The sequence below is a fragment of the Pseudomonas extremorientalis genome (assembly GCF_001870465.1).
Taxonomy (GTDB): Bacteria; Pseudomonadota; Gammaproteobacteria; order Pseudomonadales; family Pseudomonadaceae; genus Aquipseudomonas; species Aquipseudomonas extremorientalis.
This window is the reverse complement of the sequence record NZ_MDGK01000060.1, coordinates 115,344-163,992: the sequence shown is the minus strand read 5'-3', so window position 1 is coordinate 163,992 and position 48,649 is coordinate 115,344. Positions and strand designations below refer to the sequence as shown.

Here is a 48,649-nt window from a genome sequence, read left to right as displayed (position 1 = left end):
GTTAGAATACCGGCCTGTCACGCCGGGGGTCGCGGGTTCGAGTCCCGTCCGCTGCGCCATATCTGTCTCAAGGCCTACTGAACGCCTTGGAGCACAAAGCAAGCCTCTGGCTACTTTGATCCGATAGCAAAGACCCTGGTCGAAAGACCGGGGTTTTTTGTGCCTGTGATTTGATAAGTGCGACCTGTAGGAGCCTGCAAACGGGCTCCTACAGGTTCGAGTCAGAATCCCAATTTGTCGCGTAGCCCGTAGTACCAGGCACCCATTGCCGCAAATGGTGTGCGCAACAGTTGCCCACCCGGGAACGGGTAGTGCGGCAGGTCGGCAAACGCGTCAAAACGCTCTGCCTGGCCTCGCAGTGCCTCTGCCAGTACCTTGCCCGCCAGGTGCGTATACGTCACGCCATGGCCGCTGCAGCCCTGTGAGTAGTAGATGTTGTCGCCCAGGCGACCCACCTGCGGCAAACGCGACAGGGTCAGCAGGAAATTGCCGGTCCAGGCGTAGTCTATCTTCACGTCCTTGAGTTTCGGGAAGGCCTTGAGCATCTTCGGGCGGATGATCGCTTCGATATTCGCCGGGTCGCGCGCGCCATACACCACGCCGCCGCCGAAGATCAGGCGCTTGTCGCGGGTGAGGCGATAGTAGTCGAGCAGGTAGTTGCAGTCTTCGACGCAGTAATCCTGCGGCAGCAACGTTCTCGCCAGCTCATCGCCCAAGGGGGCGGTGGTGATCACTTGTGTGCCGCACGGCATGGACTTGGCGGCCAACTCCGGCACCAGGTTGCCCAGGTAGGCATTCCCCGCGACGATGATGAACTTGGCCCTGACCTTGCCCTCGGCGGTATGCACCACCGGGTTGGCGCCGCGCTCGATACGCACGGCAGCGGATTGCTCGTAGATCGTGCCGCCCAGGGACTCCACGGCGGCCGCTTCGCCGAGTGCCAGGTTGAGTGGGTGGATGTGCCCCCCGCTCATGTCCAGCAAGCCGCCGACGTAGTTGTCACAGGCTACTACTTCGCGAATACGGCGTTCGTCCAGCAGCTCCAGTTGGGTGTGGCCGTAGCGCTCCCATAGACGCTTCTGTGACTCCAGATGGCCCATGTGCTTACTGTTGAGCGCGGCGAAAACACCACCATCCTTCAGGTCGCACTGAATCTGATACTTGGCCACCCGCTCACGAATGATCTTGCCGCCTTCAAACGCCATCTGCCCCAGCAGTTGCGCCTGCCTGGGGCCGACACTGCGCTCGATTACATCAATATCACGGCTGTAGCTGTTGACGATCTGCCCGCCATTGCGGCCCGAGGCGCCAAACCCCACCTTGGCGGCTTCCAGCACCGTCACGCGAAAACCGCTCTCCAACAGGAACAGGGCGCTGGAGAGGCCGGTGTAGCCGGCGCCGATCACGCACACATCGGTTTCGACGTCGCCTTGCAGGACTGGGCGAGGTGGAGCTGCATTCGCGGAAGCGGCGTAATACGACTGGGGGTAGGGGGTGTTCGCCATCCTGGAACCTCTGTTTTATATTTTTTACGAGTGCGCCGATCCTACCTGAGTTGAAAATTGCCTGCCAGCCACCCGAAATCCGCAGGTGTACCCCACGCAAATAAAAAATTCGCATATTCATAGGGTTAGCTGCAAAAAAGATGTTGACACCCCTCCGGAATTCCGTAGAATGCCGCCTCACAGCAGGCACGTAGCTCAGTTGGTTAGAGCACCACCTTGACATGGTGGGGGTCGTTGGTTCGAGTCCAATCGCGCCTACCAAACAAAATCCGCTCTGCTGGGCGGTCTAGAAGGGCTCACCGAAAGGTGGGCCCTTTTTTGTTGCCTGCGATTTGAAAAACTTTTGCAAACCCTCTCTTCAGCCCGTATCTCCAAGAAAAATCTGCAGCAACACCAGTTCAACTACCGCCACCAGCAGTAAAAACATCACGAACCCGAGTGAGAACACGCGTTTTCGCCGTGGTGGGGTGTAGTCGCCTGCGAACTCAAGCAGCTTCCAGATGAATTCGAAAAACTCGCTCATGATGAGGGCTTACTTGGCCTTGGCGTTCTTGATATCGCTGATCATCTGTTTGGCAATCGCCTGCACCTGCTTCTGCGTCATGGCCGAGGCAATGCCTTCCCAGGCGGATGACGAGGTGTCGTAGGTGCGCGAGCCAATCGGCGTGCCGGATTTCAGGTCGAAGTAATCCGCGCGGGAGAACACCCAGGCGTTGCCTACCAGCGCACCGGCTACATACCGTGAGCCCGGCTCGATGTAACGAAACTTGCTCACATTGATCTTGATGTCGACACCCTCTTCACCACTTGGTGCTACCGCCGTGCTTTCGGTGACGTTGAAGCCGGCCTGTCGGGCTTCGACCTGAAGCGCGTTGTTCCAGTCGCGCTTGAGCAGGTTCCAGTCCGGGTTTTGCTCGACTTGGCCTTCGCCCTTGATGCTCACCACGAGGTTGTGTTTCGCGGAGTCCGGGATCGCCAGCGCTGCGCTGCTGCCACTTTTTACCTTGGCGGCGCAACCACCCAGCATGGACAGCGCAACTGCGCAGGAGAGGGCGATCAGGGCCTTTTGGGTTTTCATTGAATTTCCGTATCCACAGCAGTTAGGAGGGAGAGGCGTGCGCAGGCCATTCGCGCAGGCCTGTTAAATAAGCGGCGCCAAGATGCGCGAATCCCTGCGGGTCTGTCCACATCTCGTTACATGCAGGCTGTGCAATCACCCACAAAATTTATTGGTTCGCAGCAACAATTTTTCTTGTTGGACACCTCCCGCCCCCAGGCAGCAAAGTTGCCGCCACTGACGCTCGACCTTCTGGGTCAACAATAAAAAAACCGAGCCGACTGCACGCCACTTCCTGCTGTGAACCCTTTGTTCACATCCTGCTGTAATGGCGCCGCAGCGCGCACTTAAGGACCTCACCGCCATGCAAACTGTTGTGAACTTATGGCCGTTGATCGGCGTACTGGTGATCGTGGTTGGCTTTGTATTGCGTATCAACCCTCTGTTGGTGGTCACCGCCGCCGCTATCGCCACCGGGCTTGCCGCCCATTTCCCCCTGGAAAAAATCCTCGCCACCATGGGCGATGGCTTCCTTCAGACCCGTGCCCTGCAATTGATTCTGTTGCTGCCCCTGGCGGTCATTGGACTGCTGGAGCGGCATGGGCTGCGCCTGCATGCGCAGAATTGGATTGCACGGTTCGAGCGCGCCACGGTCGGGCGCTTGTTGATCATCTATCTGTTTGTGCGTGAATCCACGGCCGCCATGGGCTTGACCAGCCTGGGCGGGCATCCGCAGATGGTGCGTCCGCTGCTGGCGCCGATGGCTGAAGGTGCAGCGGAAAAACGCTACGGCAAACTTCCCGAAAAACTGCGTCATAAAGTGCTGGCGATGTGCGCGGCAACTGACAATGTCGGCCTGTTTTTTGGTGAGGATATCTTTGTCGCCTTCGGTGCAATCGCCTTGATGCACACCTTCCTGCTGGGCTCGGGGATTGATGTGGAGCCGCTGCATATTGCGGTATGGGGGATTCCTACGGCGATCTGCGCCTTCATCATTCACGCGATCCGCCTGCATCGGTTTGACCGAAGGCTCACCCGAGAGATGACGCCGGCCGCTGCACCCGTGGAGGCCGCACAATGATTATTTCCATTCAATACCTGTATTGGCTGGCCGGGGTTCTGCTGCTGATCACGGCGGGCATGATCCTGATGGATCGCACCCATCCCAAACGCTGGACCAGTGCATTGTTCTGGCTGTTGTTCGCCATTCCATTCCTGATCGGTGAGCGTCTGCCGTCGGTGGCTATCGGGGTAGGCATAGTGGTCATGGCCTTGATAGCCGGCATGGGCGGCGTCGGCCGTGGCAAGCATGCCGAGCTGCACGACAAGGCATCCCGTGCCAGTGCTGGTCGCCTGGGGCACAAGCTGTTCATCCCGGCGTTGGCGATCCCGCTGACCACGGTGATCGGATCGGTGTTGCTCAAGCACACCGAGATCGGCGGAGTGCCGTTGCTGGACCCGAAAAACACGACCTTCGTTTCTCTCGGTATCGGCTGCCTGATCGCCCTTGGCTTGGCGTGCTGGTTGACCCGTGATACGCCGGTGCAGGCCTTGCGTGAATCCCGTCGCCTGACTGAAGCGCTGGGCTGGGCCATGGTGCTGCCGCAGATGCTGGCAATGCTGGGTTTACTGTTCAACGAAGCCGGGGTTGGTACGGCTGTCGCGCATGTCACCACTACCTATATCAACCTTGATTTCAAGTTGGTGGCGGTGATCGTCTATGTGCTGGGCATGGCGTTGTTTACGGTGATCATGGGGAATGGCTTTGCAGCTTTCCCTGTAATGACCGGCGGTGTCGGCGTGCCGGTGTTGGTGGGTATCTATGGCGGTAACCCCGCGGTGATGGCGGCGATCGGTATGTTCTCCGGCTACTGCGGTACCCTGATGACCCCGATGGCAGCCAACTTCAATATCGTCCCGGCGGCGTTGCTCGAGCTGCCGGACAAGAATGCGGTAATCAAGGCCCAGCTTCCGACCGCGTTGATGATGCTGGTGGTCAATATTGTGCTGCTTTATCTGTTGATGTGAGGCCGTGATGCAAATTGTACTGCTGACGGGTTTCGAGCCCTTTGATCAAGACCGGGTGAACCCCTCCTGGGAAGCCGTGCGCCAACTGGACGGCGTGCGACTGGAAAGCGATGTGCAGATTGTTGCGCGATTGCTGCCTTGCGCATTTGCCACGGCGGGCGCTTGCCTGACCGGGCTGATCGACGAGTTGCACCCGGCGATGGTGATTGCGACTGGCCTGGGGCCTGGGCGTAGCGATATCTCAGTCGAACGGGTGGCGATCAATATCAATGATGCACGCATCCCCGATAACCTCGGGGAGCAGCCTATCGATACGGCTGTCGTAGCCGGCGGCCCGGCGGCCTACTTCACGACCTTGCCGATCAAGGCGATGGTCAAGGCTGTGCGCGACGCGGGAGTCGCGGCCTCGGTATCGCAGACGGCTGGGACATTTGTGTGTAACCAGGTGTTTTATCTGTTGCAGCATGCGCTCGCAGGTTCTGGGGTACGCAGTGGGTTTATCCACGTACCTTTTCTGCCAGAGCAGGTGGCAGATTCACAGCGGCCCTCAATGGCGTTGGATACGTTGGTTGTGGGGCTGCAGTCAGCTGTGCTGGCGGCGTGGCAAACACCGGTGGATGTAGAGGAAGCGGGCGGGCAGGTCAGCTGATCGGCCCGACGCTCCTCAAATCGCAAACAGTCGAGTAAGCCCGAAGGTGATAGCGCAAGCCAGGCCTGTCATGGCGAATGCGGTTGCCACGTACCATTTGATAAGGTTCAGTTCAGTAGTTGCCAGGTCTGCCTTGGAAGCGAAGTGCTTGTCCATGGCGTCTGCCTTGCTCGAAACGGTGATCAGCTTCTCATTCATTTCAGCCAGCCCCTTTTCCAGTAAACCTAATCGCATTTCCATTTCAGGATCTCCATAATTTTACCGCTGCCGGCTCTCCCTTGAGCCCCTTGGGAAGCGAGACTAGTCTGGCTCGCGACCAGTGTTAAGAGACAAACCTTTGCAAAATAACACCGGGCGTTTGCGCTCAATCTTCCCGTCTAGGAAAGAACAACTCAAAACACGTCACACCTGCCTCACTGCTTACCCTGTACCGCCCGTTATGCAGTTGCATGATGGTTGCCACAATCGATAATCCCAACCCGTTGGACTGTGCAGAACGTTCCCGTGACTCATCCACCCGGTAAAACCGTTCGAACAGCCGCGGCAGATGCTCGGCGGCGATGGTCTCGCCCTGATTGCTGACCCTCAGGTGAATGCCATCGGCGCTTGGCACGGCGCGGATCTCCAGCTCGGTACGTGGCGCACCATATTTGATGGCGTTGGCGCACAGGTTCGCCAGCGCCCTGCGCAGCAGCATCGGCTCCGCCCAGATCACGCCTTCACCTTCTGCGTGAATGCTGATATCCGCATCACCCGCCAAGCCCTCAAAGTACTCGGCGATGCGCTCCACCTCGTCCCAGGCACTGAGTTCCTGGCGTTGCCGCAAAGCACTGGCCGGGTCGGTGCGCGCGAGGAACAGCATGTTATCGAGCATCCGCGCCAGGCGTTCAAGCTCTTCCACATTGGACGCCAACAACTGCTGATAACTTTCAATGCTGCGGTGCTGTTGAAGGGCGACCTGTGTTTCCCCCAGCAAATTGTTGATGGGGGTGCGCAGCTCGTGGGCCATGTCGGTGGACACCTGACCCAGTTGGACAAAGCCCTTGGCCAGCCGCTCAAGCATGGTATTGAATGAATCAATCATCGGCAGCAGTTCTTTAGGCGCACCGTGGCTGTCGAGGCGTTCAGCGAGGTTGCCGACGCCAATGCCTTGAGCGTGCCGGGCCAGGCGTCGCAACGGTAACAGCCCGCGATGAACCAGCAGGTAGCCGACCAGGGCCAGGATGAGTGCGGCAATGCTCGCCAGGATATAAACGCTCAGGCGATAGCTGGCGAGTACGCTGGTGCGCTCGGTCATCAGGCGCCCCGTGGTGACTTGCAGGCTGCCCAGGTCGCCGGAGTCGATGGACGCGGCGACGGTGGCGAAGGGTACGCCGTTGATGCTGGGAAAATGGTGTACGTCGGCGAGCGTCAGTTCGTGGTTCTTGGGGACCGGGGGTATGGAAGGCAGGTCGATATTGCCGGGATTGACCGTCAGCAATGGCTTCTGTCCTGGCGCGGCGATGCTCAGTACCGATTCGCGGTTGCCGAGCATGTTCTGGAACAACTCCGGCTTGGTCTTGATCAGGTCCAGGGTGTTGCTGTCATTGAGCAGGTTGCGCAACTGATCTATGCGGTAGATCAAGGCCGCGTCGTCACGCATGATCAATTCCCGCTCCAGTTCGCGATACAGCGCCACACCGAGGGTCGCCAGCAGGGCGAAGGCGAGGAGGGCGAAGATCAACGCCAGGCGCAGGGTCAGGGAGTAATGACGGCGTGTGTTCATGGCTGGGTATCGAAACGGTAGCCGATGCCACGCACGCTGTGGATCAGCTTGAGCTGGAACGGGTCGTCGATTTTCAGGCGCAGGCGCCGTACGGCCACGTCGACCACGTTGGTGTCGCTGTCGAAATTCATGTCCCACACCCGCGAGGCGATCAGCGAGCGGGACAGCACCTGGTCCTGATGAGTGGCGAACAGGTGCAGCAAGGCGAACTCTTTGTTGGTCAGGGTGATGCGGGTGCCGGCGCGGGTGACACGGCGTTTGAGCACGTCGATTTGCAGGTCGGCGATCTGCAGTTGTTCCTCTTCCCGGCTTGGGCCGCGACGGGTCAGGGTTCGTAAGCGTGCCACCAGTTCAGCGAAGGAAAAAGGCTTGATCAGGTAATCATCGGCACCCAGCTCCAGGCCCTTGATGCGGTCGGCAATGTCGTCGCGAGCCGTCAGGAAAAGTACCGGCGTATCGGCTTCCTTTCGCAGGCGGCGCAGCACCTCCCAGCCGTCCATTTTCGGCATCATCACATCCAGCACGATCACGTCGAACGCTGTTTCCAGGGCCTGGTGCAAACCGTCCACGCCGTCACGGGCGAGGCTGACGGAGTAACCCAGTTCCTGCAGGCCGTTGAGCAGGTAATTGCCGGCCTTGGGTTCGTCTTCGACTACAAGAATGTTCATGGGAAGTGCCCTGTCTCAATGCGTGGCGCAAGTGTAGCCCGATCAATTGTCGCTGGCGCAACCGATGCCCTGGACCTGGTAGTCCAACACATGTTCGCGACCCTGGCTGTCCAGGTAGTCGAGGCGCGCCGGGACGATGCCGCATTGGCCGTAGGTGTCGGTGCTCGACAGCACTTTGGCCACATCCAGGTGCACGAAGAAGCCGGTTTTGTCATGGATCACAGGTTCTGCGGCAAGCACGGAACCGGTAGCGAGCAGAGCGGTAAAGCCGAGGACAAACAGTTTCATGGTGGTATCTCTCTTTAAGGGTTGGCTGCCAGATCGTGACAGTGAGTTCACGGTAACCAGGCACCCCGAACAGCCAACCAACAGGATGATGACAAGTTTGTAATGCGCGGCTCAGGGCTGGCGGCCAGAGGCCTCGAGGATCAGGTCGGTGATTTCCTTGGCGTGGGACACCAGCGACAGGTGGCTCGAAGGCAGCTCGATGGTGGTGGCGTTCATGCGCTTGGCGAGGAAGCGCTCCAGGTCCGGATTGATGGTCTGGTCATTCGCCGACACTGCATACCAGGAAGGCTTGGTGTGCCAGGCGGCGTTGACGGTGCGACCGCTGAACAGGGTCTTGGCGATGGGCTGCTGCACGGCGTACAGCTCCATGGCCTTGGCATGCGGCACATCGCCGGCAAAGTATTTGAGGAAGGCCTCCTGGCTCAGGGTAAGGTAGCCGTCGTGGTCTTCAACGCCGGCCCGTACCGGCATGCTCGGATACTTTGCCGAGAGTGCGACAAAGTCTTCATTGGCGTCAGGCGCGCGGGCGGCCACGTACACCAGGGCGCTGACCTTCGGGTTGGCCCCGGCGTCGCTGACCACGGTGCCGGCGTAGGAGTGGCCGACCAGCACGGTGGGGCCGTCTTGCTGGTCCAGTACACGGTTGGTGGCGGCCACGTCGTTGGCCACCGAGGTTAGCGGGTTCTGCACGGCAGTGACATGCAGACCGGCGGCCTGGAGGCGGGTGATCACCTCGGACCAGCTCGAGCCGTCAGCCCAGGAACCATGCACCAGCACCACGTTATCGGCTTTGACCGACGCCACGTTGCCGGCCATGGCGGTGCCCGTGCCCAGCATCAGCAGGCTGGCGGCGATCAGGCAGAGTTTGCTTGCAGGTTTCATGGGGGGACCCTTTTCATCAGTAGGAAGTGGCGTCATCCGGTGTGGGTGACTGACGATTCCACTGTATGAAGTGAGGGTGCTGGTAAGACTTACCGCTCCATTACAAACCTGTAATGCAATCTACGGATCACCTCGGTAGCGTTTACAAGCACCGAGGTGATCCGTAGATTGCATCGGCCTATCATTTTTCCGCCCATGAGGAATTCGCTCAGTGTCTATCCGAGCTTCAGCCGTGTTCAACCGCCGTTACCGTGCCTTTTTGTTTGATATGGATGGGACCTTGCTCAACTCCATTGCCGCTGCCGAGCGGGTGTGGAGCATCTGGGCTGAACGTCATGGGCTGGATGTGGCGGCTTTTTTGACGACTATTCACGGCGCCCGCGCGATCGACACCATTACGCGCCAGGCATTGCCGGGCGTCGATCCCGAGGTTGAAGCGCAGTGGATCACCGAGGCTGAAATCAATGATGTCGAAGGTGTTGTGGCGATTTCCGGCGCCGTGGCGTTTCTGAACCGTCTGCCGGGTGATCAATGGGCGTTGGTCACTTCTGCCCCCAGGGAGTTGGCGTTGCGCCGACTGCAAGCAGCGGGCATTGCGCCGCCGGCGGTATTGGTGACGGCTGAAGACGTGGCCGTCGGCAAGCCGAATCCGGCTTGTTACGTTTTGGGGGCGCAACGCCTGGGTGTGCCGGTGCAGGAATGCCTGGTGTTTGAAGATGCGGCGGTGGGTATTCGTGCGGGAGAGGCCGCAGGCGCGGATGTGATGGTCGTGACGTCGACGCATCGCACGCCTGTGGCCACTGACCACCCTTCGATAGACGGGTACCAGCAGTTGGACGTACAGCGTGACGCAGATGGCTTGTTGTACTTGAAGAGTCGGGCGGGCTGATACGAAAAGGCCAAACTCGTGCTGTGACGCTGTTGATAGCGGTGCCTGCTAGCGATGAGCGCGATGTCACTGACGCGTTTGCCGGCACAACCTGCGTTGCACGGACTTCTGGATAGGTTTGAGACAAAACAGGAACAAGTACCCGCAAAGCAGCAGCGCCAAGTCCAGCCCCGAATGAGGAGCGGCGGAGCCTGAGCCTTCGATTGCATACTTCAAACCATAGGCCAGCCCTGCGAAGACCCATCCTATCGATAAGGCGATCATCCAAGACGTGTAGGCAAATGGCGGTGGGGGCCTGGGCCGCATCGACATGCTCCTGAATGCACACGGATGGCTGAGTGTCAGTCAGAAGATTCGGCTGAGAATGAAACAACAAGTTCCGGGCGTGAAGACAGTTTCATCTTTCCATGAAGATGAACGCATTGGTGGCGTCAGTCACGCAGCAATGACAAGAGCGGTGTGAAGAGGTTTTCGCCAGCCATTACAGTGCACGAAAGGGCTGGCTACTGAGGGCGCTTCAAGGCGTCTGGTTTTTGTCCGGGGCAGTCAAACCGGCCTGGATGCGCTGGTAGATCTCCTCGCGATGCACGGCAACATCCTTGGGTGCGTTGATGCCGATTCTTACTTGCTGGCCGCTGACGCCCAGGATGGTGATCGTGATGTCATCACCGATGTTTATGCTTTCACCAACTTTGCGGGTGAGTATCAGCATGGACTTCTCCTTGATTACTTTTAAGGACACATGTTTCAGACAGGGCAGGTGTCGGATGTGTGTAGCTTACTGCTAAGCGCTTCCCTGTGACTGCCTCTTTTTAGGACGCATAGAGGCGACATTAATTCCCATGGCGGCATCATACAGGTCTGCGATACATGATTCGCATTGTTTAAGCCAACGTTTATGACGGCCAGAATAGACAGTGAATGATAAAGTCGCCTCTTTATCTTTAAAGGAGCAGGGCAGTGCGTAAAGTAGCGATGGCAATGGCGGTGTTGGCATTGGCCGGTTGCGGTGAGGGCAAACGCGTGGAGGCCCCCAGGAGCAAGCCTGTCGTGACCGAAAACCAGCCTCGAACCGGCGCGATTGCTGCCCAGGAATGGGATGTGTGGGTCGGTCCGCCGGACCACAAGCTACAGGCCATCACCGACCTTACGGCCTGGTTGCTGGAACATGGTTTCAACTTTTACATCGTGAAGGTTGACGGCAAGGACGAAGTCTTGCTGGGGCCGTTCGCGACCAAGGCTGAAGCGGAGGCCAAGCAGGCACTGCTCAACGAGAAAATGGCGCGCGCCAAGAAAACCGATACCGAATCGCAGGTTATCGAGCACAAGGCGGCACAGTAACGCGCCGGGTGGGCGGGAGTTTCGCCCATTTTCAACTACAGGCTTTCAGATTCACCGGGCCGACAAACTCATTGCCGCGCCCCATCACACACGCCACTGTCTGGTTACGCTGGCGCTCCCAGGCCTGCACCGGGTAGGTCTTGTTCCAGGCTTCGTACAACTGGCGATCCTGTTTCGACAGTCGCAAGCCGTACTGTTTGCTCATATAAAAATAGGTGCGGGCGATCATTCCCCGGATGGAAGGGCGCGGCATGACCTTCTTGGCCTTGAAATCCACTTGAGTCAGGCAAGACCCATACTGCCCGCTTTGTACCGGCAGCCAGCCAAAACTGAAGTTATTTCGGTCACCGTTGACCTCACCGATGCTGGGTACCAGGTTGTGCAGGTCCGCTTCGGCACGCTTGAACACGTCATCATGGCGCGTGCAGTTCTTACGCCCACCGTCCTGCCAGCATTGGCGCTGATGCCCGATCTGCCAGGCGGGAACAATGTGCTCCCATTCGATGCGTGCGGCACGATTGGCGTTTTTGCGGGGGATGTAGCCACAGGCTTTCAAGTCCACGCGATTGCCCGTGTACTTGCAACCGCAATAGAACTCGGTGGATTGTGGAGCGTAGAGCTTCCAGGCGATTTTCTTGGCTTCACTGAACGTGCGTGGCGCCTGGGCGTGGGCGGTGACAGCAAAAAACAGGCAGCACACCGCGATAAAACGGACACTCATTGAATCAATCTTCCTTCGGTACAACCCAGAAAATCTGTACGCCACCGTCGTCACGATAGGCGAGGGTGACGTTGTCGTTCTCTGCTATTTCCTCCAGCAAGCGCGCCCATTCATCCTCGGGCTCGTCCGGCAAACGGAAGATCAACGCTGCCTTGGCTTTCTGGGCGTTGGTTGAATTGATGATCTTTTGCACGCGAATAGCCAGGCGTTCGTAGGCATCAGGTGCGGTTGGCACTGCGGAAGAGGACTTTGCCACGGAGTATTCCTTAATAGGCTGTACGCACATACAGTATTTAACTGTAGGCGATTTCGCAACTACTTAAAATTCAAGAAGTTCGTCTTACAGCAATTCAGGCAATTGGGTGTAGGGCGGGGCGGGATGGTGCAGGAGCGAGCATGCTCGCTCCTGCAGGGGGACAGTCAGGAATCAGTATTCCCAGAACATGCGCTGCAGCTCTTTGCTGTCTTGGGTCTTGGTCAAGGCGACCATGGCCAGGATGCGGGCTTTCTGCGGGTTCAGGTCGAGTGCAGCCACCCAGTCGTATTTGTCGTCAGGCTGTTCGGCGTTGCGCAAAACCATGCCACCGGCATTCACGTGGGAAGAGCGAATGATCTGTACACCCTGTTTGCGCAGTTCCACCAGGGCAGGTACGACTTTGGAGGACACGGAGCCGTTGCCAGTGCCGGCGTGGATGATGGCTTTGGCGCCTGCTTGAGCCAGGGCCTTGTAGGCAGTGTCGCTCACGTTGCCGTAGCCATAGGCGATCTCGACGTCCGGCAGGCTCTTGATGTTCTTGATATCGAATTCCGAATCCATGGTGTGACGCTTGGCCGGCAAGCGGAACCAGTAGGATTTTCCTTCAACCACCATGCCCAGTGGGCCCCATGGGCTCTTGAACGCTTCGGTCTTGATATTGATCATCTTGCTGACGTCGCGACCCGACTGGATCTCGTCGTTCATGGTGACCAGCACGCCTTTGCCGCGTGCATCCTTGCTGCCCGCCACGGCCACAGCGTTGTACAGGTTGAGCATGCCGTCCGCCGACATGGCGGTGCCTGGTCGCATGGAGCCGACCACCACGATTGGCTTGTCGGTTTTCTCCACCAGGTTCAGGAAGTAGGCGGTTTCTTCGAGGGTGTCGGTACCGTGGGTGATCACGATGCCGTCCACATCCTTGCTGTCGGCCAGTTCGGCGACGCGGCGACCCAGTTGCAGCAGGTTGTCATTGTTGATGCTTTCGGACGCAATTTGCATCACTTGCTCGCCACGCACATTGGCGATCTGGCTAAGCTCAGGAACACCAGCGATCAATTGCTCGATACCGACTTTCGCTGCCTGGTAGGTGGCGCTGTTGGCTGCGCTGGCACCGGCGCCGGCAATGGTACCGCCGGTGGCGAGGATCACCACGTTGGACAGTTTGGTCTTGGTTTCAACTTCCTTTGCCTGGGCGGCAACGGGGAACAACAGCAGGAGGGCTAACGCGCCCGGAACAAAAGTCTTCAGTGCAGATTTCATTATTTTTCTCTCTGGTTTTTGATGAGTGCTGTAGCAGGTTCATCTAGAACACCCGTGCGGTTCTGAATGCCACGAGGTGATGAGGTAGAGCAGGATCTATACCAGGCTCAGCGTAAACGCTAAAACAATTTAAATTATTGATTTATAACAGTTAATATTGATTTTTCGAGCTTGTTGATCATGTGGGTGTCCGGCTTTCCGAACATCGCACTGCATTGCGTTCGGTTGTCCGAAAAAGTTGATCGCCTGGCTCTGGGGGATGCATGAATGGTGCGTTCCAGCCTGTCGTTTCAGACAACGATAGGAAGTGTGTGATGTTTAGCTGCATCTATGCCCAAGCGTGAGGGACGGCCTGGATGAAAGGCTGTTTTCAACCGTTGACAAATCTCGACAAGTTTCTCATAGTTTGAACAACGCAAACGTTTGCGAGATGTTTCACGAAGTACTCATTGAGTATCGTGACAGCTCGTATCAGTCCCCCGGGTGGGAAGGCTGCCGAAGGGGTCTTCGGTGCAAGCGTTGCTCACAATAATCATAAGATCGGAGTGAACCCATGAAGCTGCCATTCGCTGGACGTCTTCTTGCTGTCGCTGTGCTTGCCGCCGCATCCGCTGCCCTGCCTCTCTCCTCTGCATTTGCCGATGACGCCGCCAAACCCAAGGTCGGCCTGGTCATGAAATCCCTCGCCAATGAATTCTTCGTCACCATGCAGGACGGTGCCAAGACGTATCAGAAAGAGCACGCCGCCGATTTCGACATGATCACCAACGGGATCAAGAACGAAACCGACACCAGCGCGCAGATTGATATCGTCAACCAGATGATCCTCGCCAAGGTCAACGCCATCGTGATCGCGCCTGCCGATTCGAAGGCACTGGTCACCGTGCTGAAGAAGGCCTCGGATGCCGGTATCAAGGTCGTCAACATCGATAACCGCCTCGACCCGGATGTGCTTAAAAGCAAGAACCTCGATATCCCGTTCGTAGGCCCGGACAACCGTAAAGGCTCGAAACTGGTGGGTGACTACCTGGCCAAGCAACTGGCCTCGGGTGACAAGGTCGGCATCATCGAAGGTGTGCCGACCACCACCAACGCCCAGCAACGTACCGCAGGCTACAAGGACGCGATGGACGCTGCCGGCATGAAGATTGTGTCCACTCAATCCGGCAACTGGGAAATCGACCAGGGCCAGAAAGTGGCGTCCGCCATGCTGAGCGAATACCCGGACCTCAAGGCCCTGCTGGCCGGTAACGACAACATGGCCCTGGGCGCAGTCTCCGCCGTGCGTGCGGCAGGCAAAGCCGGCAAGGTGCTGGTCGTAGGCTACGACAACATCGAAGCCATCAAGCCGATGCTGCAGGACGGTCGTGTGCTGGCGACCGCTGACCAGGCCGCTGCGCAGCAAGCCGTGTTCGGTATCCAGAATGCGCTCAAGCTGGTCAAGGGTGAGAAAGTCGATGCCAAGGACGGCGTGATCGAGACCCCGGTCGAACTCGTCCTCAAGAAGTAATTCCGGCAATACCCCAACAGCGCCCGCTCGTCCTGGGCGGGCGCCTGGAGATTTTCCTATGTCATCTTCCGCCCCGAACGCTGTCCTCTCGGTCAGCGGTATCGGCAAGACCTATGCCCAACCGGTTCTGTCCGACATCACCCTGACGCTCAATCGTGGGGAAGTGCTGGCGCTGACCGGTGAAAACGGCGCAGGCAAAAGTACCTTGTCGAAGATCATCGGCGGGCTGGTCACGCCGACCACCGGGCAGATGCAGTTCAACGGCCAGGATTATCGCCCTGGCAGCCGCACCCAGGCTGAAGAGCTGGGCGTGCGCATGGTCATGCAGGAACTCAACCTGCTGCCGACGCTGACCGTTGCCGAAAACCTGTTCCTGGATAACCTGCCCAGCCACTGCGGCTGGATCAGCCGCAAGCAACTGCGCAAGGCGGCGGTCGAGGCCATGGCCCAGGTCGGGCTGGACGCTATCGACCCTGACACCCTGGTTGGCAGCCTGGGCATTGGTCATCAGCAAATGGTCGAAATCGCACGCAACCTGATCGGCGATTGTCACGTGCTGATCCTTGACGAACCCACGGCCATGCTCACGGCCCGTGAAGTCGAGATGCTGTTCGAACAGATCACCCGTCTGCAGGCCAGGGGCGTGGCGATCATCTATATTTCGCACCGGCTGGAAGAGCTGGCCCGTGTTGCCCAACGTATTGCGGTACTGCGCGACGGCAAGCTGGTCTGTGTCGAGCCGATGGCCAACTACAACAGCGAGCAACTGGTCACCTTGATGGTCGGTCGTGAGCTGGGCGAGCACATCGACCTGGGCCCGCGAACCATCGGGGGGCCGGCGCTGACCGTAAAAGGCCTGACCCGCTCGGACAAGGTCCGCGACGTGTCCTTTGAAGTGCGTGCGGGCGAGATCTATGGCATCTCCGGCTTGATCGGTGCCGGCCGTACTGAATTGTTGCGCCTGATCTTCGGCGCCGACCTGGCCGACAGCGGCACCGTGGCGCTCGGTTCGCCGGCCCAGGTGGTGAGCATCCGCTCGCCCGTGGACGCGGTAGGCCACGGCATTGCCCTGATCACCGAAGACCGCAAGGGTGAAGGGCTGCTGCTGACCCAGTCCATCAGCGCCAACATCGCTCTGGGCAATATGCCGGAAATCTCTGGCGGTGGGGTGGTCAACAGCCGCGACGAAACCGCCTTGGCCAAGCGTCAGATTGACGCCATGCGCATCCGCAGTTCCAGTCCGGCGCAGTTGGTCTCCGAACTGTCTGGCGGTAACCAGCAGAAGGTAGTTATTGGCCGCTGGCTGGAGCGCGACTGCTCGGTGATGCTGTTCGACGAGCCAACCCGCGGCATCGACGTGGGTGCCAAGTTCGATATTTATGCCTTGCTGGGCGAGTTGACCCGCCAGGGCAAAGCGCTGGTGGTGGTGTCCAGCGACCTGCGTGAGCTCATGCTGATCTGCGATCGCATCGGTGTATTGTCCGCCGGGCGCTTGATCGAGACGTTCGAGCGCGACAGCTGGACCCAGGATGAATTGCTCGCCGCCGCCTTCGCCGGCTATCAGAAACGTGATGCGCTGCTCAACGACGCAGTGCTTAGGGATACCCCATGAAAACCACAACTTCCCCTGGCAAGACCGGCGGCAACTTCTATGGCCTGGGTACCTACCTGGGTCTTGCGGGTGCCTTGCTGGCGATGATTGCGCTGTTCTCGGTGCTCAGCGATCACTTCCTGTCCTATGACACCTTCAGTACCCTGGCCAACCAGATTCCGGACCTCATGGTGCTGGCGGTGGGCATGACTTTCATCCTGATCATCGGCGGGATCGACCTGTCGGTGGGCTCGGTGCTGGCACTGGCTGCATCGGCCGTCAGCGTGGCGATCCTCGGCTGGGGCTGGAGCGTGTTGCCGGCTGCCGTACTGGGCATGGGCTGTGCGGCCTTGGCCGGCACCATCACCGGCTCGATCACCGTGGCCTGGCGCATTCCGTCGTTTATCGTCTCCCTCGGCGTGCTGGAAATGGCCCGGGGCGTCGCCTACCAGATGACCGGCTCGCGCACCGCCTACATCGGGGATTCGTTCGCCTGGCTGTCCAACCCGATTGCCTTTGGTATCTCGCCGTCGTTCATCATCGCGTTGCTGGTGATCATCGTCGCGCAGTTGGTGTTGACCCGTACTGTGTTTGGTCGTTACCTGATAGGTATCGGCACCAACGAAGAGGCCGTGCGCCTGGCGGGGATCAATCCAAAGCCCTACAAGATCCTGGTGTTCAGCCTCATGGGCCTGCTGGCCGGCGTGGCGGCGCTGTTCCAGATTTCGCGCCTGGAAGCGGCGGACCCGAACGCCGGCTCCGGCCTGGAGCTGCAAGTGATTGCGGCTGTGGTGATCGGCGGCACCAGCCTGATGGGCGGGCGCGGCTCGGTAATCAGTACTTTCTTTGGTGTGTTGATTATTTCGGTACTGGCGGCTGGCCTGGCGCAGATCGGTGCCACGGAACCGACCAAGCGCATCATCACCGGTGCCGTGATCGTGATTGCCGTGGTACTCGATACCTACCGCAGCCGGCGCGCCAGTCGGCGGGGTTGAACCATGGCAACCATCAAGGATGTGGCAGCGCTTGCGGGTATTTCCTACACCACGGTGTCCCATGTGGTGAACAAGACCCGCCCGGTCAGTGAGCCGGTGCGCATCAAGGTTGAAGCGGCGATCAAGCAGCTCGACTACGTGCCCAGTGCCGTCGCGCGCTCACTCAAGGCCAAGACCACGGCCACCATCGGTTTGCTGGTGCCCAACAGCCTCAACCCGTATTTTGCGGAGTTGGCTCGCGGCATCGAGGATTACTGCGAGCGTAACGGCTACTGCGTCATCCTGTGCAACTCCGACGACAACGCTGAAAAGCAGCGCAACTATTTGCGCGTGTTGCTGGAAAAGCGCATCGACGGCTTGATCGTCACATCGGTGGGCGGCGATGACAGTGGCCTCGCCGCCGGCTTGAGCGCAGTGCGCACGCCCATGGTGATCGTCGACCGGGCGCTGGATGGCATTGATGTGGACCTGGTGCGTATCGATCACGAGGAGGGCGCCTACCTGGCGACCCGGCACCTGCTCGAATTGGGCCATCGCGACATTGCTTGCATTGGCGGCCCTGCCCATACCCGTGTCGCACAAATGCGTTTGGCGGGCTTTCACCGTGCGTTGCGCGAGGCCGGTGTCGAGGTGGCTGCCAACCGCACCCAGGAAAGCGATTTCACCAGCACGGGCGGTTATGCCGCCGCTGTGCAATTGCTGGCGCAAAACCCGCCCAGTGCGATTTTTGCCAGTAACGACATGATAGGTTTCGGCGTATTGCGTGCAGCGGCAGAGCGCAATATCCGCGTACCCGGCGAGCTGTCTGTGATCGGTTTCGATGACATTCAAATGAGCCGTTACGTCTACCCGGCGCTGACCACGGTCGGGCAGTCGATCGTGCAGCTGGGCGAGACGGCCGCCGAGCTTTTACTGCGAAGAATTGCAACACCCCAAATGCCATTCGATCAACGCATCGTGACGCCGAGCATCGTGTTGCGTGAGTCGACGGCACCTGTCTCCGGTACGTTCGCCCAATACCGCTGAACCGAATTGATGAGTACTGATGTATGCCAGCAAAAGTAGTGGTAATAGGCAGCTTGAACATGGACCTGGTCACCCGTGCCAGCCGTTTGCCCCGTGCCGGTGAAACCTTGATCGGCCAGACATTCTCAACCGTACCTGGCGGCAAGGGTGCGAACCAGGCGGTAGCCTCCGCACGCTTGGGGGCCGATGTGTCGATGATCGGCTGTGTCGGCAGCGATGCCTATGGCATCCAGTTGCGCGATGCGTTGGTGGTGGAAGGCATCGATTGCCAGGCCGTCAGCACCGTGGACGGTTCCAGTGGCGTGGCCTTGATCGTGGTCGACGACAGCAGTCAGAACGCGATTGTGATCGTGGCGGGCAGTAACGGCGAACTGACGCCAGCCTCATTGCAGGCGTTTGATGCGGTGCTGCAGACGGCTGAGGTGATCGTCTGCCAGTTGGAAGTGCCGATGAATACGGTAGGCTATGCCCTCAAGCGCGGTCGTGAGCTGGGCAAGACGGTGATCCTCAACCCTGCACCGGCCAGCGCGCCGTTGCCGGCCGAGTGGTACGCCTCGATCGACTACCTGATCCCCAATGAAAGCGAAGCTGGCGCACTGAGTGGCGTGGCCGTCGACTCCATTGACAGTGCCAAGGCCGCGGCCACCCAACTGATCCAGGCGGGCGCCGGCAAAGTCATCGTCACCCTGGGTTCTCAGGGCGCACTGTTTACCGACGGCCAGAATTTCGAGCACCTGCATGCGCCCAAGGTCAAGGCGGTAGACACAACGGCAGCGGGTGATACGTTCGTCGGTGGCTTTGCTGCGGCGTTGGCCAACGGCAAGAGCGAGGCCGAGGCCATTCGTTTTGGCCAGGTCGCGGCGGCATTGTCGGTCACCCGCGCCGGTGCGCAGCCCTCTATTCCAACGCTGCATGACGTACAAGGTTTTGTGCCCTCATGAAAAAGACACCTCTGCTCAATATTGCCCTGTCGCGTGTGATCGCCTCCCTGGGGCACGGTGACATCCTCGTGATCGGTGACGCTGGCCTGCCAGTGCCGCCGGGTGTCGAGTTGATCGACCTGGCGTTGACCCAGGGCATCCCGGATTTCATCAGCACCTTGCGTATCGTGCTCAGCGAGATGCAGGTTGAACGCCATGTGCTGGCGGAAGAAATCCTGCTCAAGCAACCACCGGCGCTGGTCGAGCTCAATGCGCTCACAGAGCAGGCGGCCCTCGGTGAGCGGCGCCTGGTCAGCCATGACGAATTCAAGCAGCTCAGCCACAAGGCGCGCGCGGTGGTGCGCACTGGCGAATGCCAGCCTTACTGCAATATCGCGCTGGTGTCCGGCGTAACGTTCTAGCGTTCTCAACGACAAGGAGTGTTTTATGCAATATGGTCTTCCCACCCTGAAAAACCTGTTCCGGAGTGTTCTGCTTTTGTCTGCACTCACTGCTGCAAGCGCCCAGGCGGCGGAAAAAATCGACCTGATCATCGACACCGACCCAGGCGCCGATGATGTGGTGGCATTGTTGTTTGCCATGGCCTCCCAGGATGAGCTGAACATTCGCGCGCTCACCACCGTCGCCGGCAACGTGCGCCTGGACAAGACCTCCCGCAATGCACGCCTGGCCCGTGAATGGGCGGGGCGCGAGGACATCCCGGTGTACGCCGGTGCGCCCGCACCGCTGCTGCGCACGCCGATCTACGCCGAGAATATCCACGGTAAGGAGGGCATTTCCGGCGTCACCGTGCATGAGCCGAAAAAGGGCCTGGCGGACGGCAATGCCGTTGATTACCTGATCAATACCCTCAGCACTGCCAAGCCGCACAGCATCACCATCGCGATGCTCGGCCCGCAGACGAACCTGGCGCTGGCGCTGACCCAGGCACCGGAAATCACTCAGGGCATCAAGGAAGTGGTGGTAATGGGCGGCGCGCACTTCAACGGCGGCAATATCACGCCGGTGGCGGAGTTCAACCTGTTCGCCGACCCGGTCGCGGCTGAGATTGTGCTCAAGAGCGGTGTCAAGCTGACCTACCTGCCGCTGGACGTGACCCACAAGGTTCTGACCAGCGAAGCGCGCCTGAAAAAGATCGCCGACCTCAAGAACAACGCGAGCAAGGTGGTTGGCGATATTCTCAATGAATACGTCAAGGGCGACATGGAGCACTACGGTATTCCCGGCGGCCCGGTGCATGATGCAACCGTTATTGCCTACCTGCTCAAGCCTTCGCTGTTCAGCGGACGTGAGGTCAACGTGGTGGTGGACAGCCGTGAAGGCCCAACCTTCGGCCAGACCATCGTCGACTGGTACGACGGCCTGAAACAACCGAAGAACGCGTTCTGGGTGGAGAACGGTGATGCCCAGGGCTTCTTCGATCTGCTGACCGAGCGCCTGGCGCGTCTGAAGTAATGGGTTGACCGGTCCGGCCGGTTTTTATTCGCGCTCGGGGTTGTGTGCCCCCATGTGATCGGCCGGGTATTTCTCGAATATCTGGCCGATGAACGCTTGGGCTGCCTGCGTACCCAGTTCCTTGACCAGCAGGTCGATGCCGATGATTGCCAATTCCTCTGGGCTGCCGGGGCTGTAGGAGCTTTGTCCTTGGGGCCACTTGGCTTTGATATCGGCTTGGAGCGTTACGGTGGTCATGTAGGTCTCACGGGGCTGAAAGTACTGGGCAATGCGCTGGAACGCGGTTCTTACCGGGCCAGTTAACCATTTTGCATCGCGTTTGGCACTGATACTTAGGCATGAGTCGATTCGGCATGACGCTGCTGCTGTGCGACACTGTCCGCCTGTTTAATTGCCGGGGACACCACGTGCAGATCGATTTGAACAACCCCGAGAACCTGACGCTGGCGAATGTGCGCCAGCTCCTCGCCAGTGCCAGTGACGATGAACATGCTCAGTTGCGGGTGACCAAGGCCGGAATTGCCTATATCTCTTCAGGGAGGGTTGTCGGTGGCGTGGATATCGATGGGCTGCTGTTCCGGCTGGAGACTTGGGCCAAGGGTTCCGGATACGTAGGGAATGTGGCCGCCAGTGATGAAGTCTGGGTGACACAGATCTTCAATGCACTGAAGGAAAACTGGCCGAAGCCTGCGTTCGACTACATCGATATCTATTGAGCACATTCATATCCGGTCACGATTGAGCGGGCGAATGCCTGTCCCGACTCAGGCAAACTTGCCCGGTGGCGGTTTACGTCTTGAAACCAATCCGCACAATCGCTGTCGCACGATCTCTGTCCATTTTTATCATAGGAGGCTTCATGCCTTGGAAGCTCGCATCATTCGGTACTTTGTTGGCGGCACTTGCGTTGGCGGGTTGCAGCACCCCGGGTGCCTCTGAGCCAGCCAAAGACGCCGCCGTGACCGACGCCGGTCATAGCCGCTGTGAGTCGAAGGCTGCCGAATTCACGATCGGCCAGAAAGCCTCGCCCCAGTTGCTGGAGCAGGCGCGTACCCGTGCCGGCGCGCAGAACGCGCGGATCCTCAAGCCGAATGACATGATCACCCTGGAATACCGCTCCGACCGCCTCAACCTGAACACCGATGACAACCTGGTGATCACGCGGGTCAATTGCGGCTAAGTCTCTCAAGGCTTTTGCAGTGCCCATAAAAAACCCCGTCACATGGACGGGGTTTTTTTAGCTCAGCGGAGAATTACTCGCCGCGAACCTGTGCAGCTTGCATACCCTTTTGGCCTTTCTCAGCCACGAAGGAAACGGTTTGGCCTTCTTTCAGGCTTTTGAAACCGTCGCTTTCGATAGCTTTGAAGTGTACGAACAGGTCGTCACCGCCACCTTGAGGAGTGATGAAGCCGAAGCCTTTTTCATCGTTGAACCATTTAACGGTGCCGGTTTGGCGATTAGACATGGTGTATCTCCAAGAAACATATATTTTCAGTAGTGCTGTGCTGCTCAGGCCAACTGGGCACACCGGGCTATCATAGTCGAAATGTTCGGCTTGGGAGCCCCCCCAAGGCATTGTTTGCTAATCAATAGCGTTGCGTTTAGTCCCTGTTCCGGCTGAAAGCCCCGATCTACGGGGCTTGCGCCCGAAATATCAACTGGTAAAAAAAGCCGTAAAAGCTGCGTAATTTGTGAGAAATGGCAGTTTTACAGCCGTTTTACCGGTAAAAAAACCGTCTGATCTGTGGCAGATATTACTTTTTCTTCACGACTTTGCAGGACGAAATAGCCGCGACTGCTTTGTTTTTAAGCTCCGGGCTGGCGTTCTGGTTGGTCATGAGCTCTTTGATTTCCGCAGTGCTCAATTCGGCGTTGATCTTGTCGGCGCCACATTCGCAGTGGGCTTTGGCAGTTTTGACGTCTACGTTCTGGCTGGCGGCTGCGCTGCAATCGCTGACGAAGCTGTCACGGGCACCGGCAGGCCAGTTGGACGGAGCGGCCGCCTGTGCACCGAGGGAAAGAAGGGTCAGGGAAGCGGCGAGAGCGAGGGTAGAGGTAAAACGCATCATGAGGATGCTCCTTTGGGTCGAGGACGAACGGCGATTCTCAGTGGGTTTGAGGCATTGCGTACAGCTCAAGTTCACTTTTGCAGCTATAAATGGTGGATTTTGTCGTAACGCAAGATAGCAGCGCCGCGATGACCGTTCATCTGTGCTAGCATCTTGCGCTTGGCTATTTCCAGGCGTGCCAATTGCCGCCTTGCCAGGTTCTTTTTAGCTCACTCCAGTCACTCTGGTTCGATTATCGGTTGGCCGAAAGGCTCCTGCCGCTGTAAGGCAGGCGTTCATCATTGAACGGCCTGGTGTTGGATCTTGTACTGGCTCATCCCAACCCACGTGACCTTTGGTAGGGGTCACCACTAGGAGAGGAGGCGCCATGCCAACTATTACTCTTCCCGACGGCAGTCAACGTTCATTCGATCATCCGGTTTCCGTAGCCGAGGTCGCCGCATCCATTGGTGCAGGCCTGGCCAAGGCCACTGTAGCCGGCAAGGTCGACGGCAAGCTGGTCGATGCCAGCGACCTGATCACCAGCGACGCCAGCCTGCAAATCATCACGCCCAAGGATCAAGAGGGGCTGGAGATCATTCGCCACTCTTGCGCGCACTTGATTGGCCATGCGGTCAAGCAGCTGTACCCCACCGCGAAGATGGTGATCGGCCCGGTCATTGAAGAAGGCTTCTATTACGACATTGCCTACGAGCGTCCTTTCACTCCGGACGACCTGGCTGCCATCGAACAACGCATGCACGCGCTGATCGAAAAAGACTACGACGTGATCAAGAAGGTCACGCCGCGCGCCGAAGTGATCGACGTGTTCACCGCCCGTGGCGAAGACTACAAACTGCGCCTGGTGGAAGACATGCCGGACGAGCAGGCCATGGGCCTGTACTACCACGAAGAATACGTCGACATGTGCCGTGGCCCGCACGTGCCGAACACACGCTTTCTCAAGTCCTTCAAGCTGACCAAGCTGTCCGGCGCCTACTGGCGTGGCGACGCGAAGAACGAGCAACTGCAGCGGATCTATGGCACTGCCTGGGCTGACAAGAAGCAACTGGCGGCCTACATCCAGCGCATCGAAGAAGCCGAGAAACGCGACCACCGCAAGATCGGCAAGCGCCTGAACCTGTTCCACCTCCAGGAAGAAGCGCCGGGCATGGTGTTCTGGCATCCGAACGGCTGGACCCTGTACCAGGTGCTCGAGCAATACATGCGCAAAGTTCAGCGCGAAAATGGCTACCTGGAGATCAAGACACCTCAGGTCGTTGACCGCAGCCTGTGGGAAAAGTCCGGGCACTGGGCCAACTACGCCGACAACATGTTCACCACCCAGTCGGAAAACCGCGACTACGCCATCAAGCCCATGAACTGCCCTTGCCACGTGCAGGTGTTCAACCAGGGCCTGAAGAGCTACCGCGAGTTGCCGATGCGCCTGGCCGAGTTCGGTGCCTGCCACCGTAACGAGCCATCGGGTGCGCTGCACGGCATCATGCGCGTGCGTGGTTTTACCCAGGACGACGCCCACATCTTCTGCACCGAGGAGCAGATGCAGGCCGAATCCGCCGCGTTCATCAAGCTGACCATGGACGTTTATCGTGATTTCGGCTTTACCGAAGTCGAGATGAAGCTGTCCACTCGTCCGGAAAAACGCGTCGGCTCCGACGAACTGTGGGACCGCGCCGAAGCGGCACTGGCCGCTGCGCTCGACAGTGCGGGCCTTGCGTACGACCTGCAACCGGGCGAGGGCGCTTTCTACGGTCCGAAGATCGAGTTCTCGCTGAAAGATTGCCTTGGCCGCGTCTGGCAGTGTGGTACCCTGCAGCTCGATTTTAACCTGCCGATCCGTCTGGGAGCCGAATACGTCTCCGAAGACAACAGCCGTAAGCACCCGGTTATGCTGCACCGGGCGATCCTTGGCTCGTTCGAACGGTTCGTCGGGATCCTGATCGAGCACTACGAGGGTGCATTCCCTGCGTGGCTGGCTCCGACCCAGGCAGTGATCATGAATATCACTGATAAACAGGCAGATTTTGCCGCTGAAGTTGAAAAAACACTCAACGAAAGCGGATTTCGTGCCAAGTCCGACTTGAGAAATGAAAAGATCGGCTTTAAAATCCGCGAGCATACTTTGCTCAAGGTTCCCTATCTTTTGGTTATCGGAGATCGGGAAGTCGAGATGCAGACTGTCGCTGTGCGTACTCGTGAAGGTGCTGACCTGGGCTCGATGCCCGTCGCCCAGTTCGCTGAGTTCCTCGCGCAAGCGGTTTCCCGGCGTGGTCGCCCAGATTCGGAGTAATTATTATTAAGCGTGAAATGAGACAAGATAAACGAGCTGCACCGAAAGCCCCGATCAACGAGAATATCTCGGCACGCGAGGTTCGGTTAATTGGCGCTGACGGCGAGCAGATTGGCATCGTCTCGATTGATGAAGCGCTTCGTATCGCTGAAGAGTCCAAACTGGACCTGGTGGAAATCTCCGCCGACGCAGTCCCGCCTGTTTGCCGGGTGATGGACTACGGCAAGTCGATCTTCGAAAAGAAGAAGCAGATTGCTGCGGCGAAGAAGAACCAGAAGCAGATTCAAGTAAAAGAAATCAAGTTTCGTCCAGGGACGGAGGAAGGGGATTACCAGGTAAAACTGCGCAACCTGGTACGTTTCCTGAGTGATGGGGACAGGGCCAAGGTATCCTTGCGATTCCGCGGCCGTGAGATGGCCCACCAGGAACTGGGGATGGAACTCCTCAAGCGGGTTGAAGCTGACCTGCTCGAGTACGGTTCGGTCGAACAGCATCCTAAGATGGAAGGACGCCAGCTGATCATGGTCATCGCCCCGAAAAAGAAGAAGTAATCAACAGGGCACGGCAGGCCTTCTGATTATGTTTATCAACTGAATGCGGAGTATCCGAACATGCCAAAGATGAAGACTAAAAGTGGTGCTGCTAAGCGGTTTCTGAAAACTGCTAACGGTATCAAGCACAAGCACGCTTTCAAGAGCCACATCCTGACCAAAATGTCGACCAAGCGTAAGCGTCAACTGCGCGGTAGCAGCTTGCTGCATCCGTCTGACGTGGCAAAAGTCGAGCGCATGCTGCGCCTTCGTTAATTTTTGGATCAAGAATAGAGGAAGTAACTCATGGCTCGTGTAAAGCGTGGCGTCATTGCCCGTAAGCGTCACAAAAAAATTCTGAAACTTGCTAAAGGCTACTACGGCGCGCGTTCACGCGTATTCCGTGTTGCCAAGCAAGCGGTAATCAAGGCAGGCCAATACGCCTACCGTGACCGTCGTCAGAAAAAACGTCAGTTCCGCGCTCTGTGGATCGCTCGTATCAACGCTGGTGCACGTGTTAACGGTCTGTCCTACAGCCGTTTCATCGCTGGCCTGAAAAAAGCGTCCATCGAGATCGACCGTAAGGTTCTGGCTGATCTGGCAGTGAACGAAAAAGCGGCGTTTGCTGCGATTGTCGAGAAAGCTAAAGCCACCTTGGCTTAAGTACCCCCGACAGTCACCCTGGGTTACGCTGTAGCCCAAGGTGTTAAACGTCATAAATAGGGGAAGAGCCTTCAAGCTCTTCCCCTATTTTGTATCTGGAGTCTGTACATGGAAAACCTGGACGCGCTCGTCGCTCAAGCCCTTGAGGCTGTGCAAAGCGCTGAAGATGTAAATGCCCTGGAGCAAATCCGGGTTCACTACCTTGGCAAGAAAGGTGAATTGACTCAGGTGATGAAGACCCTGGGGAATTTGCCGGCTGAAGAGCGCCCGCAAGTCGGTGCGCTGATCAACGTCGCCAAGGAGCGTGTCACAGAGGTGCTCAATGCGCGCAAGGCGTCGCTCGAGGAGGCCGATCTTGCGGCCAAGCTCGCCGCCGAGTCCATTGACGTAACCCTGCCTGGCCGTGGTCAGGCCTCGGGCGGTCTGCATCCGATCACCCGGACTCTGGAACGTATCGAACAGTTCTTCACCCATATCGGCTACGGCATCGCCGAAGGCCCTGAGGTCGAAGACGATTATCACAATTTCGAGGCACTCAACATCCCAGGCCACCACCCGGCCCGGTCGATGCACGACACCTTCTATTTCAACGCGAACATGTTGTTGCGCACCCATACCTCGCCGGTACAGGTCCGCACCATGGAAGCGAACAAGCCGCCGATCCGCATCGTCTGCCCAGGCCGTGTATACCGCAGCGACTCCGATATCACCCACTCGCCGATGTTTCACCAGGTCGAAGGCCTGCTGGTTGATCGCGATATCAACTTCGCCGACCTCAAGGGCACCATCGAAGAATTCCTGCGGGTGTTCTTCGAGAAGGAGCTGGCGGTACGTTTCCGTCCATCGTTCTTCCCGTTCACCGAGCCGTCCGCTGAAGTCGATATGGAATGCGTGATGTGCAGTGGTAAAGGCTGCCGCGTCTGCAAACAGACCGGCTGGCTGGAAGTGATGGGCTGCGGCATGGTTCACCCCAACGTGCTGCGCATGTCCGGCATCGATCCGGAAGAATTCTCGGGCTTTGCCTTCGGCATGGGTGTAGAGCGTCTGGCCATGCTGCGTTACGGCGTGAACGACTTGCGTCTGTTCTTCGACAACGACTTGCGGTTCCTCGCGCAATTTCGCTAGTCGTAACGAATCTTTAGGAGAGCAGGATGAAATTCAGTGAACAATGGCTGCGTGGCTGGGTAAGCCCGCAGGTTAATCGCGACGAGCTGGTTGCGCGTCTGTCGATGGCCGGTCTTGAGGTCGATAGCGTTACGCCGGCCGCCGGTGTTTTCAGTGGGGTGGTGGTAGGCGAGGTGCTGAGCACCGAGCAGCATCCCGACGCTGACAAGTTGCGCGTATGCCAGGTGAGCAATGGCGCGGAAACCTTCCAGGTCGTGTGCGGAGCGCCCAATGTGCGCCCGGGCCTGAAGATCCCGTTCGCCATGATCGGTGCCGAGTTGCCGGGCGACTTCAAGATCAAGAAGGCCAAGCTGCGTGGCGTTGAATCCAACGGCATGCTGTGTTCCCAGGCGGAGCTGCAGGTCGGCGAAGGCAATGATGGCCTGATGGAACTGCCGGCCGACGCGCCCGTGGGCCAGGACATCCGTGTTTATCTGGAACTGGAAGACGCCAGCATCGAGGTCGACCTGACCCCGAACCGTGGCGACTGCCTGTCCCTGGCTGGCCTGGCGCGTGAAGTGGGTGCTTTGTACAACGCCCCGGTCACTCGTCCGGTCGTTGCAGCTGTACTCGCTGTGCACGACGAAGTACGTCCGATCGACGTGCTGGCCCCCAACGCCTGCCCACGTTACCTGGGCCGGGTGATCCGCAACGTCGACCTGTCCAGGCCCACCCCGCTGTGGATGGTTGAACGCCTGCGCCGCGCTGACGTGCGCAGCATCGACGCTGCCGTCGACATCACCAACTACGTGATGCTGGAGCTGGGTCAACCGCTGCACGCGTTCGACCTTGCCGAAATCAACGGCGGCATCCGTGTGCGCATGGCGGAAGAAGGCGAGAAGCTGGTGCTGCTCGATGGTCAGGAAGTCAGCCTTCGCGCAGACACCCTGGTTATCGCCGACCACTCCCGCGCGCTGGCGATTGCCGGCGTGATGGGTGGCGAGCACAGCGGCGTATCCGCTACCACTCGCGATGTATTCCTCGAAAGCGCATTCTTCGACCAGATCGCTATCGCCGGCAAGGCCCGTTCCTATGGCCTGCACACCGACGCGTCGCACCGCTATGAGCGCGGCGTGGACTGGAACCTCGCCCGTGAAGCCATGGAGCGCGCCACTGGCCTGCTGCTGGAAATCACTGGCGGCGAAGCCGGCCCGATCACCGAAACCGTCAACAAGCAGTTCCTGCCATCGGTTGCGCCGATCACCCTGCGTGCCAAAAGTGTTGAGCAGATGCTTGGCCTGGTGATCGAACCGGCTGAAATCGAGCAACTGTTGTCCGCCCTCGGCCTGGGTATTTCCGCCGGTGGGGAAGGGCAGTGGAGCGTTGAAGTACCAAGCCATCGCTTCGATATCAGCCTGGAAGTCGACCTGATCGAAGAACTGGCCCGCCTCTACGGCTACAACCGCCTGCCGGTTCGTTACCCGCAAGCGCGCCTGGCGCCGCAACCCAAGGCCGAGGCGCGTGCGCACCTGCCTGAGCTGCGTCGCCTGCTGGTTGCCCGTGGCTACCAGGAAGCGGTGACCTACAGTTTCATCGATCCCAAGCAGTTCGAACTGTTCAACCCTGGCGTCGAGCCGCTGCTGTTGGCGAACCCGATCTCCAACGACATGGCGGCCATGCGTTCGTCCCTGTGGCCAGGCCTGGTGAAAGCACTTTCCCATAACCTGAATCGTCAGCAAGACCGCGTGCGCATGTTCGAGAGCGGCCTGCGTTTCGTTGGCCAGCTCGATGGCCTGAAGCAAGAGCCAATGCTGGCTGGCGTGGTGTGCGGTAGCCGCCTGCCGGAAGGCTGGGCACAGGGCCGCGATGCCGTGGACTTCTTCGACGTCAAGGCTGACGTGGAAGCGGTGCTGGGCTTTGCCGGTGCACTGGACGCCTTCACCTTCGTACCAGGCAGCCATCCGGCGTTGCACCCAGGCCAGACAGCACGCATCGAGCGCGAAGGGCGTTTGGTAGGTTTCGTCGGTGCCCTTCACCCTGAACTGTCGAAAACCCTCGGTCTTGATCGTCCGGTGTTTGTGTTCGAACTGGTCCTGGCTGAAGTGGCTTCGGGCAAAATGCCTAAATTCAGCGAACTGTCGCGCTTCCCTGAAGTGCGCCGTGACCTGGCGCTGATTGCCGACCGTGACGTGGCTGCCACTGCCGTTCTGGATGTAATCCGTGAAAATGCAGGGGAATGGCTGACAGACCTCAGGCTATTTGACGTCTATCAGGGTAAAGGTATTGATCCGCATAGAAAAAGCCTTGCAGTTGGCTTGACCTGGCAGCATCCATCGCGCACTCTTAATGACGATGAGGTGAATGCCACGACACAAAATATCCTCACCTCGCTCGAACAAAGGTTGAACGCCACGTTAAGGAAGTGACGTATGGGGGCTTTGACGAAAGCTGAGATGGCGGAACGTCTGTACGAAGAGTTGGGTCTGAACAAGCGTGAGGCCAAGGAATTGGTCGAGCTGTTTTTTGAAGAGATCAGACACGCTCTGGAAGACAACGAACAGGTCAAATTGTCCGGTTTCGGCAATTTTGACCTGCGGGACAAACGCCAGCGGCCTGGCCGCAATCCAAAAACGGGAGAAGAAATCCCGATCACGGCTCGCCGTGTGGTCACCTTTCGTCCAGGGCAGAAGTTGAAGGCCCGAGTTGAGGCTTATGCTGGAACCAAGTCATAACGACGAGCTACCCGTCATCCCAGGCAAACGCTACTTCACCATTGGTGAAGTCAGCGAGCTTTGTGCGGTAAAGCCGCACGTGCTGCGCTATTGGGAGCAGGAGTTTCCTCAGCTCAACCCCGTCAAACGCACCGGGAACCGTCGGTATTATCAGCGCCAGGATGTGCTGATGATCCGACAGATCCGAGCGTTGCTCTACGATCAGGGGTTTACCATCAGCGGCGCGCGCCAGCGTATGTCCGGTGATGAAGCCAAAGACGACACCACCCAATACAAACAAATGATCCGCCAGATGATCGCCGAACTCGAAGATGTGCTGGTGGTGCTGAAAAAGTAATTCCGGCTTTTAAAATACTTCCACATTTCAAAAGCTTGCGGTATATTCCGGTTCGCTTCGTCAAGAAGCAAACCCAGTAACACGCCTAGTCGGGGCGTAGCGCAGTCCGGTAGCGCACTAGCATGGGGTGCTAGGGGTCGAGTGTTCGAATCACTCCGTCCCGACCATTATTCCTGAGTAAAATCAGACTCTTAAGCCGATCAGTTAGATCGGCTTTTTTGTGCCTGCACAAAACTTCTCGTTGATTTCGCTGATGTTCAGATCCGGAACTGCCTCGGACCAGATGATTTCCCCATGGGTCCCGCTGATAGTTCTTGGTCATGCCCTCAATTTGCGCCATGAGACGCCGATACGATAGGTATGACCCAAGAGGCGATGTCCTATGTTCAATGCAAGCCTTAAGAAACAGCTTCAATCTCAGACCAGTGAACTGTTAGAGCTTCGCCAACTGCGCGATGGTCTGAACCGTGAAATGCTGACGTTGAGTATCGACTCGTCGTTTAACATCACGGCCTGCAACGAAAACTTTGGAAATACGCTGGGCTACGCTCCGGATCAGCTTGTCGGTCGCGCCATGGCCGAGATTGTTCCCTCGTATGTCTCCAAACTGCCGTGCTTTCATAACTTTCGAGCGGCGGTGGCCGCGGGTAAGTCAATCAGCGACGATTACAGATACCTTCATGCCAATGGTTCGTTGGTGTGGATTCATGCACATTGGCAGCCAATCATGGACGCGAGCGGCCAGTTGAGTCATGTCACTTGCTACGCGACGAACATTACCTCCCGAGTGGAAAAAGCCTCGGAAAACGCGTCGTTCATTGAGGCGTTATTACGTTCTACTGCGGTGATCGAGTTTGATCTCTCCGGGCATGTACTGATGGCGAATGATCAGTTTCTACAAGCCATGGGCTACAACCTGGGACAGGCAAAAGGGAGCCATCACCGGGTTTTCTGTAAACCGGAGCTGACTTCGTCCCAGACGTACAAGGACTTCTGGGCAAAGCTGAACAGAGGTGAATTTGTTGCCGGCCGGTTCGAACGTATAGACAGTCGCGGCCAAACGGTGTGGCTGGAAGCGACCTACAACCCGGTTTACGACACCGAAGGCAATCTTTGCAAAGTGGTGAAGTTCGCCACGGTAGTGACCGATCAGGTGGCCCGTGAGCAAGAAGTGAGCGGGGCCGCCCAGACGGCATTTGAAATTTCTCAGCAAACGGATGTCAGCGCTCAACGAGGCGCAGTCGTCGTCAACGATACGATGCATACCATGCGTAAGATTGCCGTTGATATGCAGGCGGCCTCCGGGGGAGTAGAAGCGCTGGGCAAACAGTCATTGTTGATCAGCTCAATTATTCAGACGATCAGCAGCATCGCGCAGCAAACCAATCTTCTTGCTTTGAATGCTGCGATTGAAGCGGCTCGCGCAGGTGAACAAGGTCGAGGATTTGCCGTTGTGGCTGATGAGGTTCGACAATTGGCGGGCAGAACCAGCACGGCGACTGAAGAAATCGCGTCGGTTGTCTTGCAGAATCAGAAGTTGGTCGATGAGACCGTCGCTGAGATGGCCAACAGCAAGTCCCAAGCCGAGCAAGGCCTGGAACTTGCCACTCAGGCAGGCCAGGTGATTGTTGAAATCCAGGACGGTGCCAAGCAAGTAGTCGACGCCGTGGGCAGGTTTGCGACCCAGTTGGCTTAGGGAGCGAAAGGGCGCGCCAAAGCTGTCATCAAGGATGGGGCCTGGACACGGCCCTGCGCTGAAACGCCGGCCGGCTCAGCACAGGAACCATCCGCCCCTAAGTCATGTGTCGAGTGCCTGCTGTTTGGCTATTTCCTGGTTACGCAAAATAAACCGCTGCAACTTTCCACTCGGTGTCTTGGGTAGTTGTTCGACGAATTCGATTTCCCGCGGGTAAGCATGTGCAGCCAGGCGCTCTCGCACGTGCAGGCGCAGGATTTCCGCCAATTCGGCGCTGGGCGAATACTGGCCATGCAATACGATAAACGCCTTGATCAGTTCAGTGCGCTGCGGGTCGGGTTTGCCGATCACTGCGGCCTCGACCACCGCCGGGTGTTCGATCAACGCGCTCTCGACATCGAAAGGCCCGACGCGATAGCCCGAGGTGGTGATCACATCGTCGTTACGGCCGACGAAGCTGATACTGCCGTCGTCATTCAACTCCACGATATCGCCGCTCAAGTAATAGCGGCTGACGAAGGCGTTGGTCGGCATCGCGAAGTAGCCGTTGAACCAGCACTGCGGCGAACGCTCGCGGTCCACCGCCAGCACGCCAGGCTGGCCAGTCGGCAATTCCCGGTGGGCGTCATCCAGCACGACAATCCGGTATCCCGGCACCGCATAGCCGGCCGAGCCCTCACGTACCGGGTGGCGTAGCCCATGATGATTGCACAGCACCATGCCGATTTCGGTCTGGCCGTAATGGTCGTGGATGACCACGCCGAGCTGTTCGGCAAACCAACGGATGACTTGCGGGTTGAGCGGCTCGCCGGCGCTGCTGACGATACGCAGGTGGCCGCGCACGGCGTCGGCGAACTCGGCTCCTGCCGCGATCAGCAGGCGATAGGCTGTCGGCGAGCCGGCCAGGTTGCGGATGCCGTATTTGGCGATGATCCGGCAGGTACTCTCCACCGAAAACGGCCCGTCATAAAACAATGTGGCATGGCCACATGCCAATGGACCGGTCACCGCGTAGTACAGGCCATACGCCCAGCCAGGGTCGGCGAGGTTCCAGAATGGCTCGCCCTCACGCAGGTCGATTGCATCACGCATATAGCCCTTGAAGGCCAGGAGGGCGCTTAAAGGCACTTCCAGCGGTTTGGCCGGCCCGGTGGTGCCCGAGGTGCACATCAGCAGAAAAGGCGCACTGGCATCCAGCAACTCGGGTGCGCATTCGGTGTGTTGATGATCCAGTGCACTCCAGAAATCGTAATCGCCTGGGGCCCGTGCATGGTCGCCGGTCACCAGGATGCCTGGGCAGTCCGGGATGTCATCCAGCTTGGAACGGTTGTGCGCGTCGGTCACGATCCAGCGTGCCTTGGAGCAGCCCAATCGCTGCTCGATCGCCTTGGGACCGAATGCGGTAAAAAGCGGCTGGTAGACCGCGCCGATACGCCAGGTGCCCAAGATGGCGATCAACAGTTCAACCGTGCGTGGCATCAGACCCGCGATACGCTCTCCGGGCTTGACTCCCTGTTCCCGCAGAAAATTGCCGAAGCGCGCAGCATGGGCCTGCAGTTCGCTGAAGCGGTAATGCGTGGCACGGCCATCCCGCGTTTCGCAATACAACGCCACGGCATTTGCGTCGGCGTGGCGGTCGCAGCATTCGACGCAGGCATTCAAGGCATTCAGCTCGCCCTGCAAATCCTGCGCGGCCAGGCGTAAAAAATCGAAGGAGTTCACTGCTGAGTCGTAATCGCGCATAACGTACCTGATTGTTATTGTTGGATTAGGTGCTTTGCCCACGCCCATGGTGCGGGGGGGAGGTTGCCCCAGCCTGCAAGGCGGCCGACAGGGCCTGTGCGTCAAAGGCAGCCGCCCCCGGCAGGGCTCGCCAGGCCGACGGCCCGGCGGCGATTTCCTCGGCACTGAGCAGGCAGTGGTCGAGTTCACGCTGCAAAGCATGGGTGTCGAGATCCTGGCCGATGAACACCCACTCCTGCCGACAGTCACCGACGATGCTGTCCCACTTGGCCATGATGCTCTGCAACCGGTATTCATCCCGCGGCCACTGCGACTGCTCGATGAAGTTCCACCAGTGCCCGACGTAGTCCCACTGGAACTGCGCGCCGCTTTGCGCCAGCAGGCCGGTTTCCAAGTGTCGGCTGGCCAGCCAGAAATACCCTTTGCTGCGTAACAGGCGGCCGTTGCTCCAGGGCCGTTGGAGGAAATCGAGCAAGCGTTGTGGATGGAAGGGCGCGCGTTCGCGGTATACCCAGGACGTCACGCCATAGGTGTCCGACTCGGAGGCCGGAGCGTCTTCAACCTCCATTTTCCTCATCCAGCCCGGCGACGCCGCAAGGCTGGGCAAGTCAAACAGATGGGTGTCGAGGAGGCGGGTCAATTCGACCTGGCCGTGGGCCATCGGCATGATCCGGGCGGTCGGATTAAGGCTTGTGAGAATCGCCCGCACAGCCTGATAACCCGGCTCGTCGATCAGGTCCCGTTTGTTGACGAGAATGACGTTGGCGTATTCCACCTGCTCGATCAGCAGGTCCGCCAGAGGACGTGCAGGGGTGCTCTCCTGTGTGTCGTCGCGGGCCACGGTGTCCGGTGACCTGAGCAATGCCTGAAAACGGCTGCCATCGACCACCGTCACCAGGGTGTCGAGCCGTGCCAGTTCGCTGAGGCTGAAGCCTTCAGCGTCAAGGAAGGCGAACGTCTCGGCGACCGGCATTGGCTCCGAGATGCCCGTGGATTCGATGAGCAGGTAATCGAAACGCTGCTGACGCGCCAGGGCACTGATCTGTTCGAGCAGATCGGCGCGCAGCGTGCAGCAAATGCAGCCGTTGCTCATTTCGATGAGTTCATCGCGACCACGGTGCAGCGACACGTCGCGCTGCACCTCGGCGGCATCGATATTGACCTCGCTCATATCATTGACGATGACCGCCACCTTCAGGCCTTCGCGATTGCGCAGGATATGGTTGAGCAGGGTGGTCTTGCCGGCACCGAGGAAGCCGGAGAGCACCGTCACCGGCAGTCGGCCCGCCTGGGTGCCGTCCCTCATACGTTCACCGCTCGAGGGGCATCGACGCGGTCCAGGTAGCTTTCGAACAGATCGACCACCACGAAGCCGTCGTCTGCCGCATCGCCCCACAGATCTTTCACGGCAAACTCCACATGGTAGGTCGGCTGATGCGCCGCGCTTGTATCGCCATGGCCGATCGCGTCCGGGAACGGCCATTTTTCCGACGTGCGATGCAACACCACGCCTTGCTTGCCGCGCACATAGGCCGGCATGCGGATATGCCCGGCCACGTACTCGTCGCGCACGACCACGCGGTCACCGACCTCAAACGGCGCTCGACCGGTGATCGCCGCACGACCTCCAGCCTGTGCCGGGTTTGCCAGCTTGAAGTGAGAACCCAAGGCCTGGTCGAGCTCCGCCTGGGTGATGACGCCCGTTTCGACCAGCAGGGTGGCGGTCGCGATGACGTAGCGTTCGTAGTACTGGGTGCCGACATGTTGGCGAACGTCCAGGCGTTCGACGGCATGACGCACTTCGTCCACGCTGAACTTCTTCAAATGATCGGCCCCGACGAACATCAAGCTGTAGGCCAGGTGCTCCCAGTCCTGCTTGAATACCTGTTTGTAGTCCAGGCTATTGATGGTGTGAGGGACTTTGCCAAAGCCTTGGAAACCGCCGAGATCGTGAAAGCCATCCATAATAGAAACTCCGGGAGTTGAACGATGATGCGTGGTTTTTCTCAGCCAACGCGGGGCAGGGCGACGCCGATCAGCACGTCTTTGGTCACGAGTGCCTGAAGCTGCTCCTCACTCATGTGCTCGGAACCTTCAGGCCTTACCGGCAACACCAGGTAGCGGGTCTCGGCGCTGGTATCCCAGACCTTGACCACCACGTCGGTTGGCAGCTCCGTCCCCAGTTCTTGCAGCACCGTGCGCCCCTCCCGGACCAGGCGTGCACGGAACTCGAAGCCCTTGTACCACTCGGGCGGCAGGCCGAGCACCGGCCAGTTGGTGCAGGAGCACAAGCTGCAGACAATGACGTTCTTCACCTGCGGCGTGTCTTCCAGCGCGACGATGTATTCGCCCTGCGGTCCGGTATAGCCGAACCGGGCACACGCAGCGGTGCCGTCCTTGAGCAACAGCGCCCGGAATTGCGGATCGACCCAGGCCTTGGCGACCACACGGGCGCCGTTCTCCGGGCTCCAGCCGTGCTCCATCAATTGCGTGAGCTGCTCGACGTAGCCCTCCGGGATAAGGTCCTTGCTCTTGAGGACTTGAAACAATGCCCAGGCCCGTTCACCTGGGGTTGAAGTGCCCGCAGGCGTGGAATTGGATGGACTCATGGGGTATCTCCTATCAGTCAACGCGGTTGTGGAGTGGTTGAAACGTGCCGGTGTTTCTTATTGTTTTCCAGGTTGGGCGCTCAGAGCGTGCGCCAGTCCACCGTGGCTTCGAACGCCGCCGCGGCCTGGTAGATCGTGCCTTCGCCGTAGTGCCTGGCGACCAGCATCAGCCCGACGGGCAGCCCGTCCACCAGGCCGCAGGGAATCGACATGGCCGGATGCCCGGTGATGTCTTGTGGCGCGGTATTGCCGATCATTTCCAGGGCGCGGGCCACGTATTCAGTGATCGAACAGCCCGCTGGCGGGTGGGGCTGGGCGGTGATGGGCGTGGTCGGCATCACCAGCAGGTCATAGCTCTGCAAGGCCTTGTCATAGCCTTGCCGGGCGAAGCGGGCGAGGTTCTGGGCCTTGGCGTAATACCGCCCGTTGTAGTGGGTCAGGCCGTACTGGCCGACGAACATGCACAGCTTGAGCGACGCGGATAATTGGTCCGCCTGTTCGCGCCAACCGGCCTGTTTGTCCAGCAGGCCGACGTCGTACAGGCCTTTCCAGTTAAAGCCCGCACCGTTGCCGTGCATCATCTGCATGGTCAAGCCTTCGCAACCGATGGGATGCCACAACGAACCTGCCAGGTTGTGTTCGGGAACGGACACCGGCTCGACATGGGCGCCCAACGCTTCGAGACGGGCGATAGCGTCGCGCACCTTGTCCGCCACGCGCGGGTCCTGATTGGCCAGCGCGAACCCCTCCTGCAACACGCCGATTCTGAGCCCGCTCACGCCCCGCGCCAGGTAACTGCAATAGTCATCGACCTGGGGCGCCGCCTGGCGTGGGTCGAGGCCATCGGAACCGGCCATGGCCTGCAGCATCAGCGCGTTGTCGTGCACGTTGGCGGAAATGGGGCCGACATGATCGATCGTCGCTTCAATCGCCATGATGCCGGTGTAGGGCACCAGGCCATGGGTGGGTTTCATGCCGTAGGTACCGCAGAAGGCCGACGGGATGCGGATGGAGCCGCCTTGATCGCCGCCCACGGCGATGTCGACTTCACCAGTGGCGACCAATGCCGCGCTGCCCGATGAAGACCCGCCGGCGGCATACCCGTGACGATGGGGGTTGTGTACCGGGGCTGGGTCAGAGGTATGGCTGCCGCCCGACAGACAGTAGTGCTCGCAAGTGGCTTTGCCGAGGATGGTCGCGCCGGCATCGAGCAAACGCGTGACCACGGTGGCATCGAAGCCCGGCACAAACCCTTCCAGCGGTGCGGCGCCGTTCATCATCGGGACGCCGGCCAGGGCGATGTTGTCTTTGAGCGCGACGGTTTTACCGGCCAGCAGGCCGCTACGGGCGCCATTTACTTCAGTCCGGTAGTACCACGCGTTGAGCGGGTTTTCCTTGGCCGAGGGACGATAGCCTGAGCTGCGCTCGTAACGTATCGGCGGAACGAAATCACACAGTTCGTCGACCAGGTCGTATGCATCGAAACTCGGTTGCATCAGGTCCAGGTAGGACGCTGCCTGTTCGTGGGTCAGTTGCATGTTCAACTGGGCCGCAATGGCTAACAGCTGATCAAGCGTGGGACGAGTAATGGCCATGATTTTCCTGTCTTTTTATCGATTCAGTCCGGGTAGCAATGGACACCAAATTAGGCCTCTATCACTGTGTTCGCATGGTTGAGCAGGACACGCATTTGGCTGAAAAGGACAGCGGCACTCAGAACACTTTCAAGACGCGCAGATTCAGGCGTGCACCTTCCCTGAAGCCTTGCTCCACCTCGATATCCCTGCCGAGCTGCGCCTGGACCTGCAAGGTTGGATCGATAAAGTGCGTGACCGTGAAACGTGCATAGGACGTCGATACGCCATCGTGCTGGTCAACGCCGTCGACGCTGGTTGCGGCCCCGGTGACATAGCCTCCGCCGAGGGCGAACGTGGTGCTTGGGGTCCAGTTGTAGCGCACGGCGGCCTGGTACTCGTAACGCGTGTTTTCTTCGAGTTTTGCGCTGCTGGCGCCGTAGTCGTGATTGGTCGAAACCCAGGACACGTCTGCTACGGTGTCCAATGCCCACTGCGCTGAGAAGTGGTGGATGTAGGCTGCTTGTAGCGTCGCCCGCCAGCGATTCTCGCCCAGGTTCAAGGCATCGTTTTTGTCGTAGCTGCCCACGGGGATGTACAGGTAGGGGGCCAGGGCAAATACATCTTTGTTGGCGGTGGGCAGTGTCCACTTGAGCGGGGCGGTGAGAATCGGGTCGCCCACGCCGTGGGCATCGCCCAGTGCGCCGACATCGCCAGCGGCGTTCATTTAGCCGAACGGCAGCAATATCTGCGGTTCCCATGAAAGGTTTTCGCCGAGGCCTACGGCATGGATGTAACGCAGGATCCCTACATCGGAGCTGAGCTTGGCGTTGTCCGAGGTTCGATGGCCGTTCTGATACAGCTCGGACCGGTCGGTGTGCTGGTAGTAAAACAGCACCGCATCGGCCCCGGCGGGCAGCGGCTCGAAATCCCCCGGCGCGACTTCAAGGGCCTGGCTTTTGGCAAATGGCAACATCCCCAGCACCAGCACGAGTCGACTCACGTTCATGGCCGTTCTCCTTGTGCGGCAGCGGCATCGCGCAGCATTCCGGTGTGCGGATGGCAGTTGATGTACTCGAAGATCTGGCTGTTGGCGTCTGACACTGACACTTCGTGGTACAGCCGCAACTTTTTCAAACCGGCGGCCACGCGGAAGAACGTCACGAAAATACGCAGGTGGGTCGGGTGGGATTCGGCCCAGCGCTCGAGTTTTTCCACCGAGCGCCAGTGGCCGATGTTGTAGCTGATGTCGAGAAAGTTGCCGTCCAGGTCGATATTGCGCACGAACCGATTGCTGTAGCAGCCCAGCGGCTGGCCGTTGTCACGCAGGAAGTCCATGCCGTCCTGCAAGGTTGGCAGAATTTCGTCGAGGTACAGCGCGCGCTCATCCGCCTCGGCGTCCGCCCAATCCTGGCCGGAACGAATCAGCGTGAGGTTGTCATGCCCCAGCACCACCACCCGTCCGCCCCTGGCAGGATCACCGCTGATCACTTGCAGCTCACTGGTAGGCTTCATCCAGTCGGTCTGGGAGATCGGAAAGCGGTCGCGCATCGAGCCCCAGTAACCGTGCTCTTCGATTTCGCCGCTGGTCTTGTCCATGACTGCGCCGACACCGGGCAGATTGTCCTGGAAGGCGTACAGCGTCTCGAACTGCTCCGCGCGCGGTGCGCTGATTTCACGAAAATAGCCCAGCCCGTCGTCGAGGCGATCCTGGGAGGCCCACCAGTCGTTGACCGGTGCGCAGCGTAACCAGCGGCAGTGAGCTGCCGGGTCTTTCCAGTAGCCGACCACCATCAGGTTATCGAAGCCGCTGTTGTCGGTGTGGTGGGTCACGTCATGGTTCTGCGGGCCATCGGCGAGGCTGAAGCTGCCGACGATGTGACGCATGGCCTGGAGCGCGGCTTCGCGCTGCGTCTCCCCTCGGTACTGCACGCCGAAGTAAGCCATCACCACCTGTTCCAATTGCTCGTCGGCGCGTGCAACCCACATGGCAAAGGGTGGCTGGTACTCTTCGGGCACACGGCGAGACAGGGTTCGTGGGCATTTGAGATGTGTGTCGATTGCAGATTCCATGTTGAGCTCCTCGTTATTTTCGTTCAGGCCTACGGGCGGGCATCAGTGCTGGGGCGACGGGTCGCGCTTGGCGGTCTGTCGTCGGCGCAGCAGCTTCATGGCCCCCCACTCAATCAACCAATAAGCCGACTCTTCAGGCACGAGGTCGCGCCTCTGCAAGAGCCAGGAGGCATCAGCCGAAGGGTGTGAACAGTGTCGATGCATGGCGTGCCTCATCAGCGGGGAGTTGAGCTGCTGTGAGGTGGAAATTAGGCGTGACGGCAAGGCGGCGCTTGGTTCGTCGAGACAACCGTTTGGCTGGAAGAGACAACGCCGGTGGGGACTCCCACGGGTGATCGGCGTTGGTGCGCCCGTGTCGAAAGCTCAGGCCTCTGTGCCTCTTATTGGGGACGACGAGGGCGTTGAAAGCCACGCTTGGGTGCAGGAAACCGATAGGCGTACGTGAGGGCGAGCGTCAATGTGCCTGGCCTGTTAATTGCTAGCGCTGAAAAGCCGGTAACACCTTTTCGAGCTCTTACTGCATCGCTGTACCGAGGTCAGTGCCATGAATCCAAGCACTCAGTATTCGACCCTTGCCGTTGCTGCACCACGTCGATTTGATTACTGGAAAGAAGTGGTCTGTCGCCATTGCCTGGCGGCCGACAGCAAACCCCTGTCCCAGAGCAGTTTCGATGGCGTTCTTGCGGTCAATTCCCTGGGCGCTCTCGATCTCTGTTCCCTATCATCGCCCCTGCATTACTGGGAGCGTTCCGAGCAGCATCTGCGCAGCGGTCCGGCCGACGATCTATGGTTGGGGTTTGCCCGAAACGGTTATGGACAGATCGAACAGAGCGGAAGAAAAGCCAGCCTGGCAACGGGCAATTTGTTTCTTTATGACGCAACGCAACCGTTCCGATTCAGCCTTGGTGGTACCGAAAACCACCTGGTGCGTATTCCGCGGGCATTGCTGACCGAACGCCTGCCGCGTATTGCGGAGCACACCGCGATGGTCCTCGATGATCGGCGGCCTGGTGTGATTCCCTTGCGGGAAATGCTGCGCCAAGCAGCGATTACGCCGGCATCCTTACAGGATCAGGGCATCTCCAGTCGCTATTCAGGGGCGTTGCTCGACCTTCTGGTGATCAGCCTGGAACTCCAGGACCTGAAGGCCACTCACCAGGAACTGGACCTTTACGGCCGCATCATGCAGTACATCCAACGGCATCTGGCCGAGCCGGACCTGTCGATTGAGGTCATCGCCAAAGCCCACAATGTGTCCACCCGCACCGTCACGCGCGCCTTCGCGCGGCACCAGAAAACCCCCGCCGCAGAAATCTGGAGGGAACGCCTGAATGCCAGCCGTGAAGCGATCGAGCGCGGCCAGGTGCGCAGTATCTCGCAAGCCGCACTGGACTTCGGGTTTTCTGACTTCTCCCATTTCAGCCATGCGTTCCGCAAAGCGTTCGGCGTCGCGCCTAACACCCTGTTGCAGCGAAATTGAGAGGGCTTATCCAAGGAAATGAGCGGTCAATGCAATAGGGTCAAGCAGGGGGAGCGCTAGCCTGCGCTCCTGTTCCTGGACATATCAACCTCAAACGTTATCTCCTCTGCAAGCTGCTGTACGCTCGAGCTGTCTGCAAGCTTGGCCAGGTTGATACCCGTAGTGCAGAACATTGATTCAGTATCTGGCTGCCTGACAAAGACGGTAGCAGTCCAGCCATTGATCAGAACGCAATCGACCTTATGCCCCGGCAGACTCTGCTCCAGACCCTCGGTCAGCGATATTTTCTTCCAGCTGTGCATGATGACGTACTAACGTGGGTAGTGATGCACGGTTGACCTGCGCATCTTCAAGAAGTGCCACTAGGCCATCATTTTCAATCTGAACAACCTTTATACCTGATTGATCAAGACCCCGAATATTCCTGCTCGGCGCTTGCCAGCAGGTTGGCGCCAGTGCTCAGTGCCAGCACCGTGAACAACAGCACCAGGATCAGCGCTTTGTTCTTGAACAGCATGTTCGGATGACCTCACCTGAACCTGAAGGAAAGCGGCCGCAAGGGCCGCGATCGTCGACTTACCAGAGGGCAATGTCATAAGTGAGGTAAAGGCGGTTGCTGTCGCGGCCCCGGGAGAATTCAGAGCGATAGACATAGTTGCGCATGCGCACCCCCAGCCCCTTGAACGTGCCGGCCTGCACCACGTAGGCCAGCTCGGTATCACGCTCCCATTCCTTGACGGTGGTTGCGGACTTACCGTCATTGCCGCTCAGGTAGCGCGTTGAAAAGGTCAGGCCGGGCACGCCGACGGCGGCGAAGTTGTAGCCGTAGTTGAGCATCCAGGTCTTCTCGTCCTCCTCGATGAATTTGCCGATGCCGGCGTTGCTGAACGAGTAGACGGTGGCGCCGCTGATGTAGGGCAGACCGGCATCTCCGCGAAGGGTCTGGTAGCCGCCGCCGACGGTATGGCCTGCGATCACGTAGGACAGCTGGCCGCTGAACATGTCGTTGTCGATTTTGCCTGCGTAGGCAGAGCCGCTATCGACACTGTTGAAGTAGCGCAGGTCGCTGGTCAGCACACCACCGGCCAGTGGCAGGTCGTGCTGGATACCGGCGAAATTCTGTCGGTAGAAGTTCTCGAGTTCTCCATAGAAATAACTCAAGCGAAGGTTTTTGCCCCATTTGTACTCAGCCCCGGCGTAGTTGAAATCCCCCGATTTTTCCCCGCTGTAGCCATCGGGCACGATCGGCACGCTGTTGGTGGAGTCGCGTAACTTGAAGCGGTCCAGGTGCCCGCCGGTGACGGTCAGGTTGTCGATGTCGGTGCTGCTGACCTGAGTGCCCTGGTAGGTCTGGGGCAACAAGCGTGCATCGTTGTAAATCAGTACCGGCGTCTTGGGCAGCAAGGTGCCGTACTTGACGGTGGTTTTGGCGAACCTGGCCTTTGCGGTTGCGCCGGCGCTGGCGAACTCGTCGGCTGCTCGCCCATCGTCATGCACCGGCATGAGCCCGGTGCCACTGCGACCGCGCCCCGAATCGAGCTTTACGCCATAGAGCCCCAGGGCGTCCACGCCAAAGCCGAGGGGGCCCGGCGTAAATCCGGACTGATAGTCCAGCAGAAATCCCTGGGCCCACTCGGTACGCTCGCTTTTTGCCGTTCTGGCGGCTCGCGCACTCATGCCGTGCTCGTCGCGAAAGTTCTCGTTGAAATACACATTGCGCAGTTGCAGCTTGAGTTTGCTGTCGTCAATAAAACCTTCGGCGTTCGCACTTGCGACCGGTACCAGGGCAAACGCGCAAAACAACGCCCGATGGGCATACACATGGTTCATGGCAAATGACTCTTTGTTGTTATTTGGGGTGCAGGGCGACACGCGCCCCGTGAGCGAGGCGCGCTGAAAGACAGCGGAGGTTGTGGGTGGATCAGGTGAACAGGCTGATGGCCCCGGTCAACAAGGCCAGCGCGGTGACGACCAGCGAGGTCAGCACGGCCCATTTGACGGTGGCCTTCTGGAAGTCGCCGATATCGCGATCGACCATGCCCACCAGCAACAGGGTCGAGGCCACCAGCGGGCTCATGAGGTGGACGGGTTGCCCCAGGATCGAGGCGCGCGCGATTTCAACCGGGTCGATGCCATACGCCGCGGCGGCATTGGCCAGGATCGGTACCACGCCAAAATAGTAGGCGTCATTGGACAGCACGAACGTCAGCGGCATGCTGGTGATCGCCACCACCAATGGAAACAGGTGGCCCCAGGACGGCGGGATCCAGTCGACGAGGGTCTGCGCCAGGGCGTCCACCATCTTTGTGCCGGAAAAAATCCCGGCAAAGATCCCGGCGGCGAATACCAGCAACACCACGGTCATGGCATTGCCCGAATGCGCCAGGATGCGTTCTTTCTGAATGTCCAATTGCGGGTAGTTGATCATCAGCGCGAGCACAAAGCCGATCAGGAACAGGATCGCGGAGTGCATCAACCCCATCACCAGGGCCACCATCACCGCAATGACCAGCACCAGGTTGACGTAGGCCAGTTTCGGACGCTTGTGGGGGGTGTCCTCAAGAATCGCGTTGATGTAGCAATCGCCGCCACCGCTCTGCAGTTGGACGTTGCCGATCCGCTTGCGCTCGGCACGCCCCAGCAGGAAGGCGGTGAAGATCACCCACAGGGCGCCGCCGATCATGGTCGGCAGCAACGGCACGAAGTATTCGCCGGCATCCAGGCCCAACGCGGCAATAGCCCGTGTCGCGGGGCCGCCCCAGGGGGTCATGCCGCTCATGATGCTCAGCGACAGCATGGAAATGGTCGCCAGGATCATCGGGTTCATGCCGATGCGCTTATACAGCGGCAGCATTGCCGCACAGGTGATCATGTAGGTCGTGGTGCCGTCGCCGTCGAGTGCGACCAGTAACGAGAGCAGGGCAGTGCCGACCGCGATCTTCATCGGGTCGCCATTGACCCGCTTGAGGATCTTGCGGATCAGCGGGTCGAACAAGCCTGCGTCGATCATCAGGCCAAAGAACAGGATCGCGAACAACAGCAGTGCGGCAGACGGTGCGACCATTTTCAGGCCGTCGAGCATCATCTTGCCGGTGGTGCCGCCGAAACCGCCAAGCACCGCGAAGACGATAGGTACAACGGTGAGCGCGACGATTGGCGACAAACGCTTCGTCATGATGAGGACGGTAAATACGACCACCATGGCCAGGCCAAGGAAAGCGAGCATAGGACGATTCTCTTGTTGTTATCGTAATAGTGGCTGACGCCGAGGCGCACGCGCCCTGATCCGCCGGGCGGCCGAAGGCGCCTGGCGGAGGAGGGGTCAAGTCAGGGAGGGGCGTTGCCCGGTTATTGTTAAGCGCGCTTGGGGACTTTCAAGTCTTCCCAGGCTTCTACCGGCGTCGCAGAGGGTTTTGCGTCGAGCATCCGGTGCAGCGTTTCGCGATGGCAGGCATTTTCCGATAGGGAAATCACTACCGTCGCGACGGCGTTGCTGGCCAGGCTGGTCAGGGCGCGCGCTTCGGACATGAAGCGGTCAACCCCGATCAGCAGCGCCAGGCCGGCCAACGGGATGTCGTGAATGACCGTCAAGGTCGAGGCGAGCGCGACGAACCCGCTGCCCGTCACGCCGGCGGCACCTTTGGAGGACAGCAGCATGATCGCCAGCATGGTGATGATTTGCGTCAGACTCAGGTCAATGTTGCAGGCCTGGGCAATGAAAATCGCCGCCAACGACAGGTAAATGGCCGTACCGTCCAGGTTGAACGAGTAGCCGGTGGGGAGTACCAGGCCTACGACGCCTTTTTTGCAGCCCAGCGCTTCGAGTTTTTCCAGCATGCGTGGCATGACCGGTTCCGTGGAGGACGTGCCCAGCACCACCAGGAATTCTTCACGGAAGTAGCGCAACAGTTTCCACAGGCTGAAGCCGTTGCTACGGCAAATGCTGCCCAGGACCACGAACACGAAGAAGCCGCAGGCGATGTACAACGTCATGATCAACTTCGCCAGAGAGCCCAGCGAAGTGATGCCGTACTGACCCACGGTGAACGCCAGGGCGCCGAAGGCACCGACCGGGGCAAAACGCATCAGGTACGCGAAGATCTTGAAGACCATCTGCGAAGCGGCTTCGAGTACGTCGAGTACCGGCTTGCCACGCTCGCCCAGGGATGACAAGGCAAACCCGGACAACACTGCAATAAAGAGCACCGGCAGCACTTCCCCCTTACTGAAGGCACCCACGAAGGTTTCGGGGATGATGTGCATGAAGAACTCCACAACCCCAAGCTTTGCCGCCGACTCGGTGTACTGGGCCAAGCCTTTGGTGCTCAGTTGGGTGGGATCAATGTTCATGCCGACGCCCGGCTGGAACACATACACCGCCACCAGGCCAATCACCAGGCTGATCACCGTAAGGCCAAAAAACAGCAGCATGGTCTTGCTGAGCAGGCGTCCAAGCGAGCGTTTGTCGCTCATTCCGGCAATGCCGGTGACGATGGTGCAGAACACCACGGGGGCAATCATCATCTTGATCAGCTTGATGAACGCATCACCCAGTGGTTTGAGCGCGATGGCCTGCTGAGCCCAGAAATGCCCGACCACAATGCCCAGCACCACGGCGCAGAGGATCTGGAAGTAGAGCGATTTAACAACTTTCATGGCATCACCCATTTTTAGAATTGTGCGGATGCAAAAATGCCAACGACCGCCGGAATTATCCGGCGAGGCGCTGTGACTCAGTGGCGTAGACGTAACCGGAGAACAGCCTGCGCGCGGTGCGTACGACGGACGCTTGAATTGTCTCACCATTGCTGCCGGTGTAGGACAATACGACATCAATCCCGCCGCTTGGATGTTCGATACGCACCGCTTCACGACGCGGCGTGCTGACCCCGCCAAGCATCTGCGCGACGATACTGCCTTCTATCACGCACGCGGTGGCCAGACCAATCGAGCCGGTAATGGCAAGCGCGCGGTGGCAGTTGTGTGGCATGAAATAGCGAACCTGAATCGTACCGCCAGCTTTCGCGGGCGAGACCAGCACCGGCTTGGGAATCACTTTGCCGCTGACATCGCCCAGACCCATGGCCAGGCCGGCCTGGAGCCGCAATGTCTCCAGGCGTCGCAGGAACTCCTTATCGGCGTCCAGTTCCGCTGGGCTCTCATCGCCTCGCTTGCCCAGTTGGCTGGCTTCGACGAGCACCATGGGCATCGCCATGTCGATACAGGTCACTGCAATGCCATCAAAGACGTCCTGCGTGTTGCCGGTGGGAAAGAGCTTGCCCGTCTTGCTGCCGGCTGCATCCAGGAAGGTCAGTTGCACCGGCGCCGCAGTACCGGGCACGCCATCAATGGCGGTATCGCCCTCATAACTGACTTTGCCATCCGGTGTGTACACCTGGGAATGGATGAAGGTCCCGGTGTTGACGTTGCGAATGCGCACGCGGGTGCGTCCGGGGGTGGCTTTGACCAGGCCCTGTTCGATGGCGAATGGGCCAACCGCACACAGCATGTTGCCGCAATTGGGTGCGCTGTCGACTCTGCGCTGAGACACCATCACTTGGACAAACAAGTAATCGACGTCCGCATCCGGGTGCAGCGAAGGGCTGACAATCGCAACCTTGCTGGTTTGCGGGCTGCCACCACCGATTCCGTCGATCTCCAGTTCATGACCGGAGCCCATCAGGTTGAGTAGCAGTTCGTCGCGGGCCTCGATGGACGACGGCAAATCCCAGTCGAGAAAAACCGGACCTTTGGAGGTACCACCGCGCATCAGCACACAGGGGATTCTTTGCATAATACTGACTCTTGTTGATCAATCGAGGTAATTGATGCTCTGTGAGCAAGAGTCTCAAGCTTTGAAAAATGTTTCCAATGCAAAAATTGACGTTATTATTGCGTTTGGCGAATGATGAATGTGCGCTAAACGACTTCCCAATTTCCTTGGCTGTTGAGACTGGACATGGACTATGAGCTGAATGACATACGATCTTTCGTGAAAATCGCCGAATTGGGTAGCTTTCACGAAGCGGCCGATGCTTTGCATCTGTCTCAACCTGCACTCAGCCGGCGGATAAAAAAACTCGAAGAGGGGCTGGGCACGGCGTTGCTGGATCGCACCACCCGCAAAGTCAGCCTTACCAGCGTCGGGCGTGACTTTCTTCCCAAGGCGCGCCGGTTGCTGGATGACTTCGACGAGTCGATTCTTAATATCCGTGAACTGGCCGAACGCCAGATCGGCCGTGTAACCCTGGCGTGTATCCCTACCGCCGCGTTCTATTTCCTGCCTTCAGTGATCCGTCTGTACAACGAGCGCTACCCGAAAATCCGCATCCGTCTGCTGGATTTGAGTGCGAATGAGGGGCTTGAAGCGGTGCTGCGCGGGGAAGCCGACTTCGGTATCAACATGATGAGTGGGCAGCACCCGGACATTGAGTTCGTGCCATTGGTCAGTGAGCCCTTTGTATTGGCGTGCCGGCGTGATCACGAGCTGGCAGGGCGCAGTTCGGTCACCTGGTCTGAATTGAGCGATTACCGCCTTATCGGGGTAGGGCGTTTGAGCGGCAACCGCATGCTGCTCGACCACGCTCTGTCGGGCTTGAGTTGGCGGCCGCAATGGTTCTATGAAGTCCAGCACCTTTCGACTTCACTGGGCCTGGTGGAGGCCGGCCTGGGGGTTTCGGCGATGCCAAGCCTGGCCATGCCGGCTGATGATCATCCCACCCTGGTCAGCGTTCCATTGATCGAGCCCGTGGTGAACCGCTCTTTGGGCCTGGTTTACCGTCGAGGGTCATCGCTTTCGCCGGCGGCGGAAAAATTCGTCTCGATACTGCTTGAGCAATGGCCACAGTGAACGGCCGCGTGTTGCCGTTCGCCAGTGGTCATCGTCATGAATGCGAGGTGGGCATGCTCTGAGTTGTTACT

The 48,649-nt window shown here is 59.0% G+C and carries 52 protein-coding genes, 2 tRNA genes and 1 pseudogene; 28 read left to right on the top strand and 27 right to left on the bottom strand.

Annotation, left to right across the window (positions count from 1 at the left end; all coding sequences use genetic code 11):
• Window positions 1–221: 221 nt before the first annotated feature.
• The gene (locus tag BFN10_RS26545) at window positions 222–1,505 is read right to left on the bottom strand and encodes an NAD(P)/FAD-dependent oxidoreductase (RefSeq protein WP_071492208.1); all 1,284 of its coding nucleotides are present in this window, start codon (window positions 1,503–1,505) and stop codon (window positions 222–224) included.
• A 184-nt stretch (window positions 1,506–1,689) separates the two neighbouring features.
• Between BFN10_RS26545 and BFN10_RS26540 the strand changes: the two genes are divergently transcribed.
• A tRNA-Val gene (locus BFN10_RS26540) sits at window positions 1,690–1,766 on the top strand.
• 97 nt (window positions 1,767–1,863) lie between these two features.
• On the opposite strand, the gene BFN10_RS29540 is transcribed toward BFN10_RS26540, so the two are convergent.
• A complete protein-coding gene (locus BFN10_RS29540; protein WP_156792149.1) occupies window positions 1,864–2,028 on the bottom strand; it encodes a hypothetical protein in 165 nt (54 codons plus the stop codon).
• Between the two features lie 9 nt (window positions 2,029–2,037).
• Window positions 2,038–2,583 carry a DUF4410 domain-containing protein gene (locus tag BFN10_RS26535; RefSeq protein WP_071492207.1) on the bottom strand — a complete coding sequence of 182 codons (546 nt, stop codon included), beginning with the start codon at window positions 2,581–2,583 and terminating at the stop codon, window positions 2,038–2,040.
• 343 nt (window positions 2,584–2,926) lie between these two features.
• On the opposite strand from BFN10_RS26535, the gene BFN10_RS26530 reads away from it, so the two are divergent.
• Genes BFN10_RS26530 through pcp form a run of 3 tightly spaced genes read left to right on the top strand, consistent with a single transcriptional unit; the run spans window position 2,927 to window position 5,239 of the window.
• Window positions 2,927–3,643, top strand: a complete 717-nt coding sequence (locus tag BFN10_RS26530) for a DUF969 domain-containing protein (RefSeq protein ID WP_071492206.1) — start codon at window positions 2,927–2,929, stop codon at window positions 3,641–3,643.
• Window positions 3,640–4,590 (top strand): DUF979 domain-containing protein, encoded by a 951-nt coding sequence (locus tag BFN10_RS26525; protein ID WP_071492205.1) that lies wholly within the window; start codon window positions 3,640–3,642, stop codon window positions 4,588–4,590. The genes BFN10_RS26530 and BFN10_RS26525 overlap by 4 nt, the downstream gene beginning before the upstream one ends.
• Before the next feature lie 7 nt (window positions 4,591–4,597).
• Complete coding sequence (gene pcp / locus BFN10_RS26520; RefSeq protein ID WP_071492204.1) at window positions 4,598–5,239, top strand: pyroglutamyl-peptidase I; 642 nt, start codon at window positions 4,598–4,600, stop codon at window positions 5,237–5,239.
• A 15-nt stretch (window positions 5,240–5,254) separates the two neighbouring features.
• Here the strand turns inward: pcp and BFN10_RS26515 are convergent, their stop codons facing one another.
• The 5 genes from BFN10_RS26515 to BFN10_RS26495 form a co-directional block, all read right to left on the bottom strand.
• A complete protein-coding gene (locus BFN10_RS26515) occupies window positions 5,255–5,479 on the bottom strand; it encodes a hypothetical protein (protein WP_058426270.1) in 225 nt (74 codons plus the stop codon).
• A 124-nt stretch (window positions 5,480–5,603) separates the two neighbouring features.
• Complete coding sequence (locus tag BFN10_RS26510) at window positions 5,604–7,004, bottom strand: heavy metal sensor histidine kinase (protein ID WP_071492203.1); 1,401 nt, start codon at window positions 7,002–7,004, stop codon at window positions 5,604–5,606.
• Window positions 7,001–7,672 carry a heavy metal response regulator transcription factor gene (locus BFN10_RS26505; RefSeq protein ID WP_071492202.1) on the bottom strand — a complete coding sequence of 224 codons (672 nt, stop codon included), beginning with the start codon at window positions 7,670–7,672 and terminating at the stop codon, window positions 7,001–7,003. The genes BFN10_RS26510 and BFN10_RS26505 overlap by 4 nt, the downstream gene beginning before the upstream one ends.
• A gap of 42 nt (window positions 7,673–7,714) precedes the next feature.
• Complete coding sequence (locus BFN10_RS26500; protein WP_071492201.1) at window positions 7,715–7,960, bottom strand: DUF2790 domain-containing protein; 246 nt, start codon at window positions 7,958–7,960, stop codon at window positions 7,715–7,717.
• 111 nt (window positions 7,961–8,071) lie between these two features.
• Entirely contained in the window at window positions 8,072–8,842 is a 771-nt protein-coding gene (locus tag BFN10_RS26495) for an alpha/beta fold hydrolase (RefSeq protein ID WP_071492200.1), read from the bottom strand.
• A 211-nt stretch (window positions 8,843–9,053) separates the two neighbouring features.
• Between BFN10_RS26495 and BFN10_RS26490 the strand changes: the two genes are divergently transcribed.
• On the top strand, window positions 9,054–9,731 hold the full coding sequence (locus BFN10_RS26490) for an HAD-IA family hydrolase (RefSeq protein ID WP_071492199.1): 678 nt from the start codon (window positions 9,054–9,056) through the stop codon (window positions 9,729–9,731).
• A gap of 517 nt (window positions 9,732–10,248) precedes the next feature.
• Here the strand turns inward: BFN10_RS26490 and csrA are convergent.
• A complete protein-coding gene (gene csrA / locus BFN10_RS26480) occupies window positions 10,249–10,443 on the bottom strand; it encodes a carbon storage regulator CsrA (protein WP_003192511.1) in 195 nt (64 codons plus the stop codon).
• Between the two features lie 263 nt (window positions 10,444–10,706).
• Here csrA and BFN10_RS26475 point away from each other — a divergent pair, with 263 nt between their 5' ends.
• The gene (locus BFN10_RS26475) at window positions 10,707–11,072 is read left to right on the top strand and encodes a penicillin-binding protein activator LpoB (RefSeq protein WP_071492197.1); all 366 of its coding nucleotides are present in this window, start codon (window positions 10,707–10,709) and stop codon (window positions 11,070–11,072) included.
• A gap of 31 nt (window positions 11,073–11,103) precedes the next feature.
• Here BFN10_RS26475 and BFN10_RS26470 read toward each other — a convergent pair whose 3' ends face one another.
• From BFN10_RS26470 to BFN10_RS26460, 3 genes are all read right to left on the bottom strand, one after another.
• Window positions 11,104–11,793 carry an endonuclease gene (locus BFN10_RS26470; RefSeq protein WP_071492196.1) on the bottom strand — a complete coding sequence of 230 codons (690 nt, stop codon included), beginning with the start codon at window positions 11,791–11,793 and terminating at the stop codon, window positions 11,104–11,106.
• 4 nt (window positions 11,794–11,797) lie between these two features.
• A complete protein-coding gene (locus BFN10_RS26465; protein ID WP_083351486.1) occupies window positions 11,798–12,049 on the bottom strand; it encodes a DUF1654 domain-containing protein in 252 nt (83 codons plus the stop codon).
• 171 nt (window positions 12,050–12,220) lie between these two features.
• Complete coding sequence (locus tag BFN10_RS26460) at window positions 12,221–13,309, bottom strand: asparaginase (protein ID WP_071492194.1); 1,089 nt, start codon at window positions 13,307–13,309, stop codon at window positions 12,221–12,223.
• A gap of 553 nt (window positions 13,310–13,862) precedes the next feature.
• Between BFN10_RS26460 and BFN10_RS26455 the strand changes: the two genes are divergently transcribed.
• From BFN10_RS26455 to BFN10_RS26425, 7 genes are read left to right on the top strand one after another with little or no spacing between them, the layout of a single operon-like run.
• Window positions 13,863–14,819, top strand: coding sequence for a sugar ABC transporter substrate-binding protein (locus BFN10_RS26455; RefSeq protein WP_016978157.1), 957 nt, complete (start codon window positions 13,863–13,865; stop codon window positions 14,817–14,819).
• Window positions 14,820–14,877: 58 nt separating this feature from the next.
• A complete protein-coding gene (locus BFN10_RS26450; RefSeq protein ID WP_071492193.1) occupies window positions 14,878–16,431 on the top strand; it encodes a sugar ABC transporter ATP-binding protein in 1,554 nt (517 codons plus the stop codon).
• The gene (locus tag BFN10_RS26445) at window positions 16,428–17,405 is read left to right on the top strand and encodes an ABC transporter permease (RefSeq protein WP_017528200.1); all 978 of its coding nucleotides are present in this window, start codon (window positions 16,428–16,430) and stop codon (window positions 17,403–17,405) included. Before BFN10_RS26450 ends, BFN10_RS26445 begins: the two co-directional genes overlap by 4 nt.
• A 3-nt stretch (window positions 17,406–17,408) precedes the next feature.
• Window positions 17,409–18,431: a LacI family DNA-binding transcriptional regulator gene (locus BFN10_RS26440; protein WP_071492192.1), complete on the top strand. Its 1,023-nt coding sequence runs from the start codon at window positions 17,409–17,411 to the stop codon at window positions 18,429–18,431.
• Window positions 18,432–18,454: 23 nt separating this feature from the next.
• Window positions 18,455–19,372, top strand: a complete 918-nt coding sequence (gene rbsK / locus BFN10_RS26435) for a ribokinase (RefSeq protein ID WP_071492191.1) — start codon at window positions 18,455–18,457, stop codon at window positions 19,370–19,372.
• Entirely contained in the window at window positions 19,369–19,773 is a 405-nt protein-coding gene (gene rbsD / locus BFN10_RS26430; protein WP_071492190.1) for a D-ribose pyranase, read from the top strand. The genes rbsK and rbsD overlap by 4 nt, the downstream gene beginning before the upstream one ends.
• Window positions 19,774–19,798: 25 nt before the next feature.
• Window positions 19,799–20,827: a nucleoside hydrolase gene (locus tag BFN10_RS26425; protein ID WP_071492189.1), complete on the top strand. Its 1,029-nt coding sequence runs from the start codon at window positions 19,799–19,801 to the stop codon at window positions 20,825–20,827.
• Window positions 20,828–20,851: 24 nt separating this feature from the next.
• Here BFN10_RS26425 and BFN10_RS26420 read toward each other — a convergent pair whose 3' ends face one another.
• Complete coding sequence (locus BFN10_RS26420) at window positions 20,852–21,064, bottom strand: hypothetical protein (RefSeq protein ID WP_015884938.1); 213 nt, start codon at window positions 21,062–21,064, stop codon at window positions 20,852–20,854.
• 170 nt (window positions 21,065–21,234) lie between these two features.
• Between BFN10_RS26420 and BFN10_RS26415 the strand changes: the two genes are divergently transcribed.
• Together BFN10_RS26415 and BFN10_RS26410 are read left to right on the top strand one after the other, a co-directional pair.
• Complete coding sequence (locus BFN10_RS26415; RefSeq protein ID WP_071492213.1) at window positions 21,235–21,543, top strand: hypothetical protein; 309 nt, start codon at window positions 21,235–21,237, stop codon at window positions 21,541–21,543.
• A gap of 143 nt (window positions 21,544–21,686) precedes the next feature.
• A complete protein-coding gene (locus BFN10_RS26410; protein ID WP_071492188.1) occupies window positions 21,687–22,007 on the top strand; it encodes an I78 family peptidase inhibitor in 321 nt (106 codons plus the stop codon).
• 73 nt (window positions 22,008–22,080) lie between these two features.
• Here BFN10_RS26410 and BFN10_RS26405 read toward each other — a convergent pair whose 3' ends face one another.
• Both BFN10_RS26405 and BFN10_RS26400 read right to left on the bottom strand, forming a co-directional pair.
• Window positions 22,081–22,293, bottom strand: coding sequence for a cold-shock protein (locus BFN10_RS26405; RefSeq protein ID WP_003234260.1), 213 nt, complete (start codon window positions 22,291–22,293; stop codon window positions 22,081–22,083).
• Between the two features lie 289 nt (window positions 22,294–22,582).
• Window positions 22,583–22,897, bottom strand: coding sequence for a hypothetical protein (locus tag BFN10_RS26400; protein WP_016978147.1), 315 nt, complete (start codon window positions 22,895–22,897; stop codon window positions 22,583–22,585).
• Window positions 22,898–23,264: 367 nt separating this feature from the next.
• Here BFN10_RS26400 and thrS point away from each other — a divergent pair, with 367 nt between their 5' ends.
• From thrS to BFN10_RS30245, 11 genes and pseudogenes are all read left to right on the top strand, one after another.
• A complete protein-coding gene (thrS, locus tag BFN10_RS26395) occupies window positions 23,265–25,187 on the top strand; it encodes a threonine--tRNA ligase (protein WP_003192490.1) in 1,923 nt (640 codons plus the stop codon).
• Window positions 25,187–25,738 carry a translation initiation factor IF-3 gene (infC, locus tag BFN10_RS26390; RefSeq protein WP_169850653.1) on the top strand — a complete coding sequence of 184 codons (552 nt, stop codon included), beginning with the start codon at window positions 25,187–25,189 and terminating at the stop codon, window positions 25,736–25,738. Before thrS ends, infC begins: the two co-directional genes overlap by 1 nt.
• A 60-nt stretch (window positions 25,739–25,798) precedes the next feature.
• On the top strand, window positions 25,799–25,993 hold the full coding sequence (gene rpmI / locus BFN10_RS26385) for a 50S ribosomal protein L35 (RefSeq protein ID WP_002553160.1): 195 nt from the start codon (window positions 25,799–25,801) through the stop codon (window positions 25,991–25,993).
• A 30-nt stretch (window positions 25,994–26,023) separates the two neighbouring features.
• Window positions 26,024–26,380 carry a 50S ribosomal protein L20 gene (gene rplT, locus BFN10_RS26380; RefSeq protein WP_002553161.1) on the top strand — a complete coding sequence of 119 codons (357 nt, stop codon included), beginning with the start codon at window positions 26,024–26,026 and terminating at the stop codon, window positions 26,378–26,380.
• A gap of 108 nt (window positions 26,381–26,488) precedes the next feature.
• Window positions 26,489–27,505 carry a phenylalanine--tRNA ligase subunit alpha gene (pheS, locus tag BFN10_RS26375; RefSeq protein WP_003192486.1) on the top strand — a complete coding sequence of 339 codons (1,017 nt, stop codon included), beginning with the start codon at window positions 26,489–26,491 and terminating at the stop codon, window positions 27,503–27,505.
• A gap of 26 nt (window positions 27,506–27,531) precedes the next feature.
• Window positions 27,532–29,910: a phenylalanine--tRNA ligase subunit beta gene (gene pheT / locus BFN10_RS26370; RefSeq protein WP_071492187.1), complete on the top strand. Its 2,379-nt coding sequence runs from the start codon at window positions 27,532–27,534 to the stop codon at window positions 29,908–29,910.
• 3 nt (window positions 29,911–29,913) lie between these two features.
• Window positions 29,914–30,216 (top strand): integration host factor subunit alpha, encoded by a 303-nt coding sequence (gene ihfA, locus BFN10_RS26365; protein WP_002553164.1) that lies wholly within the window; start codon window positions 29,914–29,916, stop codon window positions 30,214–30,216.
• Window positions 30,197–30,553, top strand: a complete 357-nt coding sequence (locus BFN10_RS26360; protein WP_010209127.1) for a MerR family transcriptional regulator — start codon at window positions 30,197–30,199, stop codon at window positions 30,551–30,553. The genes ihfA and BFN10_RS26360 overlap by 20 nt, the downstream gene beginning before the upstream one ends.
• A gap of 90 nt (window positions 30,554–30,643) precedes the next feature.
• Window positions 30,644–30,720 (top strand) — tRNA-Pro (locus BFN10_RS26355).
• Between the two features lie 215 nt (window positions 30,721–30,935).
• Window positions 30,936–31,712 (top strand): annotated as a pseudogene (locus tag BFN10_RS30250) (PAS domain-containing protein); the annotation flags it as partial.
• A gap of 99 nt (window positions 31,713–31,811) precedes the next feature.
• Entirely contained in the window at window positions 31,812–32,249 is a 438-nt protein-coding gene (locus tag BFN10_RS30245) for a methyl-accepting chemotaxis protein (RefSeq protein WP_371322063.1), read from the top strand.
• 102 nt (window positions 32,250–32,351) lie between these two features.
• Here BFN10_RS30245 and BFN10_RS26345 read toward each other — a convergent pair whose 3' ends face one another.
• From BFN10_RS26345 to oxdA, 8 genes are all read right to left on the bottom strand, one after another.
• Window positions 32,352–33,992 (bottom strand): AMP-binding protein, encoded by a 1,641-nt coding sequence (locus BFN10_RS26345; RefSeq protein ID WP_071492185.1) that lies wholly within the window; start codon window positions 33,990–33,992, stop codon window positions 32,352–32,354.
• A 25-nt stretch (window positions 33,993–34,017) separates the two neighbouring features.
• Entirely contained in the window at window positions 34,018–35,298 is a 1,281-nt protein-coding gene (locus tag BFN10_RS26340; protein ID WP_071492184.1) for a GTP-binding protein, read from the bottom strand.
• Window positions 35,295–35,957, bottom strand: coding sequence for a nitrile hydratase subunit beta (nthB, locus tag BFN10_RS26335; RefSeq protein WP_071492183.1), 663 nt, complete (start codon window positions 35,955–35,957; stop codon window positions 35,295–35,297). The genes BFN10_RS26340 and nthB overlap by 4 nt, the downstream gene beginning before the upstream one ends.
• 41 nt (window positions 35,958–35,998) lie before the next feature.
• Entirely contained in the window at window positions 35,999–36,601 is a 603-nt protein-coding gene (gene nthA / locus BFN10_RS26330) for a nitrile hydratase subunit alpha (RefSeq protein WP_071492182.1), read from the bottom strand.
• A gap of 80 nt (window positions 36,602–36,681) precedes the next feature.
• Window positions 36,682–38,196, bottom strand: coding sequence for an amidase (locus tag BFN10_RS26325; protein ID WP_071492181.1), 1,515 nt, complete (start codon window positions 38,194–38,196; stop codon window positions 36,682–36,684).
• A 118-nt stretch (window positions 38,197–38,314) separates the two neighbouring features.
• On the bottom strand, window positions 38,315–38,902 hold the full coding sequence (locus BFN10_RS26320; protein ID WP_231999514.1) for a transporter: 588 nt from the start codon (window positions 38,900–38,902) through the stop codon (window positions 38,315–38,317).
• Complete coding sequence (locus BFN10_RS29800; RefSeq protein ID WP_231999513.1) at window positions 38,903–39,184, bottom strand: hypothetical protein; 282 nt, start codon at window positions 39,182–39,184, stop codon at window positions 38,903–38,905.
• The gene (oxdA, locus tag BFN10_RS26315; RefSeq protein WP_071492180.1) at window positions 39,181–40,248 is read right to left on the bottom strand and encodes an aliphatic aldoxime dehydratase; all 1,068 of its coding nucleotides are present in this window, start codon (window positions 40,246–40,248) and stop codon (window positions 39,181–39,183) included. Before oxdA ends, BFN10_RS29800 begins: the two co-directional genes overlap by 4 nt.
• 544 nt (window positions 40,249–40,792) lie before the next feature.
• Between oxdA and BFN10_RS26305 the strand changes: the two genes are divergently transcribed.
• Window positions 40,793–41,728: an AraC-like ligand-binding domain-containing protein gene (locus BFN10_RS26305; protein WP_071492178.1), complete on the top strand. Its 936-nt coding sequence runs from the start codon at window positions 40,793–40,795 to the stop codon at window positions 41,726–41,728.
• Between the two features lie 576 nt (window positions 41,729–42,304).
• Here the strand turns inward: BFN10_RS26305 and BFN10_RS26295 are convergent.
• From BFN10_RS26295 to BFN10_RS26280, 4 genes are all read right to left on the bottom strand, one after another.
• Complete coding sequence (locus tag BFN10_RS26295) at window positions 42,305–43,558, bottom strand: OprD family porin (protein ID WP_071492176.1); 1,254 nt, start codon at window positions 43,556–43,558, stop codon at window positions 42,305–42,307.
• 91 nt (window positions 43,559–43,649) lie between these two features.
• Window positions 43,650–44,954, bottom strand: a complete 1,305-nt coding sequence (locus BFN10_RS26290) for a CitMHS family transporter (RefSeq protein WP_071492175.1) — start codon at window positions 44,952–44,954, stop codon at window positions 43,650–43,652.
• 128 nt (window positions 44,955–45,082) lie between these two features.
• On the bottom strand, window positions 45,083–46,396 hold the full coding sequence (locus BFN10_RS26285; RefSeq protein ID WP_071492174.1) for a dicarboxylate/amino acid:cation symporter: 1,314 nt from the start codon (window positions 46,394–46,396) through the stop codon (window positions 45,083–45,085).
• 43 nt (window positions 46,397–46,439) lie between these two features.
• A complete protein-coding gene (locus tag BFN10_RS26280) occupies window positions 46,440–47,522 on the bottom strand; it encodes a 4-oxalomesaconate tautomerase (RefSeq protein ID WP_071492173.1) in 1,083 nt (360 codons plus the stop codon).
• Window positions 47,523–47,687: 165 nt separating this feature from the next.
• Between BFN10_RS26280 and BFN10_RS26275 the strand changes: the two genes are divergently transcribed.
• Window positions 47,688–48,578 carry a LysR family transcriptional regulator gene (locus BFN10_RS26275; protein WP_071492172.1) on the top strand — a complete coding sequence of 297 codons (891 nt, stop codon included), beginning with the start codon at window positions 47,688–47,690 and terminating at the stop codon, window positions 48,576–48,578.
• The last annotated feature ends 71 nt before the right edge of the window (window positions 48,579–48,649 follow it).

Coding starts and splice junctions, on each gene's coding strand:
- pheT (WP_071492187.1), top strand. CDS start 27,532: ATGAAATTCAGTGAACAATGGCTGCGTGGCTGGGTAAGCCCGCAGGTT.
- BFN10_RS29540 (WP_156792149.1), bottom strand. CDS start 2,028: ATGAGCGAGTTTTTCGAATTCATCTGGAAGCTGCTTGAGTTCGCAGGC.
- BFN10_RS26440 (WP_071492192.1), top strand. CDS start 17,409: ATGGCAACCATCAAGGATGTGGCAGCGCTTGCGGGTATTTCCTACACC.
- BFN10_RS26340 (WP_071492184.1), bottom strand. CDS start 35,298: ATGAGGGACGGCACCCAGGCGGGCCGACTGCCGGTGACGGTGCTCTCC.
- BFN10_RS26515 (WP_058426270.1), bottom strand. CDS start 5,479: ATGGAAATGCGATTAGGTTTACTGGAAAAGGGGCTGGCTGAAATGAAT.
- BFN10_RS26320 (WP_231999514.1), bottom strand. CDS start 38,902: ATGAACGCCGCTGGCGATGTCGGCGCACTGGGCGATGCCCACGGCGTG.
- BFN10_RS26530 (WP_071492206.1), top strand. CDS start 2,927: ATGCAAACTGTTGTGAACTTATGGCCGTTGATCGGCGTACTGGTGATC.
- BFN10_RS26495 (WP_071492200.1), bottom strand. CDS start 8,842: ATGAAACCTGCAAGCAAACTCTGCCTGATCGCCGCCAGCCTGCTGATG.
- pcp (WP_071492204.1), top strand. CDS start 4,598: ATGCAAATTGTACTGCTGACGGGTTTCGAGCCCTTTGATCAAGACCGG.
- BFN10_RS26295 (WP_071492176.1), bottom strand. CDS start 43,558: ATGAACCATGTGTATGCCCATCGGGCGTTGTTTTGCGCGTTTGCCCTG.
- rbsD (WP_071492190.1), top strand. CDS start 19,369: ATGAAAAAGACACCTCTGCTCAATATTGCCCTGTCGCGTGTGATCGCC.
- BFN10_RS26505 (WP_071492202.1), bottom strand. CDS start 7,672: ATGAACATTCTTGTAGTCGAAGACGAACCCAAGGCCGGCAATTACCTG.
- BFN10_RS26525 (WP_071492205.1), top strand. CDS start 3,640: ATGATTATTTCCATTCAATACCTGTATTGGCTGGCCGGGGTTCTGCTG.
- BFN10_RS26400 (WP_016978147.1), bottom strand. CDS start 22,897: ATGATGCGTTTTACCTCTACCCTCGCTCTCGCCGCTTCCCTGACCCTT.
- BFN10_RS26410 (WP_071492188.1), top strand. CDS start 21,687: ATGCCTTGGAAGCTCGCATCATTCGGTACTTTGTTGGCGGCACTTGCG.
- nthA (WP_071492182.1), bottom strand. CDS start 36,601: ATGAGTCCATCCAATTCCACGCCTGCGGGCACTTCAACCCCAGGTGAA.
- BFN10_RS26420 (WP_015884938.1), bottom strand. CDS start 21,064: ATGACCACCGTAACGCTCCAAGCCGATATCAAAGCCAAGTGGCCCCAA.
- BFN10_RS29800 (WP_231999513.1), bottom strand. CDS start 39,184: ATGAACGTGAGTCGACTCGTGCTGGTGCTGGGGATGTTGCCATTTGCC.
- rbsK (WP_071492191.1), top strand. CDS start 18,455: ATGCCAGCAAAAGTAGTGGTAATAGGCAGCTTGAACATGGACCTGGTC.
- BFN10_RS26475 (WP_071492197.1), top strand. CDS start 10,707: ATGGCAATGGCGGTGTTGGCATTGGCCGGTTGCGGTGAGGGCAAACGC.
- BFN10_RS26455 (WP_016978157.1), top strand. CDS start 13,863: ATGAAGCTGCCATTCGCTGGACGTCTTCTTGCTGTCGCTGTGCTTGCC.
- BFN10_RS26290 (WP_071492175.1), bottom strand. CDS start 44,954: ATGCTCGCTTTCCTTGGCCTGGCCATGGTGGTCGTATTTACCGTCCTC.
- BFN10_RS26500 (WP_071492201.1), bottom strand. CDS start 7,960: ATGAAACTGTTTGTCCTCGGCTTTACCGCTCTGCTCGCTACCGGTTCC.
- BFN10_RS26450 (WP_071492193.1), top strand. CDS start 14,878: ATGTCATCTTCCGCCCCGAACGCTGTCCTCTCGGTCAGCGGTATCGGC.
- BFN10_RS26280 (WP_071492173.1), bottom strand. CDS start 47,522: ATGCAAAGAATCCCCTGTGTGCTGATGCGCGGTGGTACCTCCAAAGGT.
- BFN10_RS26510 (WP_071492203.1), bottom strand. CDS start 7,004: ATGAACACACGCCGTCATTACTCCCTGACCCTGCGCCTGGCGTTGATC.
- nthB (WP_071492183.1), bottom strand. CDS start 35,957: ATGGATGGCTTTCACGATCTCGGCGGTTTCCAAGGCTTTGGCAAAGTC.
- csrA (WP_003192511.1), bottom strand. CDS start 10,443: ATGCTGATACTCACCCGCAAAGTTGGTGAAAGCATAAACATCGGTGAT.
- BFN10_RS26360 (WP_010209127.1), top strand. CDS start 30,197: ATGCTGGAACCAAGTCATAACGACGAGCTACCCGTCATCCCAGGCAAA.
- pheS (WP_003192486.1), top strand. CDS start 26,489: ATGGAAAACCTGGACGCGCTCGTCGCTCAAGCCCTTGAGGCTGTGCAA.
- thrS (WP_003192490.1), top strand. CDS start 23,265: ATGCCAACTATTACTCTTCCCGACGGCAGTCAACGTTCATTCGATCAT.
- ihfA (WP_002553164.1), top strand. CDS start 29,914: ATGGGGGCTTTGACGAAAGCTGAGATGGCGGAACGTCTGTACGAAGAG.
- BFN10_RS26470 (WP_071492196.1), bottom strand. CDS start 11,793: ATGAGTGTCCGTTTTATCGCGGTGTGCTGCCTGTTTTTTGCTGTCACC.
- BFN10_RS26460 (WP_071492194.1), bottom strand. CDS start 13,309: ATGAAATCTGCACTGAAGACTTTTGTTCCGGGCGCGTTAGCCCTCCTG.
- BFN10_RS26545 (WP_071492208.1), bottom strand. CDS start 1,505: ATGGCGAACACCCCCTACCCCCAGTCGTATTACGCCGCTTCCGCGAAT.
- BFN10_RS26445 (WP_017528200.1), top strand. CDS start 16,428: ATGAAAACCACAACTTCCCCTGGCAAGACCGGCGGCAACTTCTATGGC.
- oxdA (WP_071492180.1), bottom strand. CDS start 40,248: ATGGAATCTGCAATCGACACACATCTCAAATGCCCACGAACCCTGTCT.
- rpmI (WP_002553160.1), top strand. CDS start 25,799: ATGCCAAAGATGAAGACTAAAAGTGGTGCTGCTAAGCGGTTTCTGAAA.
- BFN10_RS26345 (WP_071492185.1), bottom strand. CDS start 33,992: ATGCGCGATTACGACTCAGCAGTGAACTCCTTCGATTTTTTACGCCTG.
- BFN10_RS26535 (WP_071492207.1), bottom strand. CDS start 2,583: ATGAAAACCCAAAAGGCCCTGATCGCCCTCTCCTGCGCAGTTGCGCTG.
- BFN10_RS26275 (WP_071492172.1), top strand. CDS start 47,688: ATGGACTATGAGCTGAATGACATACGATCTTTCGTGAAAATCGCCGAA.
- BFN10_RS30245 (WP_371322063.1), top strand. CDS start 31,812: ATGCATACCATGCGTAAGATTGCCGTTGATATGCAGGCGGCCTCCGGG.
- BFN10_RS26405 (WP_003234260.1), bottom strand. CDS start 22,293: ATGTCTAATCGCCAAACCGGCACCGTTAAATGGTTCAACGATGAAAAA.
- BFN10_RS26325 (WP_071492181.1), bottom strand. CDS start 38,196: ATGGCCATTACTCGTCCCACGCTTGATCAGCTGTTAGCCATTGCGGCC.
- rplT (WP_002553161.1), top strand. CDS start 26,024: ATGGCTCGTGTAAAGCGTGGCGTCATTGCCCGTAAGCGTCACAAAAAA.
- BFN10_RS26305 (WP_071492178.1), top strand. CDS start 40,793: ATGAATCCAAGCACTCAGTATTCGACCCTTGCCGTTGCTGCACCACGT.
- BFN10_RS26425 (WP_071492189.1), top strand. CDS start 19,799: ATGCAATATGGTCTTCCCACCCTGAAAAACCTGTTCCGGAGTGTTCTG.
- BFN10_RS26285 (WP_071492174.1), bottom strand. CDS start 46,396: ATGGGTGATGCCATGAAAGTTGTTAAATCGCTCTACTTCCAGATCCTC.